The sequence below is a fragment of the Massilia sp. YIM B02763 genome (assembly GCF_030412015.1).
GTDB lineage: Bacteria > Pseudomonadota > Gammaproteobacteria > Burkholderiales > Burkholderiaceae_D > Telluria.
On record NZ_JASNRD010000009.1, the window covers coordinates 55,540 to 111,488 of the forward strand.

The 55,949-nt window shown below is 66.7% G+C and carries 51 protein-coding genes and 1 tRNA gene (2 of these 52 only partly in view); 16 read left to right on the top strand and 36 right to left on the bottom strand.

Annotated elements, in window-relative coordinates; genetic code table 11:
* The 3 genes from QPK32_RS13440 to QPK32_RS13450 all read right to left on the bottom strand — a co-directional run.
* Positions 1-2,085, bottom strand: partial view of an EAL domain-containing protein gene (locus QPK32_RS13440; RefSeq protein WP_290413324.1) — the 5' portion only. It extends 609 nt beyond the left edge of the window; the window shows 2,085 of its 2,694 coding nt (coding positions 1-2,085); the start codon lies at positions 2,083-2,085; its stop codon lies beyond the left edge, outside the window.
* A gap of 149 nt (positions 2,086-2,234) precedes the next feature.
* Positions 2,235-4,301 (bottom strand): ATP-binding protein, encoded by a 2,067-nt coding sequence (locus QPK32_RS13445; RefSeq protein ID WP_290413325.1) that lies wholly within the window; start codon positions 4,299-4,301, stop codon positions 2,235-2,237.
* Positions 4,302-4,369: 68 nt separating this feature from the next.
* A complete protein-coding gene (locus tag QPK32_RS13450) occupies positions 4,370-5,272 on the bottom strand; it encodes a LysR family transcriptional regulator (protein ID WP_290413326.1) in 903 nt (300 codons plus the stop codon).
* Between the two features lie 99 nt (positions 5,273-5,371).
* Here QPK32_RS13450 and dkgB point away from each other — a divergent pair, with 99 nt between their 5' ends.
* The 4 genes from dkgB (at position 5,372) to QPK32_RS13470 (ending at position 8,714) form a co-directional block, all read left to right on the top strand.
* The gene (gene dkgB / locus QPK32_RS13455) at positions 5,372-6,175 is read left to right on the top strand and encodes a 2,5-didehydrogluconate reductase DkgB (RefSeq protein ID WP_290413327.1); all 804 of its coding nucleotides are present in this window, start codon (positions 5,372-5,374) and stop codon (positions 6,173-6,175) included.
* A gap of 10 nt (positions 6,176-6,185) precedes the next feature.
* Positions 6,186-7,127, top strand: coding sequence for a TIGR03571 family LLM class oxidoreductase (locus tag QPK32_RS13460; RefSeq protein WP_290413328.1), 942 nt, complete (start codon positions 6,186-6,188; stop codon positions 7,125-7,127).
* Positions 7,120-8,235 (top strand): alkene reductase, encoded by a 1,116-nt coding sequence (locus tag QPK32_RS13465; protein ID WP_290413329.1) that lies wholly within the window; start codon positions 7,120-7,122, stop codon positions 8,233-8,235. Before QPK32_RS13460 ends, QPK32_RS13465 begins: the two co-directional genes overlap by 8 nt.
* A 212-nt stretch (positions 8,236-8,447) precedes the next feature.
* Entirely contained in the window at positions 8,448-8,714 is a 267-nt protein-coding gene (locus tag QPK32_RS13470) for a DUF1488 domain-containing protein (protein ID WP_290413330.1), read from the top strand.
* Positions 8,715-8,722: 8 nt separating this feature from the next.
* On the opposite strand, the gene QPK32_RS13475 is transcribed toward QPK32_RS13470, so the two are convergent.
* The 3 genes from QPK32_RS13475 to QPK32_RS13485 form a co-directional block, all read right to left on the bottom strand.
* Positions 8,723-8,796 (bottom strand) — tRNA-Gly (locus tag QPK32_RS13475).
* Positions 8,797-8,893: 97 nt separating this feature from the next.
* A complete protein-coding gene (locus QPK32_RS13480) occupies positions 8,894-9,829 on the bottom strand; it encodes a nuclease-related domain-containing protein (RefSeq protein ID WP_290413331.1) in 936 nt (311 codons plus the stop codon).
* 131 nt (positions 9,830-9,960) lie between these two features.
* Positions 9,961-10,761, bottom strand: a complete 801-nt coding sequence (locus QPK32_RS13485; protein WP_290413332.1) for a helix-turn-helix domain-containing protein — start codon at positions 10,759-10,761, stop codon at positions 9,961-9,963.
* A gap of 87 nt (positions 10,762-10,848) precedes the next feature.
* Between QPK32_RS13485 and QPK32_RS13490 the strand changes: the two genes are divergently transcribed.
* Entirely contained in the window at positions 10,849-11,478 is a 630-nt protein-coding gene (locus QPK32_RS13490; RefSeq protein ID WP_290413333.1) for an MSMEG_1061 family FMN-dependent PPOX-type flavoprotein, read from the top strand.
* Between the two features lie 123 nt (positions 11,479-11,601).
* Entirely contained in the window at positions 11,602-12,534 is a 933-nt protein-coding gene (gene epsC, locus QPK32_RS13495) for a serine O-acetyltransferase EpsC (protein WP_290413334.1), read from the top strand.
* Positions 12,535-12,662: 128 nt separating this feature from the next.
* Here the strand turns inward: epsC and QPK32_RS13500 are convergent, their stop codons facing one another.
* The 4 genes from QPK32_RS13500 to QPK32_RS13515 all read right to left on the bottom strand — a co-directional run bounded on the left by QPK32_RS13500 (position 12,663) and on the right by QPK32_RS13515 (position 17,624).
* Positions 12,663-13,688, bottom strand: coding sequence for a TraB/GumN family protein (locus QPK32_RS13500; RefSeq protein WP_290413335.1), 1,026 nt, complete (start codon positions 13,686-13,688; stop codon positions 12,663-12,665).
* A gap of 30 nt (positions 13,689-13,718) precedes the next feature.
* A complete protein-coding gene (locus QPK32_RS13505; RefSeq protein WP_290413336.1) occupies positions 13,719-14,759 on the bottom strand; it encodes a TraB/GumN family protein in 1,041 nt (346 codons plus the stop codon).
* Positions 14,760-14,865: 106 nt separating this feature from the next.
* A complete protein-coding gene (locus QPK32_RS13510; protein ID WP_290413337.1) occupies positions 14,866-16,398 on the bottom strand; it encodes a UdgX family uracil-DNA binding protein in 1,533 nt (510 codons plus the stop codon).
* A complete protein-coding gene (locus QPK32_RS13515) occupies positions 16,395-17,624 on the bottom strand; it encodes a putative DNA modification/repair radical SAM protein (RefSeq protein WP_290413338.1) in 1,230 nt (409 codons plus the stop codon). Before QPK32_RS13515 ends, QPK32_RS13510 begins: the two co-directional genes overlap by 4 nt.
* A gap of 191 nt (positions 17,625-17,815) precedes the next feature.
* Here QPK32_RS13515 and QPK32_RS13520 point away from each other — a divergent pair, with 191 nt between their 5' ends.
* Positions 17,816-18,619, top strand: a complete 804-nt coding sequence (locus QPK32_RS13520; protein ID WP_290413339.1) for an alpha/beta fold hydrolase — start codon at positions 17,816-17,818, stop codon at positions 18,617-18,619.
* Between the two features lie 67 nt (positions 18,620-18,686).
* On the opposite strand, the gene QPK32_RS13525 is transcribed toward QPK32_RS13520, so the two are convergent.
* Both QPK32_RS13525 and QPK32_RS13530 read right to left on the bottom strand, forming a co-directional pair.
* A complete protein-coding gene (locus QPK32_RS13525) occupies positions 18,687-19,151 on the bottom strand; it encodes a hypothetical protein (RefSeq protein WP_290413340.1) in 465 nt (154 codons plus the stop codon).
* Positions 19,152-19,160: 9 nt separating this feature from the next.
* Positions 19,161-19,697, bottom strand: a complete 537-nt coding sequence (locus QPK32_RS13530; protein WP_290413341.1) for a lysozyme — start codon at positions 19,695-19,697, stop codon at positions 19,161-19,163.
* Between the two features lie 124 nt (positions 19,698-19,821).
* On the opposite strand from QPK32_RS13530, the gene QPK32_RS13535 reads away from it, so the two are divergent.
* Entirely contained in the window at positions 19,822-20,286 is a 465-nt protein-coding gene (locus QPK32_RS13535; protein ID WP_290413342.1) for a type VI secretion system tube protein Hcp, read from the top strand.
* A gap of 197 nt (positions 20,287-20,483) precedes the next feature.
* Here QPK32_RS13535 and QPK32_RS13540 read toward each other — a convergent pair whose 3' ends face one another.
* From QPK32_RS13540 to QPK32_RS13610, 15 genes are all read right to left on the bottom strand, one after another.
* Complete coding sequence (locus QPK32_RS13540; protein ID WP_290413343.1) at positions 20,484-20,963, bottom strand: hypothetical protein; 480 nt, start codon at positions 20,961-20,963, stop codon at positions 20,484-20,486.
* Positions 20,960-22,549: a tetratricopeptide repeat protein gene (locus QPK32_RS13545; RefSeq protein WP_290413344.1), complete on the bottom strand. Its 1,590-nt coding sequence runs from the start codon at positions 22,547-22,549 to the stop codon at positions 20,960-20,962. Before QPK32_RS13545 ends, QPK32_RS13540 begins: the two co-directional genes overlap by 4 nt.
* A 16-nt stretch (positions 22,550-22,565) precedes the next feature.
* Entirely contained in the window at positions 22,566-24,800 is a 2,235-nt protein-coding gene (locus QPK32_RS13550) for a bifunctional diguanylate cyclase/phosphodiesterase (RefSeq protein ID WP_290413345.1), read from the bottom strand.
* A gap of 4 nt (positions 24,801-24,804) precedes the next feature.
* On the bottom strand, positions 24,805-26,949 hold the full coding sequence (locus QPK32_RS13555; RefSeq protein WP_290413454.1) for an HDOD domain-containing protein: 2,145 nt from the start codon (positions 26,947-26,949) through the stop codon (positions 24,805-24,807).
* A 321-nt stretch (positions 26,950-27,270) separates the two neighbouring features.
* Positions 27,271-28,542: a multidrug effflux MFS transporter gene (locus QPK32_RS13560; RefSeq protein WP_290413346.1), complete on the bottom strand. Its 1,272-nt coding sequence runs from the start codon at positions 28,540-28,542 to the stop codon at positions 27,271-27,273.
* A 5-nt stretch (positions 28,543-28,547) separates the two neighbouring features.
* Positions 28,548-29,765, bottom strand: coding sequence for a class I SAM-dependent RNA methyltransferase (locus tag QPK32_RS13565; protein WP_374046742.1), 1,218 nt, complete (start codon positions 29,763-29,765; stop codon positions 28,548-28,550).
* A 76-nt stretch (positions 29,766-29,841) separates the two neighbouring features.
* Entirely contained in the window at positions 29,842-30,444 is a 603-nt protein-coding gene (locus QPK32_RS13570) for a 2-hydroxychromene-2-carboxylate isomerase (RefSeq protein WP_290413347.1), read from the bottom strand.
* Positions 30,444-30,854 (bottom strand): CopD family protein, encoded by a 411-nt coding sequence (locus QPK32_RS13575; protein WP_290413348.1) that lies wholly within the window; start codon positions 30,852-30,854, stop codon positions 30,444-30,446. The genes QPK32_RS13570 and QPK32_RS13575 overlap by 1 nt, the downstream gene beginning before the upstream one ends.
* Positions 30,855-30,965: 111 nt before the next feature.
* Entirely contained in the window at positions 30,966-32,231 is a 1,266-nt protein-coding gene (locus QPK32_RS13580; RefSeq protein ID WP_290413349.1) for a glutamate-5-semialdehyde dehydrogenase, read from the bottom strand.
* Positions 32,232-32,313: 82 nt separating this feature from the next.
* Positions 32,314-33,327 carry a DNA polymerase III subunit delta gene (gene holA / locus QPK32_RS13585; protein ID WP_290413350.1) on the bottom strand — a complete coding sequence of 338 codons (1,014 nt, stop codon included), beginning with the start codon at positions 33,325-33,327 and terminating at the stop codon, positions 32,314-32,316.
* A 15-nt stretch (positions 33,328-33,342) separates the two neighbouring features.
* Positions 33,343-33,864, bottom strand: a complete 522-nt coding sequence (lptE, locus tag QPK32_RS13590; protein WP_290413351.1) for an LPS assembly lipoprotein LptE — start codon at positions 33,862-33,864, stop codon at positions 33,343-33,345.
* A 3-nt stretch (positions 33,865-33,867) separates the two neighbouring features.
* Positions 33,868-36,513, bottom strand: coding sequence for a leucine--tRNA ligase (gene leuS / locus QPK32_RS13595; protein ID WP_290413352.1), 2,646 nt, complete (start codon positions 36,511-36,513; stop codon positions 33,868-33,870).
* Between the two features lie 95 nt (positions 36,514-36,608).
* A complete protein-coding gene (locus QPK32_RS13600) occupies positions 36,609-36,935 on the bottom strand; it encodes a barstar family protein (RefSeq protein ID WP_290413353.1) in 327 nt (108 codons plus the stop codon).
* A 217-nt stretch (positions 36,936-37,152) separates the two neighbouring features.
* Entirely contained in the window at positions 37,153-37,962 is an 810-nt protein-coding gene (dapB, locus tag QPK32_RS13605) for a 4-hydroxy-tetrahydrodipicolinate reductase (protein ID WP_290413354.1), read from the bottom strand.
* A 14-nt stretch (positions 37,963-37,976) separates the two neighbouring features.
* Complete coding sequence (locus QPK32_RS13610) at positions 37,977-38,588, bottom strand: outer membrane protein assembly factor BamE (RefSeq protein WP_290413355.1); 612 nt, start codon at positions 38,586-38,588, stop codon at positions 37,977-37,979.
* 203 nt (positions 38,589-38,791) lie between these two features.
* On the opposite strand from QPK32_RS13610, the gene fur reads away from it, so the two are divergent.
* Positions 38,792-39,223: a ferric iron uptake transcriptional regulator gene (fur, locus tag QPK32_RS13615; RefSeq protein WP_290413356.1), complete on the top strand. Its 432-nt coding sequence runs from the start codon at positions 38,792-38,794 to the stop codon at positions 39,221-39,223.
* Between the two features lie 86 nt (positions 39,224-39,309).
* On the opposite strand, the gene hrcA is transcribed toward fur, so the two are convergent.
* Positions 39,310-40,323: a heat-inducible transcriptional repressor HrcA gene (hrcA, locus tag QPK32_RS13620; RefSeq protein ID WP_290413357.1), complete on the bottom strand. Its 1,014-nt coding sequence runs from the start codon at positions 40,321-40,323 to the stop codon at positions 39,310-39,312.
* Between the two features lie 93 nt (positions 40,324-40,416).
* Positions 40,417-41,190 carry an HAD family hydrolase gene (locus tag QPK32_RS13625; RefSeq protein WP_290413358.1) on the bottom strand — a complete coding sequence of 258 codons (774 nt, stop codon included), beginning with the start codon at positions 41,188-41,190 and terminating at the stop codon, positions 40,417-40,419.
* Positions 41,191-41,409: 219 nt separating this feature from the next.
* Here QPK32_RS13625 and QPK32_RS13630 point away from each other — a divergent pair, with 219 nt between their 5' ends.
* Together QPK32_RS13630 and QPK32_RS13635 are read left to right on the top strand one after the other, a co-directional pair.
* A complete protein-coding gene (locus QPK32_RS13630; protein ID WP_290413359.1) occupies positions 41,410-42,003 on the top strand; it encodes a hypothetical protein in 594 nt (197 codons plus the stop codon).
* A 20-nt stretch (positions 42,004-42,023) separates the two neighbouring features.
* Positions 42,024-42,704 carry a hypothetical protein gene (locus QPK32_RS13635; RefSeq protein ID WP_290413360.1) on the top strand — a complete coding sequence of 227 codons (681 nt, stop codon included), beginning with the start codon at positions 42,024-42,026 and terminating at the stop codon, positions 42,702-42,704.
* A gap of 402 nt (positions 42,705-43,106) precedes the next feature.
* Here QPK32_RS13635 and QPK32_RS13640 read toward each other — a convergent pair whose 3' ends face one another.
* Together QPK32_RS13640 and QPK32_RS13645 are read right to left on the bottom strand one after the other, a co-directional pair.
* Entirely contained in the window at positions 43,107-43,301 is a 195-nt protein-coding gene (locus QPK32_RS13640) for a hypothetical protein (protein ID WP_290413361.1), read from the bottom strand.
* A 32-nt stretch (positions 43,302-43,333) separates the two neighbouring features.
* Positions 43,334-43,528 (bottom strand): hypothetical protein, encoded by a 195-nt coding sequence (locus QPK32_RS13645; protein WP_290413362.1) that lies wholly within the window; start codon positions 43,526-43,528, stop codon positions 43,334-43,336.
* Between the two features lie 250 nt (positions 43,529-43,778).
* Here QPK32_RS13645 and QPK32_RS13650 point away from each other — a divergent pair, with 250 nt between their 5' ends.
* Positions 43,779-44,567, top strand: a complete 789-nt coding sequence (locus QPK32_RS13650) for a DUF6851 domain-containing protein (protein ID WP_290413363.1) — start codon at positions 43,779-43,781, stop codon at positions 44,565-44,567.
* A gap of 1 nt (position 44,568) precedes the next feature.
* Here QPK32_RS13650 and rsmA read toward each other — a convergent pair whose 3' ends face one another.
* Genes rsmA through QPK32_RS13670 form a run of 4 tightly spaced genes read right to left on the bottom strand, consistent with a single transcriptional unit; the run spans position 44,569 to position 50,281 of the window.
* A complete protein-coding gene (gene rsmA / locus QPK32_RS13655) occupies positions 44,569-45,345 on the bottom strand; it encodes a 16S rRNA (adenine(1518)-N(6)/adenine(1519)-N(6))-dimethyltransferase RsmA (RefSeq protein ID WP_290413364.1) in 777 nt (258 codons plus the stop codon).
* A 39-nt stretch (positions 45,346-45,384) separates the two neighbouring features.
* Positions 45,385-46,425 carry a 4-hydroxythreonine-4-phosphate dehydrogenase PdxA gene (pdxA, locus tag QPK32_RS13660; protein ID WP_290413365.1) on the bottom strand — a complete coding sequence of 347 codons (1,041 nt, stop codon included), beginning with the start codon at positions 46,423-46,425 and terminating at the stop codon, positions 45,385-45,387.
* 4 nt (positions 46,426-46,429) lie between these two features.
* A complete protein-coding gene (locus QPK32_RS13665; protein ID WP_290413366.1) occupies positions 46,430-47,887 on the bottom strand; it encodes a peptidylprolyl isomerase in 1,458 nt (485 codons plus the stop codon).
* A 51-nt stretch (positions 47,888-47,938) separates the two neighbouring features.
* Entirely contained in the window at positions 47,939-50,281 is a 2,343-nt protein-coding gene (locus QPK32_RS13670) for an LPS-assembly protein LptD (protein ID WP_290413367.1), read from the bottom strand.
* Between the two features lie 96 nt (positions 50,282-50,377).
* Here QPK32_RS13670 and QPK32_RS13675 point away from each other — a divergent pair, with 96 nt between their 5' ends.
* Genes QPK32_RS13675 through QPK32_RS13690 form a run of 4 tightly spaced genes read left to right on the top strand, consistent with a single transcriptional unit; the run spans position 50,378 to position 54,710 of the window.
* Complete coding sequence (locus QPK32_RS13675; protein ID WP_290413368.1) at positions 50,378-51,436, top strand: aminoglycoside phosphotransferase family protein; 1,059 nt, start codon at positions 50,378-50,380, stop codon at positions 51,434-51,436.
* 19 nt (positions 51,437-51,455) lie between these two features.
* Positions 51,456-52,175: an N-acetylmuramate alpha-1-phosphate uridylyltransferase MurU gene (murU, locus tag QPK32_RS13680; RefSeq protein WP_290413369.1), complete on the top strand. Its 720-nt coding sequence runs from the start codon at positions 51,456-51,458 to the stop codon at positions 52,173-52,175.
* Positions 52,172-53,521 carry a Xaa-Pro aminopeptidase gene (pepP, locus tag QPK32_RS13685; protein ID WP_290413370.1) on the top strand — a complete coding sequence of 450 codons (1,350 nt, stop codon included), beginning with the start codon at positions 52,172-52,174 and terminating at the stop codon, positions 53,519-53,521. The genes murU and pepP overlap by 4 nt, the downstream gene beginning before the upstream one ends.
* A 16-nt stretch (positions 53,522-53,537) precedes the next feature.
* The gene (locus QPK32_RS13690) at positions 53,538-54,710 is read left to right on the top strand and encodes an FAD-dependent monooxygenase (RefSeq protein WP_290413456.1); all 1,173 of its coding nucleotides are present in this window, start codon (positions 53,538-53,540) and stop codon (positions 54,708-54,710) included.
* A gap of 67 nt (positions 54,711-54,777) precedes the next feature.
* Here the strand turns inward: QPK32_RS13690 and QPK32_RS13695 are convergent, their stop codons facing one another.
* Positions 54,778-55,949 carry the 3' portion of an NAD(P)(+) transhydrogenase (Re/Si-specific) subunit beta gene (locus QPK32_RS13695; RefSeq protein ID WP_290413371.1) on the bottom strand. Its footprint extends 286 nt past the window's final position, so 1,172 of the gene's 1,458 nt are visible here — the last part of the coding sequence; its start codon lies beyond the right edge, outside the window — the gene reads right to left on this strand; its stop codon occupies positions 54,778-54,780.

The following is a 55,949-nucleotide window of genomic DNA, read 5'->3' on the forward strand; positions in this document are numbered from 1 at the left end:
GCTCGATTCGGCCAGCGGGATGAATTCGTCGGGACGGATCATGCCCAGCTGCGGATGCTCCCAGCGCAGCAGCGCTTCCATGCTGAGCAGGCGGCCGTCGCGGGTGTCCACGCGCGGCTGGTAGTGCAGCACGAACTGGCGCTGCTCGATCGCTTCCAGCAGGCGCTGGCGCAGCTGGGCGCGGGTCTTGAGGGTGCTCGACTGGGCCGGGTCGAAGAAGCGGTACTGGCCCTTGCCCTCGTTCTTGCCGGCGTACATGGCGATGTCGCTGTGGCGGATCAGCGTGGCGGCATCCAGGCCGTCGCGCGGGAACACGGAGATGCCGACCGAGGCGCCGATCATGTGCTGCTCGTCGGCGATGGCGAACGGTTTCGCGAACGCGCCGACGATGCGCGCGGCCACCGCCGCCACCTGCTGGTCGCTGTCGAAGGGGCTCAGGAGGACGATGAATTCGTCGCCGCCGAAGCGCGCCACGCGGTCGCCCGGACGCAGCTGCGACAGCAGGCGCTCGGCCGCGTCCTTCAGCAGGCGGTCGCCGACGGCGTGGCCGTGCGAATCGTTGACCTGCTTGAATTCGTCGAGGTCGACGAACAGCAGCGCCGCGCCGTGGCCGCCGGCCTGGGCATGCGACAGGGCCGCGGGCACGAAGTTGAGGAACCAGTGGCGGTTCGGCAGGCCCGTCAGGCTGTCCTCGTTGGCCAGGCGCGCCAGCTGCGCCTCGTGCTCCTTGCGCTCGCTGATGTCCTGCAGCGTGACGGCCAGTCCGTCGCCCACGCGCACCAGGCGGCGGTGGCCCCAGCGGATGTTCAGGCGGTTATCGTCGGGCATGCGCCGGTCTTCCTGGTGGAAGCCGACCGTCATCGCCTGGCGGTATTCCTCGATCAGTTCGGGCCCGCCGACGCCGCGGTCCAGCTGCGACACCAGGCCGCCGACGAGGCTCGTCCTCGTCATGCCGTAGAAGAAGGCCCCGCGCTCGTTGCAGTCGACGACGCGGAAGTCGACCACCTGGCCCCTGCGGTCGCGCACGGGGGCGACCATGTAGAAGCCGTCGTTGCCGCTTTCGGTGGCGGTGCGGTAGGCGCGCTGCACCTCGGACTGTTCGCGCGCCCGGCGCGCGGCGCGCAGCGACAGCGTGCTGGCCGCCGCCGACATCGCCAGCAGCACGGCGCAGGCCATGATGGTGTTGTTGCGGCTGGCGATCCAGTACGCCTCGGCCCCGGCCAGCGCCGCATCCTGGGACAGCGCGACCACCGCCACCAGCGGGTAGGCGGACGAACGGCGCCAGCCCAGCACGCGTGCGCGGCCGTCGCCGAATCCACCGGCCTTGGCGGATCCTTCCACCAGCTGGACGCCGCGCGCCACCGGCCAGCGGTCGGCATTCGCCGGCAGCAGCGAAGCGGACGCGCCGGTGCGCAGCGCGCCGCTGGCATCCTGCTCCACGCGTAGCGTGTTGCCGCTGCCGACCAGCGCCAGCAGGCTGCCCGCGCCCAGCGTCGGCGAGCTGACGAAGGAGGTGAAATAGGCGGCATCGACGGCCATCAGCAGCACGCCGTCGAATTCATCGTCGTTGGTATCCAGGCGGCGCGTGAACAGGATCGCGCCGCGCGCTTCCTCCAGCTCGGGCGGCGGGGCGCCGATGCGCAGGGCGGTCGAGATATTGTCGCGGTGCTCGACGAAGAACGGCGCCGCCGCCAGGCTCAGGCTGCGCTCGGCGATGCGGCTGGACGAGCGGATGTGGCCGTCGCGCCCGACCACGCTCACGCTGACGAAGGCGGCATCGGTGAACATGCCGTCGCGCCGCATGTCCTCGATCAGCGCGGGGTTGTGCGAATGCTCCCAGCTGTGCTTGAGCTGCATGGTGATCTGGTCCATCTGCGCGACCGAGCGCGTGACGTACTGTTCGTAGGCCTCGGCATAGGCGTCCGCTTCCTTGAACGCCTGCTCGGCGGCGCGTTTTTCCTCGCCGCCGGCGCGCAGGATGGCGGCGCTCCACAGCGCGGCGCAGGCGAGCAGCGCCAGGGCCGGCCACAGGAGCGCGAGGTAGCGGTGGGTGCGCGGGGCGGGCGGCGCGCTGGTCTTGGACATGGATGTATTGTCGAACGTCGTTTCTTCTCAGCAATACAGTGTAGGAAACGAACGTGACGGGGTGATGACAGGCGCGGCTCATCGCTTGAGCCGCGGGCTGTACACCGGGGTCAGAGTCCAACCTTCAACACCGGACTCTGACCCCTGCGCTAACGCCGCGCTTCCGCCTCGGCCAGCACCTCGTTGACCTCGTTGAGGTCCGCCGGCTTGACCAGGTAATGGTCGAAGCCGGCCTGGCGCGCTTCCTCGCGGTCCTGGCGCTGGCCGTAGCCCGTCAGCGCGACCAGCGTGGCGCCCGCGTTCTCGGGCTGGGCGCGCAGGCGCCGGGCCAGTTCGTAGCCGTCGATGTCGGGCAGGCCGATGTCCAGCAGCAGCACGTCGGGGCGCTCCTCCCGGGCCCGCGCCAGCGCGCCGCCGCCGTCGTATTCGACGCTCACCGCATGGCCCTGCACCTCGAGCAGGGCGGCCAGCATCTGGGCGGCGTCGACGTTGTCGTCCACCACCATCACGCGCAGGCAGGCATCTTCGCCGGCGCCGGCGCCGCGCGCCGCGGGCGCTTCGGAGCGCAGGCCCGCCGGCGGCGCCACCCGCGGCAGGCACAGGGAAAAGGCGCTGCCCTGCCCCAGCCCGGGGCTCTCGGCGCGCACGCTGCCGCCGTGCAGGGCGATCAGGCTCTTCACCAGCGCCAGGCCGATGCCCAGGCCGCCCTGGGAACGGTCCGGCGTGCGCTCGGCCTGGGTGAACAGGTCGAAGATGTAGGGCAGCACCTCGGGCGCGATGCCGACCCCGGTGTCGCGCACGGTCACGTAGACCAGCTCGCCTTCCGTGTGCACGGCGAGCCCGATGCTGCCGCCCGGCGCCGTGTACTTGGCCGCGTTGTTGAGGATGTTGGAGATTACCTGGACCAGGCGCGTGCGGTCGCCGATCACGTGGGCGGGCTCGCCGGACAGCTGCAGCGTGAGCGAGTGGCGGCGCGCGTCGACCAGCGGACGCACCTGCTCGACGGCCGCGGCCACGATCACGTTCAGGTCCAGCTCTTCCTTCTCCAGCGTCACCAGGCCGCGCGTGACGCGCGAGACGTCCAGCAGGTCGTTCACCAGGTCCGTCATGTGCTCGGCCTGGCGCGCGATGATGTCGCTCGCGCTGGCCACGCTGCGCGGGTCGGTGCGGCCCAGCTTGAGCAGCTGGGCGGCGGTGACGATCGGCGCCAGCGGATTCCTCAGCTCGTGCGCCAGCATGGCCAGGAACTGGTCCTTCTGGGCGTTCGCCGCGCGCAGCTCGTCCTCGACCTGCTTGCGGCTCGTCACGTCGGCCCCTTCGACGAAGATGCCGGTGACGCTGCCGGCGGCATCGCGGATCGGCTGGTAGACGAAGTCGATGTAGCGCTCTTCCAGCGGCCCCTCGGGTTCGCGCTGCAGGCGCACCGGCAGCGCGGTGCCGACGAACGGCTCGCCGCTCGTGTACACGCGGTCCAGCAGTTCGAAGAAACCCTGCCCCACGACTTCCGGCAATGCCTCGCGCGCGCTCTTGCCCAGGATCTGGCGGTGCCCGATGAGCTGCATGTAGGAGCCGTTGGTCAGCTCGAACACGTGCTCCGGTCCGCGCAGCACAGCCATGATGCCCGGCGCCTGGGCGAACAGCCCGCGCAGGCGCTCGTTTTCCGCGTCGCGGTATTTCTCGGCCAGCACCTGCTCGGTGACCTCGACGCAGGCGCAGTACATGCCGGCGACGACGCCGTCCTCGTTGCGCACGGGAGAGTAGGAGAAGGTGAACCAGGTCGGCTCCTCGTAGCCATGGCGGTTCATCACCAGGTACATGCGGTCCGCATAGGTCGCCTCGCCCTGCAGGGCGCGCTCGACCATGGGGCCGATGTCGTGCCAGATCTCGGCCCAGATGTCGTGGAACGGGCGGCCCAGCGACGCCGGATGCTTGTCGCCCAGCACTTCGCGGTAGGAATCGTTGTACAGGAAGCCGAGCTGCTCGCCCCATGCCACGAACATCGGAAACTTGGAATTGAGCATCAAGGCGACGACCGTGCGCAGCGCCTGCGGCCAGCCGCGCGGATCGCCCAGCGGGGAAGCGGACCAGTCGTGGGCACGCATCATGGCGCCCAGTTCGCCGCCGCCGCTCAGGAACATCAGGGCGCCGGCATCGGTGCCGGTGGCGGTGGCGGGACGGGCTGCATGTTCGTCGGGCCGGTGGTCTTCTGCGGGCATGATGGGAACTGGGTAAATCGACGGTCCCAGTGTGCCATAAGCCGCATGAATCGGACGCACGCGGCGTATCACGCCTCGAACGGCCGTTCCCCCAGCGCCTCGACCACGTAGTCGACGAAGCAGGTGATGCGCGCGGCCAGCGCCGTGTTGCGGTAGTAGACGGCGTTGACGGGCTGGCGCACGTCGACGGCCACGTCCTGGAACAGCGGCACCAGGCGGCCGGCGCGCACGTCGGCGCGCGTCATGAAATCGGACATGCAGGCCAGCCCCAGGTCGCACAAGGCCATCTGGCGCAGCGTCTCGCCGCTGGACGTGGCGATCGCCGGCTTGATGCGCATCAGTTCGCCGCCGGCGTCGCGCAGCGGCCAGTCGTTCAGCGTCTCGGGCTGGCTGAAGCCCAGCAGCGCATGGCCGGCCAGGTCGGCGGGCGTCGCCGGCGTGCCGTGGCGCGCCAGGTAGCCGGGCGAGGCGAACACCCGGATGCGGCTGGCGCCCACCAGGCGCGCGTGCAGCGTCGAATCGCGCAAGGCGCCGATGCGCAAGGCCACGTCGGTGCGCTTTTCGATCAGGTCGATGATGCCTTCGTTGGAATTGAGCTCCAGCTCGACCTCGGGATAGCGCTCGCGGAAGCCCGCCAGCAGCGGCACGATCACGTGCAGCATGAACGGCGTGGCCGCGTCCACGCGCAGGCGGCCGACCGGACGCAGGCGCCGCGCCGCCATCTGCTCCTCGGCTTCGTCGACCGACGCCAGGATGGCGCGCGCATGCTGCAGGAAGGCCGCGCCCTCCTCCGTCAATTCGAGCCGGCGCGTCGTGCGGCGCAGCAGCGTCGTCTGCAGCTTTTCCTCCAGCCGGCCGAGCGTGCGGCTGGCGGCCGAGATCGTCAAGCCGAGCTGTTCCGAGGCGGCCGTGATCGAGCCGGTGTCGACCACGGCCACGAAGGCCTGCATTTCGTCGAGGGTCGTCTTCATATTTGCATTGGAATCAAAAGAATTTTGAGCATACACAGCTTAATCGACAAATATAAAGCGCGCATACTGCTCTCAGATTATTGATTGAGGAGTTACCCAATGAGCATTCCATCGTTCGGCGTCGGCACCTTCCGCCTGACCGGCCAGACCGTCATCGATTCCGTACGCACCGCGCTGGAACTGGGCTACCGCGCCGTCGACACCGCCCAGATCTACGGCAACGAAGCCGAGGTGGGCCAGGCGATCGCCGAGAGCGGCGTCGCCCGTGCCGACCTGTTCCTGACGACCAAGATCTGGACCGACAACTACGCCAAGGACAAGCTGGTGCCGAGCCTGCGCGAGAGCCTGGACAAGCTGCGCACCGACTACGTCGACCTGACCCTGATCCACTGGCCGGCCCCCGGCAACGGCGTCGGCCTGCCCGAATACATGGAAGCGCTGGCCGAGGCGAAGTCGCTGGGCCTGACGCGCCGGATCGGCATCTCGAACTTCAATATCGCGCTGACACGGCAAGCCGTCGACGCCGTCGGCAAGGGAGAGATCGCCACCAACCAGGTCGAGCTGAGCCCCTACCTGCAGAACGCGACGCTGGCCGCTTTCCTGAAGGAGCAAGGCATCGCCGTCACCTCCTACATGACGCTGGCCTACGGCAAGGTGTTGCAGGACCCGGTATTGAAACGGATCGCCGACAAGCACCAGGCCACCGTGGCCCAGGTCGCGCTGGCCTGGGCGCTGCAGCTGGGCTACGCCGTGATCCCGTCCTCGACCCGGCGCGAGAACCTGGCCAGCAACCTGCTGGCGCGCGACCTGAAGCTCGATGCGGACGACATGGCCGCCATCGCCGCGCTCGAACGCAATGGGCGCGAAGTCGACCCGGCCGGCCTGGCGCCGGAATGGGATTGAGGACGGCGCCATGACGAATGCCCTCGACCGCCTCGTCGCCGGTGGTTTCAGCATCGGCATCGAGGCGCCGCTGGACAACGACTGGACGCCGGACGGCGATGCGGCCCGCCGCGCGGCCGGACGCCTGCCCGGCGAGCCGGACCTGCAGCGCCATGCGGAGCTGGCCAGGCTGGCCGACCGCCTCGGCTTTCGCGCCCTGTGGGTGCGCGACGTGCCGCTGTACGACCCGTCGTTCGGCGACGCGGCCCAGGTCTTCGAGGTGTTTTCCTACCTCGGCTACCTGGCCGGCATCACGCGCGACATCCTGCTCGGCACGGCCGCCGTCGTGCTGCCGCTGCGCGAGCCCCTGCTGACGCTGAAATCCGCCGCCACCGTGCAACATCTGAGCGGCGAGCGCCTGCTGCTGGGCGTGGCCAGCGGCGACCGTCCCGTCGAATACCCGCTGTTCGGGCGCGACTTCGACGGCCGCGGCAGCAGTTTCCGCGAGCAGGTCGCGCTGCTGCGCGGCGGCGCCGCGGACCTGCCCGGCGGCCTGGCCGTGCTTCCGCGGCAGGCGTCCCCGCTGCCCCTGCTGGTGGCCGGCCTCGCCCAGCAACAGCCGGACTGGATCGGCGCCCACATGGACGCCTGCCTCGCCTACCCGGGCACGCCGGGGGACCACTTGCGCCGCGTGGCGGCCTGGCGCGCCGTCGCGGGCGGCAAGCCGTATGCCACCTTCATCCACCTGGACCTGGCCGAGGACCCCGACGAACCGCTGCAACGCCACCGCTTCGGCCTGCGCGGCGGACGCCTCGCGCTGATCGATGAGCTGCGCGCGCTGCGTGCCGGCGGCGTCGGCCACGTCGGCCTGCATTTCCGGCGCAACCGGCGCCCGCTCGGCGACACCTTCCACGAGATCGCCGAGACGGTGCTGCCGCATTTTCATGGACAAACCGAGACGACCCATGCCTGAACAACACGATCCCCTTTTCCGCCCCCTGACCCTGGGCAGCCTGCCGCTACCGAACCGCATCGTGATGCCGCCGATGACGCGCTCGCGCGCCAGCCAGCCCGGCGACGTGCCGAATGCCCTGATGGCCGAGTACTACGCCCAGCGCGCCAGCGCCGGCCTGATCGTCAGCGAAGGCACCTGGATTTCCCCGCTCGGCAAGGGCTATGCCTGGACGCCCGGCATCCACACCCCGGCGCAGGTCGACGGCTGGCGCCTCGTCACCGATGCCGTGCACGCGGCCGGCGGCACCATCTTCGCCCAGCTCTGGCACGTGGGCCGCCTGAGCCATGCGAGCCTGCTGGGCGGCCAGCCGCCCGTGTCCTCGTCCGCCATCCAGGCCGAAGGCGTGAACGTGTTCGTCGCCGAGGCCGACGGCAAGCCCGGCTTCGTGCAGGCCTCGATGCCGCGCGCCCTGTCGGTGGAGGAAATCCGCGCCGTCGTCGACGACTACCGCCAGGCCGCCGGCAACGCGGTGGCGGCCGGCTTCGACGGCGTCGAACTGCACGCGGCCAACGGCTACCTGGTCAACCAGTTCATCGACTCGAACGCCAACGACCGCGGCGACCAGTACGGCGGCTCGCTGGAAAACCGCCTGCGCTTCCTGGGAGAAGTCGCCCGTGCGCTGGTGCAAGGCGTGGGTGGCGATGCCAAGCGCGTCGGCGTGCGCCTGGCGCCGCTGACGACGCTGAACGGCTGCGTCGACGCCGATCCGGAAACGACCTACCTGGCGGCCGCGAAGCTGCTGGGCGAGATCGGCGTGGGCTATATCCACATCGCCGAAGCGGACTGGGACGACGCGCCGCACATGCCCCTCGACTTCAAGCAGCGCCTGCGCGCCGCCTTCCCCGGCATCCTGATCTACGCCGGCAAGTACGACGGCGCGCGGGCGCGGGAAGCGCTGGACGCCGGCTGGGCCGACATGATCGCCTTCGGCCGTCCCTTCGTCGCCAACCCGGACCTGCCGGCGCGCCTGCGCCAGGGCGCGCCGCTCGCCGCGCACGACCGCGATACACTGTTCGGCGGCGGCGCGCACGGCCTGACCGACTATCCGGCCTTGCAGGCGGCCTGACCGCCTCTGCGTTGCGTCGTAGCGTGGGCGCGGCCGGCGTAGGCACCGTGTGCCCACCGGATGTGTACGTCACCTCAGCCACGCCGTCCCTGGACTTAAGGACGGCTTATTTGCGCGCGCTGCGCTTGCCTTGGAGCCCATCCTTACGTAAGAATGGTGATGTCAGGTACACCACATTTTCCGGTTCATTGCGTCACCTAGCGAGGATTCCGATGGACATTTCCTTCCCGCCTCAATCTGCCTACGAAGCACGGGCGACGAGCGTTGCCTTTCCCGCCGTCGTCAACGGCCATCCCCGGCGCTGCCTCGTCACGGAAGAAGCGCTGGAAGACCATTTCGGCGCCACTTCCATGGAGCCGGACCACCTGCGGCAGATCTTCGAAGCGAACCGGGGAGAAATCCAGGTCGTCGCGCAGGAGCGTTTCCTGAGCGGGGCGATGGGGGATGTGTTCTTGCGGACGCAGGATTTTCAATCCTGACGGAGGAATGGAGCGGGTGAAGGGAATCGAACCCTCGTCTTAAGCTTGGGAAGCTCCTGCTCTACCATTGAGCTACACCCGCGTTGCCTGCATTCTACGCGGGTTTTACACGCGCTGACAACATCGTGGTCCGGCTCGAAGTCAAGAGGGGCGACGTGGCAGGACGCCCTGCACGGTACTCACATATTTTCTTGGCAGACACGACAATAAGCTTTTCCGCCAAATCTCGATTTATTATTCCAGCAATATTTGGCAACGACTTGAGCGATTGGTTTTTTGCAGTTCGCGCAAAAATATTTCTTTTCTTCGCCTCGCCTCTCGGCCGTCGAATCCGGGACGACCGTCGCCTCCGAACTCATATGTGCAACCCAGCCCTTGCCAACTATCACCTGTTCCAGTTCGAATTTTTTAATGTAGTCGACGCGACTCGGCGTATGGAGAGCGTGCAATTTCTTTCCAAGACCGATCACTGTCTCACTGGAGCATAACTTCAGGATACCGATCGTATCCTTGAGTTTTACTTCGTCGAGCTTTTTGTCGTACCACGAGAAGAATTGATCAAGCTTGATGATTGACGCATCCATATTCGATGATTGTGGCCGATTAATCACCGACTTCGGCGAGACTAGGACCACTGAATGGAAGGACGGCTGCAAGGTAATGCCAAGGCGCTTGGGCAACCCGATTTCCTTGAAAGCGTCTTTGAGTACGGATATATGGCGTGCATTCTGTTCGACCGGAGAGGGAATACCTATTTCCTTACCCTCATAGATCGTCGAAAATTCACCCAGCTCATTGATTGACAGGCCCGTGCTGAATGTCTTCGTTTCCAGAACGAAGACTTCCAAGAGCCGGTTGATCAGTATATGGTCGATCTGCGCCATACGTCCGTCGATTTCGAGGCGAAGATCGTGGATGACGCATAAATTCTTGCTGCGCGCGGCGTAGAAATCGATCTCGTATGCGGCCTGTTTTTCCGTTGCCATTCCAATCGATAAGGACCGCAGTTCCCTTTCTACCAGCCGTTTTCTTTCCAAGGGGACGCGTTCGTGAGCAAGCAAATTCTTAAGAATCGCAATCTGGGGTTCTTTGTCGTCTGCGCTTTTGATGAGCATGATTACCTGAGCCACATACCATTACAATATTGCATTGTATCAACCATAGCGCTGCGCTGTGACAATCTTCACAATGTTGAGGCTGAAAAGAAACATCGAAACACATGCTCATTACAGGCAGGTCAACAAACCTACGACAAGGGCTCACCTTTTCCCTGCAGGCGCTCGCGATAGGTCGCCGGCGTCGCCCCGAACGTGCGCTTGAACAAGCCGATGAAGGTACTCGGCGTCGAATAGCCCAGCTCCAGCGCAATGGCCGTCACCGCCGCGCCGTCGGCCAGCATTTCCAATGCCCGCAGTAGCCGGGCGCGCTGGCGCCAGGCGGTGAAGGTGAATCCCGTTTCCAGCACGAAGTGGCGGCTCAGCGAGCGCGCGCTGGTGGCGGCCCAGGCCGCCCACTCTTCCAGGCTGCGTTCCGTGGACGGGTCGGCCAGGATGGCGCGGGCGATGCGCAGCAGGCGCGCGTCCCGCGGCAGCGGCAGGCCCAGCGCGTCGACGGGCAGCGTGCGGATCTCGTCGAGGATGACGGCGGCGATGCGTTCGCCCCGCGCGTCCAGCGCGCCCGGCGGCCAGGTGGCGGCGCGCAGCACGCCCTCGCGCAGCAGGCCGGACACGCGGATGCTGCAGGGCTGCGCCGGCAAACCGGCGCACTCGTCGTGGGCCACGTACACGGCGTAGCCCGCGAACGGTCCGTGCGAGCGCGCCCAATGCACTTGGTACGGCGGCACCCACACCGCATGCGTCGTCGGCACGACCCAGACGCCCGTGTCCAGCCCCACCGTCAGCAGGCCGCGCGTGGAGCCGAACAACTGGCCGCGGCGGTGGCTGTGCGGGGCCGAACCGCGTTCCGTGTCGTCGCTCCCGGCCAGCACGATCACGGGCGGGGCATCGGATTCGGTGACGAAGTGTACGTCGGCCGGAAAGTCGCTCATGGCGTCAAATCGATATACATTGGCTCGGCCATTGTACAGGCGCCAAACAGGTCGAACCTACACTGGCATCTCTTCCAGGAGACCGCCATGCTTGATCCCGCCTTCCCCGACCTCGATGCCCTCTACGACCCGCCCGCCGAGCGCATCCAGAAAGCCGTCCTCGACCACCTGATCGACTTCCACCGCGACTATCTGGGCGCCGCCACCTTCTTCTGCCTGGCGACGGGCAGCAGCCGCGGACTGGACGCGTCGCCGCGCGGCGGGCCGCCGGGCTTCGTCCACGTGCTGGACGACCGCCACGTCGCGTTTGCCGACTGGCCCGGCAACAACCGCATCGAGTCGATGCGCAACCTGGCGCAGGACGAGCGCGCGGGCATGCTGTTCCTCTTTCCCGGACTGGACATCTTCATGCGCATCAACGGCCGCGCCCGCGTACGGACGACGCCGGAACTGCTGGACCAGCTGGCCGAGGGCGGCAAGCGGCCCAAGACGGCGATCGTGGTGGCCGTCGACGAGGTGCTGTTCCATTGCGGCAAAGCGATCAACCGGGCCGGCCTGTGGAAGCCGGACGCGCAGCGCGACCGCCGCGCGCTGCCCACGCCGGGCCAGATGCTCACCGCGATGAACGCCGCCGCCGGCAAGCAAGCCGACCCGGCCGAAGCCGCACAGCTCGACGCCCACTACGACCACGCGGTCAAGCACGACCTGTACGGCTGATCTTGATGCACGGCCAAGCTGGTTAGATGGTTTTTGAATAACGATGTAACTTCATCGTCCTTGGTGCGCGTGCCGGCGGACCGTATAGTGGAGGCTCCCATTACTACGCATGGAGCCTGGCCGATGGCCGATTTCGATATCCACGGCATCGTGAATGCGCTGCACGATGTACGGCGCCAATGGCGCGCGGCGCACCGGCCGCCCGGCGAACCGAACGGCATCGCCTTCCCTTCGCTCGATGCCGTCGCGGCCATCGTCGGCCAGCTCAAGGGCGTGCTGTTCCCGATGCGCCTGGGGCCGCCCTGCCTGCGCCAGGACAGCGAGAATTTCCACGTCGCCCACGCGCTCGACTCGGCGCTGCATGCGCTGCTGGTCCAGGTGCGTATCGAGCTACGCTACAGCGCCGCCTTGCGCCAGCTGGGCAGCACCGACATCGACGGCCAGGCACTGGCCGCCGTGCGCGACTTCGGCGCGGCGCTGCCCGGCATCCGCCAATTGCTCGACAGCGACGTGCTGGCCGCCTACCACGGCGACCCGGCCGCGCGCAGCGTCGACGAAGTGCTGCTGTGCTATCCGGGCATCCTGGCGATGATCCACCACCGCCTGGCGCACCGCCTGTACGCGCTGGGACTGCCGCTGCTGGCGCGCATCGTCGCCGAGCTGGCGCATGGCGAGACGGGCATCGACATCCATCCGGGCGCGCAGATCGGCGCCGGCTTCTTCATCGACCACGGCACCGGCGTCGTGATCGGCGAGACGGCCGTCATCGGCGAGCGCGTGCGCCTGTACCAGGCCGTCACGCTGGGCGCCAAGCGCTTCCCCGCGAATGCCGACGGCACGCTGCAGAAGGGCTTGCCGCGCCATCCGGTGCTGGAAGACGACGTCGTCATCTATGCGGGCGCCACGCTGCTGGGGCGCATCACCGTGGGCAAGGGCGCCGTCATCGGCGGCAACGTCTGGCTGACGCACGACGTGCCGCCGGGCGCGCGCGTGGCCCAGGCGGCATCGCGCGACGATACGACCGCGCCGGGCGGCGACGGGCTGGGCGGGCGCTAGCGCCGTCGCCCCTGCGAAGGCAGGGGTCCGATGTTTCACGCGTTGCGGTGGCGCTTGCGACATTGGGTCCCGGCCTGCGCCGGGACGACGGTCTCGTTGCCAACGGGTGTCGTTCAATGCGCCGAGGCCTAGTTAGGGCTCTCGACCGCGTAACCCTTGGCCTGCAGCGCCGCCAGGTAGCCTTTCGGGCCGACGATGTCGCGCATCTCCAGCACGGCGAACGTCGATGCGTTCGCTGCCAGCGATTTCTCCGCCGTCCTGAGCCAGGACGCGCGCAGGCGTTCGCGCATCTGGCGCAGGCCCGCGGCATCCTTCACGAAAGAACTGCCCAGGACTGCGTCGAGGCAGGTGTCCTGGCGGTCCGTGTAATCCAGGCTGTGGATCTCGGCGATATTGCCGTTGGCCCAGGCATTGGCGCGCTGGCGCATCGTCTCGAGGTCGACGTCCAGCGTGTCGAGCGTGCTGGCCAGGCAGGCGACGTCGTCGACCTGCGAGGTCTTGAAATCCTGTACCAGCTTGCGTGGATCGTCGAGCACCACGTCGTAGCCGGAATCGCTCATGCGCACCTTGTTCTTCTTGGCGATCTTCTCGATCTTGCCGATCACTTCCGTGCCGAAGCTCAAGCCGTTCTTCTTGACGCCGGCCAGCATCAGTTCTTCCCCGGCGAACAGGGGCCGGTAGTGCTCCACGCCGCTGTCGGCGCCGATGTATTTTTCCTTGAGCACCGTCCAGTGCGTGTACAGCTCGGCCGGCAACACGTCGCGCAGCTGGGCATCGTCCGGGTTCTTCTTGATGCCGATCAGTTCCGGCAAGGCGGTCAGCCCGCTGAAGAAGCCGATGTGCGCCTTCGCGATCGGCGGCTTGAGCACTTCCTGCGAACGGCTGACGAGGCGCTCGATGCGCGCCGTGTCCCACTCCATCTTCGCCGGCAACGGGGAGTAGGTGCCGAACACCCACATCACGTGCCCGCCGCGGCTGCTGACCTTCCACACGCCGGGACCGGGACGGCGGCCGGACACGACCACGGTGGCCGGCGCGGTCGCCTCCACGGCGGCCGCGGGCGGTGCGCTCCCCTCCGCCGTCTGCGCTTGCGCGGCGGCCGCGCCGAGGCACAGGACGAACGCCAGGTGCTTTGTATTCAGATAATGTTTCATCACCATCATCTTACCCAAGGTTGGGTTCGCTTACCTGGGACTCTCGACCGTATAGCCCTTCGCCGCCAGGTCCGCCAGGTAGCCGCGTTCACCGAGGATGTCCTTCATCTGCAGGATGGCGAAGGTCGAGGCATTGCCGGCCAGGGACTTTTCCGCGCTCTGCAGCCAGGCCGCGCGCAGGCGGCCCGGCATGTCCTGGAATTGCGTGTTGTTGCGCGCGACCGAACTGTTCAGGATGGCGCTGTTGCAGGCGTCTTCCCGCTCGGTGAAATTAACGCTGCGGATCTCGGCGATATTGCCGTTGGCCCAGGCATTGGCGCGAGCACGCATGGCGTCGATGTCACCGTCGATGCTGTCGAGGGTCTTGGTGAAGCAGGCGACGTCGTCCATCTGCTGCTTCTTGAATTCCTGGATCATCTTGCGCGGCTCTTCCACGTCGAACTCGAAGCCCGTCTTGCTGACCTTGACCTTGTTCTTCCTGGCGATGTCCTCGATGGCCTTGACCACTTGCACGCTCGTGGCCAGGCCGTTCTTCTTCATGCCGGCCTGGCGCAGTTCCTGGCCGGCGAAGATGGGGCGGTAGCGCTCGACGCCGTCGTCGTCGCCCAGGTATTTTTCCTTGAGGCCCGTCCAGCGCGCATAGACGTCGGCCGGCAACACGTCACGCAACTGGGCGCCGTCCGGGTTCTTCTTCAAGCCGACCAGGCTGGGCAGCAAGGTGATGCCGCGGAAGAAGCCGACGTGGCCGTTGGCGCCCGGCGGCATCAGCACTTCCTGGGACTGGGCGACGAGGCGTTCGACGCGCGACGCGTCCCACTCCATCTTCGCGGGCAGCGGCGAGTAGGTGCCGAACACCCACATCACGTGCTCGCCCTTGGACACCTTCCACACGCCGGGACCTGGACGGCGGCCCGAGACGACGATCTGCGTCGGCGCCTCCACCAATTCGGGCACGGGTGCGCCCGGTGCGGCAGCCGGCGTGTCAGGAGTGTCGCCGGCGGCGCCGGTCTGCGCCAGCGCCGGCAAGGCAAGGACTGCGAAGTACAGCGCGCATGCGGTTCGTTTGCTCATCGTGCATCCCTTTGTTGTTGTGTCGCAAAAGATTAGCGACAAAGACGAGCTTAGCCCATCTCAACAACAAAGTGTTACGATTTTGACATGCATATATCGCACGGCATCACACGCCGAGGTCGCCCTGTTCGCCCGCCTCCGGCGGCCGCTCCAGCAGTTCGTGCGCGAGTTTGAGGCTGTCGACCATCACCTTGAACGCCTCGCGCTTGGCGTCCTCGCTCGGCACGCGCAGCACGTACGAAGGGTGGTAGGTGGTGACGACCCAGTGCCCTTCGTGCCGCATCGGCTTGCCGAGGTAGTGCTTCAGCGTGACGTTGGCCGTACGCAGCACGGATTTCAATGCGGTGGCGCCCAGCGCCACGATGACGGTCGGCTTGACGCTGGCCAGCTCCTTGTCCAGCCAGTAGTGGCAGGCCTCGATCTCGCGCTGCACGGGGGTCTTGTGCAGGCGGCGCTTGCCGCGGGGCTCCCATTTGAAATGCTTGACGGCGTTGGTGACGTAGATCGTGTCGCGGTCGACGCCGGCCTGTTCGCACACGCTGTCGAGCAGCTTGCCGGCGGGCCCGACGAAAGGCTGGCCGGCCAGGTCTTCCTGGTCGCCCGGCTGCTCGCCGACGAACATGATCTTCGCCTTCTTCGGCCCCTCCCCCGGCACGGCCTGGGTGGCGAATTCCCACAGTTCGCAGCGGCGGCACTCGTCCAGCTTGGAGGGCTGCTGGCGCTCGGGCTGGGCATCGGCGGGGGCGATGGGAATCGTCGTGCCCTTGCGCTGGCCCACCGCCTCGTACTGGCCGACCTTGCGCGCGCCGCGCGAGGCGTCCTTGACCATCTGCGGCACGATCTTCGCTTCCGGCAGGTTCTTCCAGCGATCCGACGCGATGTGCTGGTGCATGATGTCCGCGTTCAGGCGCGCCGGGTTGAACACGCTGCGGTAATAGGTCAGCCACAGCGCCTCGCCGCTGTCCTCGAGGTCTTCCGGCCCCTTCGCCAGCGGGCCGGCGTCGTGCAGCGTCCGGCCGTCCCACAGCACGCTCGCCTCGGGCGTGGCGATCATCCAGCTGACCTTGCCCATGCGGGCGACGAAGTGCCGCGCCACCTGGGGCAGCACGTCGTGGCGCGGCTCGTACCAGGCGACGAAGCGCGGCGGGCCCGCCTGTTCGGGACGTTCGCGGAATCGGATAAAGGCATGCATGTCGTGCTCCTCGCGTCGCACCGCCTTGACCATCGCGTTCAGGCGCGCGCCGTCTTCGTCGGCCGGCGACTGCACGTCGTGCTCGCCCTGCTGCCAGCGCCAGATCACGCGGTACAGAAAGGCCCAGCGGTCCGGCACGCGGCAGCAGGCGGCGCTCTGCAGCATGTCCATGAAAGCGCGCGGGATGTGCGGGGCGGGCCGCAGCGGCTGCTGCCGGGACGGGTCCGGCGCGGGCGGCGGTGTGCCTGCATTATCCCCAGCAGCGGCCGGCGGCGGCGCACTCGTGAGCAGGTCGCCGCCCGTGTGCGGCGAGCCCCAGGTGACGTCCTGGGGCGGAACATCGTGCGCCAGCAGTTCGCGCGCGGCGTCGCGCCAGGCGGAGAAGCCGTCGACCAGCAGCGGCAGGCCCGCGCGCACCTGCGCGACGGCGCTCCTGGCCGCGCTCATGCCGCCTGCAGCTCCGGCCACAGGCTCATCTGCTCGGGCGCGTCGGCCATGCTGCGCCGGAGCAGTTCGGACGAGGCCGCGCCCTGCGCCGGCTTGTAGTCCGCGGTGACGACGAAGGGCGCCAGCTTCTTCATGCTGCAGCGCAGGCGCGACAGGTCCTCCCAGCGGATGCGGCGCAGCCGGCGCAGGTCGATCAGGCGCTTGGCCGAGCGCAGGCCGATGCCGGGCACGCGCGCGATCATCATCTCGTCGGCGCGGTTCAGGTCGAGGGGAAAGTGCTCGCGGTTGGTCAGCGCCCAGGCCAGCTTCGGGTCGATGTCGAGCGGCAGGTTGCCAGCCTGCGGCATCAGCTCGCCCGCCGTGAAGCCGTAGCCGCGCAGCAGGAAGTCGGCCTGGTACAGGCGGTGTTCGCGCAGCAGCGGCGGCGGCGCCGACGGCACGCTGGACGGGCTTTGCGGGATCGGGCTGAAGGCCGAGTAGTACACGCGCTTGAGCTTGTAGCTGCCGTACAGCGTCTGCGCCGTGTTAAGGATGGTGCGGTCGTCGCTGGCGTCGGCGCCGACGATCATCTGGGTGCTCTGCCCGGCCGGCGCAAAGGTGGGCGCCTTCGGGTGGTCGTCCTTCTCGTCCAGCTTGGTGCGGATGGAACCCATCGCCAGCTTGATCGTGTGGACGTTCTTTTCCGGCGCCAGGCGCGTCACGCTGTCCTGGGTCGGCAGCTCGATGTTGACGGACAGGCGGTCGGCGTACTTGCCGGCCAGTTCGATCAGGCGCGGGTCCGCGTCGGGGATGGTCTTGAGGTGGATGTAGCCACGGAACTTGTGCACTTCGCGCAGGCGGCGCGCGACCTCGACCAGCTGCTCCATCGTGTAGTCGCTGGACTGGATGATGCCGGAGCTGAGGAACAGGCCGTCGATGTAGTTGCGCAGGTAAAAATCCTGCGTCAGCTTGACCACTTCGTCGACCGAGAAGCGGGCCCGCGGCACGTTCGACGTGCGGCGGTTCACGCAGTACTGGCAATCGTAGATGCAGAAATTGGTCAGCAGGATCTTGAGCAGCGAGACGCACCGTCCGTCCGGCGTATAGCTGTGGCAGATGCCCATGCCGGTGGACGCACCCAGGCCGTCCTTGTCCAGCGAGTCGCGCTTGGGCGCGCCGCTGCTGGCGCAGGACGCATCGTATTTGGCGGCATCGGCCAGGATCTCCAGCTTGTCCTTGAGTTCCATCCACGAATTCCGGTACTGTATGGAAATACAGTATAACCCGGTGTTGCGGCGCCGACCGTACGCACGCGCACATCGGCGGGTCAAATCCTGGACAGTGTGGGGAAATATGCATATTTCCCCCGTGGAGAGGGTCTAAGGGCCTAGAGAATGTTACACTGCAAATGTTGTCGGCAAGACACCTTTGGATTCCTATGTCCGTACAGTATCGCAACAACGTGCACATCGCAGGCAACGGGCCCGTCACCATCGTGTTTTCCCATGGCTTCGGCTGCGACCAGACCATGTGGCGTTTCGTCGCGCCGGCCTATGCCCAGCGTTATCGCACCATCCTGTTCGACCTGGTCGGCAGCGGCGGGTCCGACCTGTCGGCCTACGACCGCAAGAAGTACGGCAGCCTGCACGGCTATGCCGACGACCTGCTGGAAATCCTCGATGCCTATGCGCCCGGCCCCGTCGTCTTCGTCGGGCACTCGGTCAGCGCGATGATCGGCCTGCTGGCATCGATCAAGGCGCCCAAGCGCTTCGCGGCCCAGGTCATGGTCGGTCCCTCGCCCAGCTTCATCAACGACGGCGACTACGTCGGCGGCTTCAACCGCGAAGACATCGGCATCCTGCTGCAGACCATGGAAGACAACTTCGCGGCCTGGTCGGAAAAAGTCGCGCCGATGATCATGGGCGCGCCCAACCGCCCCGAGCTGGGCACGGAACTGATCGAGAGCTTCTGCCGCAACGACCCGTCGATCGCCAAGCATTTCGCGCGCGTGACCTTCCTCGCCGACCACCGCGCCGACCTGCCGAAATCGACCGTGCCGGCCCTGATCCTGCAATGCAGCGACGACCTGATCGTGCCGCGCGAAGTGGGCGCCTACATGCAGCGCTGCATGCCGAACAGCATCCTGGCCGTGATCGACAACGTCGGCCACTGCCCGCACCTGAGCGCGCCGTCGGCCAGCTCGCGCGTGATCGACGAGTTCCTGGCGCAGACGCTGGGCTAAGCGGCACACATAGGGTGCACATGCAGCGCCAGCGCACGGAACTTGCACACCTTGCACTGCCACGACTTTAGCGTTTCAACTTGACGGCATCAAAAAACCAGCCATCCCAAAAAACGACAAGATGATTCGGGTTTTTAACGAACGCTGACGTGCAATCCAAGTGTACGATTGTTACCGGATTGGGCAGGCCGAGATGGTCGCTGTCGGCGTGATAACGCTCACGTAGGTAGAGTCTGGGTTCGACGCGCTCTGCCTCAAAATCAGGCGTCGAGCATATACGCTTACCAAGTTGCAGCTGCTCCTTGGATATCCGTAGCGTACTGCCGACGAGCAGCTTTGCCTCGCGCTCATCAAGCGATGTAATGTCGGCGGCATCGAGCGCTGCTGTTAGTTTCCATCGACCGACAACGCTATAGTCGGTCGAGTCGGCTGCATGCGCTGAAAATGTCGGCCAAGCCGACAAGGAAATTGCAGCGACAAAAACAATGTGATGGATACGCTGGCGCAGATTCGCGAGATGCAAGAAAAACATATGTATCCCCTACTTATTGTTTCCCGTTTCATTCTTTACGCGAAATGGCGCGCTCTCTTCCTTACGTCGCTCGATTAAACCAGGAGCGATTACCAATTTCTTTTTTCCTTTTTCAACAACAGCAACCTTGATCATTTTTGAGATATTCGCCGCGGCACCTTCAAAATCCCCGCTATTAACAAAGCTGTACGTCCCTTCCATACCGCCTACCCCAGCGTTATATGTCAAGCTTACAAGCGAATCGAATTGCGCTTGATTAACTGCAACCTTCACCCTCATGCGGACATATCTCTCTGCCTCTGCCACACGTCGTTCGAACTCCTGATCAACCATATCGGCGCTGACCTTCTCCTTCAACTCATCAGGTGTGCAAACGCCTTTATGTGCAAGGATGCCCGCGCCCCATGTGCAATTCCCCCTGTCCTTTCCCATGTCATTGTAATAACGATAAACCGCCTTCTCAGTCGCACGCATCCGCGCACGGGCTTCTGGCGACATTTTCATCCCAGCATTGGGACTCATCGCCCTCGCCGCTTTACCAGTCATGAATAGCTCCATGGTCGAGAAACGAACAATCTAGCATTTCAACAAAGAGGGCTACTGAGCTAACACAAGCAACCTCTGCCATAGGTGCTGCAAAAATAAAGGACCAATAAAAACCGGAGGAAATATGGCAATCGACGTGTATCTTCAAATTGATGGGATCAAAGGCGAATCTCAGGACGACAAGCACAAAGACTGGATTGAATGTGAATCTGTGAATTGGGGCCTGATACAGCCACGCAGCGCGACCGCATCGACAGGCGGCGGTCATACTGCCGAGCGCGTCGAGATTCAGGAGATCACACTCAGCAAAATAGCTGACTTGTCGTCGCCGATTTTGATGCAAACCTGTGCGATGGGGAAAACAATTCCGAAAGCCAAGTTCGAATTCATGCGTGCCGATGGCAATGGCGTTCCCATCAAGTACTTCGAGATCGAATTAGAGAATGTGCTCATCGGCGCAATTTCTCCAGGAATCGAAGCGGGTTCGATCTTGGGCGAGCACGTAAGCCTGAAATTTTCCAAAGTCAAATGGAAATACACGCAGCAAAAGATTGGCGGCGGCACTGGTGGCTCGACGGTTGGCGGCTAGGACTTGGCGGCCAATAAGGTTGCGTAAATAAACGATATATCGAGAAGCTCCGGAGCGCCGAGCTTCGTACCACCGAAGAAGCTTGGTCGCCAAAAGTACGGGCATGAGCCGCAGAGGCTGACGGCGATACCATTGTGGGATTCTTGGCCGACCATCACGCCGAGATGCGTTACTGGCGCAGACGCTGGGGTGAACGTTCAGGCGTCGAACAGGTAGCGCAGCGCGCGCCGGTGGAGATCGAGCATGATGCGCGGACCGTCGACCAGCAAGACGTCGCGCTCCATCGACAGATGGACGTCCTGCTCGTTCCAGCGCAGCCAGCGCGGCTGCTTGCGCCGGTAGCGGTGCACGCCCTCCTCGACACCGGCGTGCACGAAACCGCCCGACAGCATCCTCTCCTCGAGGACCTGGAATGCCTGCGCCCGTCCCGGTCCATGCACGACGAACCGCGACGGGCGCGCCAGCCAGACCGCCGGCAGGCTGCCCGCGAGGGCCCCGATCAGCGGCACGCCGAAGTGTGCACGATCGCCGCCGTGCCACCAGATCAGCAGTCCTCCGAAAAGGATCACCGCGGCCACGCAGCCCACCCAGCTGAGGAATTGGGGAAGAGAGTTGAAGAACAGGAGGCGCCGCCGCAGCGGCACGGTCGATTCGACCCTGCCCAGCTCGATCCTCACGCCGTTCCCACGTAGGCGCTGGCCTGCGCCAGCAGCGCCGGCTCCATGCGCGCGGCGATGCGCTGCAGGTAGCTGGCGGCGCCCGCCACGCCGCCGGCCGCGGCGCGGTGCAGCCAGGCATAGGCTTCCACGGGGTCGGCCTGCACGCCCTGGCCGGCCGCGTACATCACCCCGAGGTTGAACTGGGCCCGTGCATGGCCCTGGCGGGCCGCGCACAGGTACCAGAAATGCGCGGCCTCGACGTCGTGTTCGGCGCCGTTGCCGCTGTCGTGGCGCAGGCCGAGCGCGAACTGGGCCAGCGCATGGCCCTGGTCGGCCGCCTTGCGGTACCAGCCGGTGGCCTCGCGCGGGTCGGCGCCGTCGTCGCGGTCCAGCAGCCTGCCCAGCGCGTACTGGGCGGGCGCGTAGTCCTGGTCGGCCGCCTTGCGGTACCAGTACAGCGCCTCGGCGTCGTCGCGCGCCGTGCCAGCGCCGCCATGTTCGTAGCGCAACGCCAGGTCGAACTGGGCGCGCAGGTGGCCCTGCGCGGCCGCGCGGCGGTACCAGTCGAGCGCTTCGGCCGCACGGGCCGGATCCTGGGCGTCGCCGTGGCCGGCATCGAGCAGCTGGGCGAGGTGGTACTGGGCGCCGGCGAAGCCCTGCTCGGCCGCCTGGCGGTACCAGTGCGCCGCCTGCGCATGGTCGCGCTCCACGCCCTGGCCGTGTTCGTAGGCCAGGCCGAGGTTGTCCTGGGCGCCCGGGTGGCCCTGCGCGGCGGCGCGGCGGTACCACGCCAGCGCCAGCGCCGGGTCGCGCGCCGTGCCGTGGCCGCCGTCGTAGACGAGGGCCAGGTTGAACTGCGAACTCGCGTGGCCCTGCTCGCCGGCGCGGCCGTACCACAGGATCGCCTTGGCGCTGTCCTGCGGCAGGTCCAGGCCCTTGTCGTAGCGCAGGCCGAGGTTGAACTGGGCCGGCGCATAACCCTGCTCGGCGGCCTTGCGCAGCCATTCGATGGCCTGGGCCGTGTCGCGCTCGACGCCCTGGCCGCTGTCGTAGCGCAGCGCCAGGTTGAACTGGGCGCGCGCGTAGCCCTGCCCGGCCGCCTTGCGGTACCAGGCGACGGCCTGGGCCACGTCCTGGACGACGCCCTTGCCGCCCTCGTACATCATGGCCAGGTTGTGCTGGGCGCCGGGATCGCCCTGTTCGGCGGCGCGGCCGAACCAGTGCAGCGCCTGGCGCACGTCGGCCTGCACGCCCTGCCCCTTCGCATACAGCCAGCCCAGGTTGTACTGGGCCTGGGCATAGCCCTGCTCGGCCGCCTGGCGGTACCAGTACACGGCCTGCGCCAGGTCGTGCGGCACGCCCTGGCCCTTCTGGTACATCACGCCCAGGTTGTACTGCGCCTGTTCCAGTCCGCTGCTGGCCGCCATCCGGTACCAGGCGACGGCCAGCTCGTCGCTCTGCGCCACGCCCTGGCCGTGCGCGTACATGAAGCCCAGGCTGTGCTGGGCAGTGGCGACGCCGCGCTCGGCCAACGCCTTCACGCGCAGGAATTCGGCCGTGTGGCGGCTGTCGGCGGAAGGGGGAGCGGCGTCGGCGACGGACATGGCGCGCGGGACGGTCTCAAGCGTGGTAGGCCAGCGCGGCGCCGGTCTTCGCGCCCTGCTCGCGCAGCACGTCGACGAAGCGGCCAAGAGGCATCGGGCGGTGGTACAGGTAGCCCTGCATGGTCAGGCAGCCGTTGGCACGGAGGTAGCGCGCCTGCGCCTCGGTCTCCACGCCCTCGGCGATCAGGCCCAGGCCCAGGCCGCGCGCGATCGAGATGATCGCCAGGATCACCGGATAGTGCCCGTGCTCGTCGTGGATCTCCTTGACGAAGGACTGGTCGATCTTGACGGTATGGACCGGGAAGCGGTGCAGGTAGGCCAGCGACGAGTAACCGGTGCCGAAGTCGTCGATCGCCACCGACACGCCCAGCTGCCCCAGCTTGTTGAGCTGCTCGATCGCGTGCTGCGGGTTGCGGATGCAGATGTTCTCGGTGATCTCGACCTCGATCTGGCTGGGCGCGATCCCGTGGCGCACCAGCGCGCCGCGCATCTTCTCGAAGAAGTCGCCGCGGTCCAGGTATTGGGGCGACAGGTTCAGCGACAGCCGCACGCCGCCGCCGCCGATGCCCTGCCACTGCAGCATGTCGCGGCACAGCGCGCCGATCATCCAGTCCGAGATCGGGATCATGAGGCCGTTCTCTTCCGCGAACGGCAGGAATTCGCCGGGCGAGACCACGCCGCGGGTCGGATGGTTCCAGCGCATGAGCGCCTCGGCGCCGACGATGCGCCCGCCGATCGCATCGATCTGCGGCTGGTAGTACATCTCCAGTTCGCCGTTTTCGAGCGCGCGGCGCAGGCTCTGCTCGAGCGCGATCTTCTGGTGCGACACTTCCTGCATCGACGGATCGTAGAACGCATGGCCGTTCTTGCCCTGCCCCTTGACCTGGTACATGGCGATGTCGGCGTGGCGCAGCAGCTCGTCGATCGACTCGCCGTGGCTCGGGTAGATGGCGATGCCGATCGAGGCCGAGATGTGCACTTCGTGGCCGTCCAGGTCGAACGGCAGGTGCAGGCATTCGAGGAACTTGTCGGCCACGGCGCGCGCGTCGTCGCGGTCGCGCAGCTCGGGCAGCACGATGGTGAACTCGTCGCCGCCCTGGCGCGCCAGCGTGTCTCCCTTGCGCAGGCACTCCTTCAGGCGCGCCGCCACCTGCTGCAGCAGCTCGTCGCCCTTGACGTGGCCGAGCGTGTCGTTGACCAGCTTGAAGCGGTCCAGGTCGATGAACATCACCGCGAGTTCGGTCTGCTTGCGCTTGGCCTGGATGACGGCCAGGCCCAGGCGGTCCTTGAACAGGATGCGGTTCGGCAGGTCGGTCAGGATGTCGTGGTAGGCCTGGTAGGAGATGACTTCCTCGGCGCGCTTGCGGTCCGTGATGTCGCGCGCCACGCCGTAGGTGCCGAAGAATTCCAGCTTCTTGACCTCGTGGTCGGGCACGTGCATGCCGATCGCGTTCAGCGAGATCGTCATCAGGGTGTTGTTGAAGGTGCGTTCCTGGCTGCTGCCGGCATGGCACTTCAGGCGCAGCTCGACGTTGCGCGAGGCGCGCTCGTCGACGCGGCGCTCGTTGAACACGTAGCGCGCGCGCTCCAGGTCCTCGTCGTGCACGAGGATCGAGTAGTGCTGGCCGATCAGCTCGTCGCGCTTGTAGCCGAGCAGCTGGTAGGCGCGGTCGTTGATGAAGGTGAACTTGCCTTCATGGTTCAGCGTGTAGATGATGTCCGGCGACGAGTCCACCAGGTAGCGGTACATCTTCTCCGAGTTTTCCAGCTGGTTGGCGATGCGCGTATTCGCTTCCTGCAGGCGCCGCTGCTTGAGCGCGTTGGCCACGGTCTTGAGCAGTTCCTCGCGGCTGTAGGGCTTGCGCAGGTAGTCGTAGGCGCCGCGCTTCAAGGCGCCGATCGCGGCGTCGATGCCGACCTCGCCGCTCATCACGATGACGTCGGCGCCCACGCCGCGCTCGTTGATGAAGTCCATGATCTCGTGGCCCCCGATGTCGGGCAGGCGCAGGTCCAGCAGGACCAGATCGAACTGCAGCCGGGACAGGTGGGCGATGGCCTCGTTGCCGGTGGAGGCGGTCGTCAGCTGGAAGCCGCGGCCCTGCAGCAGTTCGTACAGCGAAGACAGCAGGCGTGGCTCGTCGTCGACCAGCAGGAGTCTGGGCTGGTACTCGGTGCCGGCCGTGGCGAGGGCCGGTGCATTCGCGTCGCGCGGGGAGTTGGGCGGGACGCTGGCGGAGAACGGGTTCATCATTACCTTATACGGATCCGAGCGCACGCACCGGCGATGGGGCCGGGACGCCCGCGCCGGCATGCGCCGGCAGCAAGATTTCAAAACTGGTTCCGGTGGAACCGCTGCGACAATCGATATGGCCGCCCAGCTTCTTGACCAGGCTGTGCACGATCGACAGGCCAAGGCCGTGGTGCGGGCCCTCCTTGGCGCTCTTCACGGCCGAGAACAGGTTGGCCAATACCTCGCGCGACAGGCCGGGGCCGGTGTCGGACACCACCAGCTCCAGGTACAGGCGGCGCTCGCGCGCGACGTGGCCGCGGCTGGCGATGCCGATCCGTCCGCCCCCGGCGGCCAGCGCCTCGATCGCGTTCTTGACCAGGTTGACGAGGATCTGCTTGAGGATGTCCGGATCGCCCTCGATGCGCCCTTCCTCGGCCAGGTCGACCGTGATCTCGACGTTGTCCGGGATGAAGTTCGTGGTGCGGAACAGGCGCAGCACGTCGTCGACGACGCGTGTCACGTCCGCCGTCAAGGCGTCCCGGCCATCGTCGCGATCGCCGTCGCGAACCGCATCCAGGTCCGGCTGGATCTCGGCCAGGCTGCCGACCAGCTGGCTGACGCGGTCGATCTCCTCGTTCAGGATCGACAGTTCGCCACCCACCGGCTCCTGGCGTTCCAGCTTGCTGTCCAGTACCGACAGGTAGTTCTTGATGATCGACAGCGGGTTGTTCACCTCGTGCACGACGCGGCGCGAGGCCTCGCGGTATTCCTCGGCCACGCTGGCGAGCTGGCGGCGCGCCTGGCGGCGTTCGGCCAGCGCCGTCTCCAGCGCCGTCGCGGCCTGGGTCGCGAACGACTGCAGGAAGCGCTCGCGCTTCTGGCAGGCCGGCAGCTGCCAATCCCTGACGCCGCCGACCAGCACGCCCAGGCAGCGCGCGCCGGCGACCAGCGGCACGCATACCAGCGCCTCGGCGCCGAGCAGGCGCAGCAACTGCTCTTCCGGCAGCGAGAGCGGTCGGCCGCCGGCGCCGTCGCGGCGCACGAAGCCCAGGCGCCGCTCCAGCGCGGACTGGGCCAGCGCGCCGCCGCGGGCGAGCGGGATCGCGAATTCGGCGATGCGCTGCGGGACGGCGCCGGGCGTGCCGACCAGCGCCTGGCCGGCCGGGTTCTCGAGCAGCACGACGGCGCTCTCGAAGTCGAACAGGATGCGCGCCGAACGCGTCATCGATTCCAGCAGCCCGTGCTCGCCGCCGCTGCCCTGCTGGCGCGCGAACACCTGGCCGACTTCCGACACCAGCACCAGGTTGCGCACCTCCTCGGACAGGCGCTGCTGCACCGGATCGACGGGCGGCAGCGGCGCCTGGGCAACCGGCACGGACACCGCGTCGGCGCCGGCCAGGTCGATGCCCAGCTGGATCGCGGTCCGCTCCACCTGGCGCGCAGCCTGCAGCAGCAATTCGCGCGGCTCGTCGGGGCCCAGGCCGCACAGTGCGCGCGCATCCTCGACCAGCGCCGCATCGTCGCCGTGGATGGCCAGCACGTGGGCCACGCGCACGATGCGGATCAAGGGGTGGGCCGCCTCCAGGCGCACGCTCGGCTCGTGGTGGTACAGCACCGAATCGGCCAGGAAGGAATCCAGTTGCCAGCGCTCGACCAGCCAGGCGCCCGCCTCGGTATGGGTGATCTGCAGCGTGCGCTGCTCGACGGCGCACAGGTTGTCGTCGTCGCGCGCGCCGAAGTTGAACGCGTATTCCCGGGGCGCCGCCGCCAGCAGGGCCAGGCGCCCGACGTTGTGCAGCAGGCCGGCCAGGTAGGCTTCTTCGAGCTGGCCGTAGCCGAGGCGGCGCGCCAGTTCGCGCGCCAGCACGGCGGCGGTCAGGGAATGCTTCCAGAACAGGCGCAGGTCGGTGGCGCCGGAATTCGGGAAGCTGTTGAAAGTCTGGAACACGGAATCGCTGATGACCAGCGTCTTGATCATGTCCGTGCCCAGCGCCACCATCGATTGCTCGAGGCTGACCTGGCGCGCGTTGCGGTGGTAGGCCGAGCTGTTGGCGACCGTGAGGATCTTGCCGGTCATGCCAGCATCCTGGGCCACCAGGGCGGCCAGTTCCGGCATCCCGAGGTCGTCCGCCTGCAGGTGGGCGAGCAGCTTGATGAGGATCTGCGGCATCGCCGGCAAACGGGCGATCAGCAGGCGATGTCGGATGTCCTGGTCAGGTTGATGGTGAGTTTCAAGCACGGCCGCCACTAGTGTTCTGGATTGGATGGCGGCCTTCCCCGGCGGGCGCTGCCATGAAGTGTCTTTTTGTGCTCGCTGGAACAGAGCGGTTTTTTGGGCCTTGTTCCGCGCGTAAAAAACTTATCTTAGCATATATACATTTCTGACCGGGAACAATACTTTCCCAATAAATTGCCGGTTTTTAGAGCAGGTACTCAAGCCCGATTTGTTGAAATCACACAAAAATGCTTTTGAGCAATATCAACAAATCCTTCAATGCAATGCCTTCAGACGCGTGTAGCGGCGCGACATGCCCCACAGTGCCAACGAAGCGACGGCGAACGCCGCCTGGCCCAGCGCCATGGCCAGCACCGAATGGTCCAGTGCCGGCACCACCAGCCCCGCCACGATCGCGCCCATCAGCGTGGTCATGAACGACTGGCAGGAAGCGACCGTGCCGCGGATGTGCGGGAACAGGTCGAGCGCCAGCAGCGTCGCGCTGGGGTTGATGACGGAACTGCCGAAGTTGTAGAAGAACATCGGCAGCACGGTCCACGGCAGGGCCGGCGGCAGGAAGGCGTGGTACGTGACGCTGAACGTGACGGCGCCCAGCATGAAGGCATAGCCCATGCCGATCTGGCGCGCGTAGTGCATCTTGCCGGCCAGGCGGTTGGCGGCCAGCGCGCCCAGGAAGATGCCGGCCACCGCCGGGATGAACAGCCAGGCGAATTCCGACGGCCCGAGGTGCAGGTGCACGGGCAGCAGCACGGGCGATGCGGCGATGAACAGGAACATGCCGCCGAAGTTCAGCGCCACGATGCCCGACTTCATCTGGAACATGAAGGAACTGAAGATGGTCCAGTAGCTCTCGGCCAGGAAGCGCGGGTTGAACGGCTGGCGCTTTTCGCGCGGCATGGTCTCGGGCAGGTGCTGCCAGCAGATCCACCACAGCACGGCGCTGAACAGCAGCAGCGCCAGGAAGATCGCGCGCCAGTCCAGCAGCGTGACGATCCAGCCGCCCAGCACCGGCGCCACCGCCGGGGCGATCGAGAAGATCATCGTCACCATCGACAGCAGGCGCGCCGCCGGCGCATCCGAATACAGGTCGCGGATGATCGCCCGCCCCACCACCACCCCGGCTCCCGCCGAGACGCCCTGCAGGATGCGGAAGACCCACAGGTAGTGCACCGAATGCGAGGCGGCGCAGCCGAGCGTGCCGACGGCGAACACGATCAGGCCCACCAGCACCACGTTGCGGCGGCCGAAGGCGTCGGCCAGGGCGCCGTGCCACAGCGACATGATGGCGAAGGCCAGCATGTAGGCGGTGAGCGTCTGCTGGACTTCGACGGGCGTCGCGTGCAGCGTTTCCTGGATGCGCGGGAAGGCCGGCAGGTAGGCGTCGACGGAGAACGGTCCCAGCATCGACAGCGCGGCCAGCAGCGAGGCCAGGCCGCCGGCCGACAGCATCGTGACCTTGTGCGGGGTGGGCAGCGGAACCGGGGTGACGGGGTCTTTCGGCAGGTTCGGGGGTTCGGGGGGCAGCATGGTTCTTATTCGGTCTTGGCCTGGTCGGGTTTTGCAGCGTCGCGGCGGTTGAAGCCGGCCACCATGTCGAAGCGGAACAGGCGGCATTCGAGGGCGCCGTTGAAGAACGGGGTCTTGCGCGATTCCTTCAGGCGCAGCATCTTGGGCACGCCCAGGTCGGCGGTGAACAGGTACACGGTCCAGCCGGCGAAGCGCTGCTTGAGCGTGCTGCTGAGCTGCTGGTAGAAGCCCACCGCCATCTCGTCCTGCGGGATGGTCGAATCGCCGCGCACGCCGATGCGCTCGCCGTACGGCGGGTTCGTCACCAGCAAGCCCGGCGTGCTGGTCGGCGCCTGCACCTGCTGGGCCTCGATCTGCTTCAGGGGTACCTCGAACAGGATGCCGGCCGCGCGCAGGTTATGCCGCGTCATCGCGACCATGTCGCCGGAGATGTCCGAACCGAAGATCGTCGGCTCGGCCGGCAGCGGGTTCGGCTTGACGGCCGACTTGATCTCCTGCCAGGCCTTGGCGTCGAAGTTGCGGAACTTCTCGAAGCCGAAGCGGCGGCGCGCGCCCGGCGGGATGCCCTGCACCATCTGGGCCGCCTCGATCAGGATCGTGCCGGAGCCGCACATCGGGTCGAACAGCGGCACGCCCGGCTTCCAGCCGGCCACGCGCAGGATGCCGGCCGCCAGGTTCTCGCGCAGCGGCGCGTCGCCCGTCTCTTCGCGCCAGCCGCGCTTGAACAGCGCCTCGCCGGACGTGTCGAGGTAGATCGTGAAGTTGCGCTGGTCGAGGAAGCCGAAGATGCGCATGTCCGGCTCGCGCGTGTCGACCGAAGGACGGCGGCCGAACCGGTCGCGGAAGCGGTCGCACACGGCGTCCTTGATCTTGAGCGTCGTGAATTCCAGGCTCGTGAGCGGCGACTTGATCGCCGTGATGTCGACGCGGATCGTCTCGTCCAGCGTGAACCAGTTTTCCCAGGGCTGCTCGAGCACCAGGTCGTAGATGTCGTTCTCGTTGGCGTAGGTGCGGTTGGCGATGCGCATCAGCACGCGCGAGGCGATGCGCGAATGCAGGTTGATGCGATAGGCGTCGAACATCGCGCCCGAGCAGTGCACGCCGCCCGGCACCTGGTTGTGCACCTTCAGCGTGGTGCTGCCGGTGGTCTGTGCGATCTCGGCCAGCTCGTCGGCCAGCGCCTGTTCCATGCCGCGCGGGCAGGGGCAGAAGTAGGAAGTCATCGGGGGTACCCTTTATCCGTAGGTCAAAACAAAACGGCCGGGCCCCATGCCCGGCCGCGAATCATGCGGGAAACCGTCAAGTTTGAAGCAAACGTTCCACAAAGTCGAGGCGATCCTGGCCCCAGAAGCCTTGTCCGTCCACGATATACCACGGTGATCCGAAGATGCCGGCGTCCAGCGCTTCCTGGTTGAAGCCGTCGTATTGACGCCGCGTTTCAGGGGTGCGCGAGGCGTCGAGCAGCGCGGCGCCGTCGAAGCCGCCATCGTCCGCCAGCGCCTGCAGCGTGGCCGCGTCCGCGATGTCGCGCTCCTCGGCCCACACGGCGCGCAGCATCGCGCCGGCCAGTTCCAGCGCCCGGTCCGCCCCATGTTGCGCGCGCGCGGCAACGAGCAGCAGCGAAGCCGCGGTCTGGTCGACGGGGAAGAACTTCGGGTGCAGGTTCAGCGGCAAGCCCAGGAACTCGGCCCAGCGCTGCAGTTCCGCCAGCCGGTAGGCCTGGCGCTGCGGCGCGCGCTTGGCGATGGGCAGGCCGCCCGATTCGCTGAAGATGGCGGCCAGGTCGAACGGCTTCGGTTCCACCATCGCGCCGTATTGCGCCGCGAGCTTCATCAGGCGCGCGTGTCCGAGGTAGGCATACGGCGACTGCGGCGCGAAATAATAGTGGATGACTTTGCTCATCAGAAGGGCTTCACGACGACGAGGATGACGATGAGGACCAGCAGCAGCACGGGCACCTCGTTGAACACGCGGAACCACTTCGAGCTGCGCGTGTTCGCGCCGCGCTCGAATTTCTTCAACAGCGATCCGCAAGCGTGATGGTAGCCGATCACCAGCACCACCAGCGCCAGCTTGGCGTGCAGCCAGCCGCCTTTCATGCCCAGCATCATCAGCCACAGGCCCAGCAGCAGCGCGGGCACGGCCAGCATCGTCGTGAAGCGGTACAGGCGGCGCCCCATGCCCAGCAGGCGTTCGGTGGCGGCCGGGTTGCTTTCCTCGGCCAGGTTCACGAAGATGCGCGGCAGGTAGAACAGGCCGGCGAACCAGGAGGCGATGAAGACGATGTGGAAGGCTTTGATCCAGAGGTACATGCAGAGTCCTGTAGGTTAACCGTCGTCCCTGCGAAGGCAGGGACCCAATTTTCTCTGCGAGGATGCGAAAAAATTGGGCCCCTGCCTGCGCAGGGGCGACGGGTTGGTTGTTTAGCTTCTTACTTCACCGTGGCCGAACACCACGTATTTCAAGGACGTGAGTCCTTCCAGCCCCACCGGCCCGCGCGCATGCAGCTTGTCGTTCGAGATGCCGATCTCGGCGCCGAGGCCGTATTCGAAGCCGTCGGCGAAGCGCGTCGAGGCGTTCACCATTACCGAGGCCGAGTCGACCTCGCGCAGGAAGCGCATGGCGGCCGTGTAGTCTTCCGTGACGATGGCGTCCGTGTGCTTCGACGAATACGTGTTGATGTGGTCGATCGCCTCGTCCATGTCCGCGACGATCTTGACGGCCAGGATCGGCGCCAGGTATTCGGTGCGCCAGTCCTCGTCGGTGGCCGGCGCCAGGTGCGGGTAGTCCTGCAGGATCGCCTGCGCTTCCGTGTCCGCGCGCAGCTCGACCTCCTTGCCGGCGTACAGCACGGCCAGGCGCGGCAGCACGCTGGGGGCGATCTCGCGCGCCACCAGCAGCGTCTCCATCGTGTTGCAGGTGCCGTAGCGGTGGGTCTTGGCGTTCAGCGCGATCGGCAGCGCCTTCTCGATGTCGGCCTTGTCGTCGATGTAGACGTGGCAGATGCCGTCCAGGTGCTTGATCATCGGGACCGTCGCTTCCTGCATCAGGCGCGCGATCAAGCCCTTGCCGCCGCGCGGCACGATCACGTCGACGTAGTCCGGCATCGTGATGAGGACACCGACGGCGGCGCGGTCGGTCGTGTCGACCACCTGCACGCCGTGCTCCGGCAGGCCGGCGCCGGCCAGGCCCTCGGCCACCAGCAGCGCCAGCGCGCGGTTGCAGTGGATCGCTTCCGAACCGCCGCGCAGGATCGCGGCATTGCCGCTCTTGATGCACAGGCCGGCCGCATCGACCGTCACGTTGGGGCGGGCTTCGTAGATGATGCCGATCACGCCCAGCGGCACGCGCATCTGCCCGACCTGGATGCCGCTCGGGCGGAACTTCATGCCGGAGATCTCGCCGATGGGGTCCGGCAGCGCGACGATCTGGCGCAGGCCGTCGACCATCGTGGCGATCGCCTTGTCGGACAATGCCAGGCGGTCCAGCAGCGCCGGGGCCAGGCCGTTCGCGCGGGCGGCCTCGAGGTCGCGCTCGTTGGCGGCGCGCAGCAGGGCCGCGTCGCGTTCGATCGCGTCGGCGATCAGGAGCAGCGCCTTGTTGCGGGTGGCGCCGTCGGCGCGCGCCATCGCGCGCGAAGCGGCGCGCGCCTGGCGGCCGGTCTGGTGCATGTAGTCGGTGATGTCCATCGTGCCTGTCCGTTTGCGTTGTCGAACGCGTGGACGGCACAGCCGTCCACGCGTTCAACCTACCTCGATACAATCCAAAGCGTCAGGAAGCCACGCGCAGCGCCAGCTGCAGCATCGCATCCCACGCGTCGCCCGCGAACTGTTTCGCGCGCAGGCCCTTGACCATCTTGTCGACCTGGGCCGCCTGCTGCAGCGCCGCCTCCAGCGTCGGCAGGGAAATCCGGCGCAGCGCCGGTTCCATCATGCGCTCGCGCGGGCCCCAGATACGGTATTCCTTGAGCAGCGCGCCCAGCGGGCGGCCCTGGGCCATGCCGGCCTTCAGTTTCAGCAGCGTGCGGATTTCCTCGGACACGGCCCACAGCACCAGCGGCAGCGCCTCGCCCTCGCCCTTCAAGCCTTCCAGCATGCGCACGAGGCGCGCCGGATCGCCCGCCAGCATCGCCTCGGACAGCTTGAACACGTCGTAGCGCGCCACGTTGAGCACGGCGTCCATCACCTGCTCGTAGGTGAGCTTGCCCGGCTCGTACAGCAGGCCCAGCTTCTGGATTTCCTGGTGCGCCGCCAGCAGGTTGCCCTCCACGCGGTCCGCGATGAAGTCCAGGCTCTGGCGGTCCGCGCTCTGGTGTTGCGCGGCCAGGCGCATGCCGATCCAGCCCGGCAGCTGGGCGCGCTCCACGTTGGGGATCTCGACGTACACGGCGGCCTGCTGCAGCGCCGCCACCCACGACGATTTCGCCGTCTGCCAGTCCAGCTTGGGCAGCGTGATCATCGTCAGGTTGTCGGGGTTCAGGTCCTTGGCATAGCTTTGCAGGGCCGCGCTGCCGTCCTTGCCCGGCTTGCCGCCGGGGATGCGCAGCTCGATCAGCTTCTTGTCGCCGAACAGGGACATTTCCTGGTTGGCGGCGAGCAGCTCGCCCCACTTGAAGTTGCGCTCGACCGTGAGCACGTCGCGCTCGGAAAAGCCCTGCGCGCGCGCCTTGCCGCGGATCCTGTCCGCCGCCTCGAGCGCCAGCAGGTGCTCGTCGCTGGTGATCACGTACAGGGGCGCGAGCCCCTTGGCGAGGTGCCCGTCGAGCGCCTCAAGCCGCAACTGCATGATGGTCCCTTTCCGTCAACCGGCGGTTTTCGACGCCGCGAGGCGGCGGATGATCTGCTGCACCAGGTCGGCCTGCATGTCGCGGTACAGCAGCGCTTCCTCGGCTTCCTTGGCCAGCACCTGGGTCTCGTCGAACGCCATGTTGCGGCGCAGGGAGATCTCGGTCGCCGGGATCAGCTCGACGCCCTTCGGATCGCGCACCGTGTACGACAGCGTGTAGGTCAGCAGGTATTCGCGCGCGCGGCCCAGGCTGTTCAGCGACAGGATCGACTTGTTGCGGGTCTCGCCCAGCACGACGAATTGCGCTTCCGCGTTCTCCGGCTTGTCGGCGATGACCACCTGGTCGGTCGCGCGCAGGTTGCGCTTGAGCTCCGTGCCCAGCTGCGAATTGTCCGGGAAGCCGATATAGATGCTGTGGTACGGGATCGTGTAGCTGCCGTTCGAGCCGCGCAGCTGGAAGCCGCAGGCGGACAGCGACGCTGCAACCAGCGCCGCCGCCGCCACGCGCACCATGACTTGCTTGTTCAGGGCGCGCATGGCTTACACCACGATGTTGACGAGTTTGCCGGGGACGACGATGACCTTCTTCGGCGTGCCTTCGACGAACTTCTGCACCGCTTCCGAGGCCAGCGCGGCGGCTTCGATGGCGGCCTTGTCGGCCTCCTTCGGCACCTTGACCGAGCCGCGCAGCTTGCCGTTCACCTGGATCATCAGCTCGATCTCGGACTGTTCCAGCGCCGCCGGGTCGACTTCCGGCCAGCTCACGTCGAGGATGTCGCCGTAGACCTTGGCATAGCCCAGCTCCTGCCACAACGCGTGGGTGATGTGCGGCGCCACCGGGTTCAGCATGCGCAGGAAGATCGACAGGCCTTCGGCGATGACGGCGTCGCTCGCGGCGCCTTCGGCCAGCTTGGCCGACTCCAGCGTGTTGAGCATCTTCATGCAGGCCGAGACCACCGTGTTGTACTGGATGCGCTTGAAGTCGTAGTCGGCCTGCTGCAGCACCTTGTGCACTTCGCGGCGCAGGGTCTTTTGCGCATCATCCAGCGTGCCCTGCTGCTGGCCGGCCAGCGCGGCGGCGATGCGCTCGCGCTGGGCGTAGGCGAACGCCCAGACGCGGCGCAGGAAGCGGCTCGCGCCTTCCACGCCCGATTCCGACCATTCCAGCGTCTGCTCCGGCGGCGCCGCGAACATGGTGAACAGGCGCGCGGTGTCGGCGCCGTACTGCTGGATCTGGGCCTGCGGGTCGATGCCGTTGTTCTTCGACTTCGACATCTTCTCGGTGCCGCCGATCACGACCGGCGCGCCGTCGGCCTTCAGGGCCGCCGCTTGCGGGCGGCCGCGGTCGTCGAACACGAGGTCGACGTCGGCCGGGTTGTACCAGGTTTTCTTACCCGATTCGTCTTCGCGGTAGTAGGTCTCGTTCAGCACCATGCCCTGCGTGAGCAGGTTGACGAAGGGCTCGTCGAATTTCACGAGGCCGAAGTCGCGCATCACCTTGGTCCAGAAGCGCGCGTACAGCAGGTGCAGCACGGCGTGCTCGATGCCGCCGATGTACTGGTCCATCGGCATCCAGTAGTCGTTGCGGGCCGGGTCGACCATCGCGTCGTTCGAGCCCGGCGAGGTATAGCGCATGTAGTACCAGGACGAGTCGATGAAGGTGTCCATCGTGTCGGTCTCGCGGCGCGCCGGCGCGCCGCACTGCGGGCAGTCCACGTGCAGGAAGGCCTCGTGCTTCTTCAGCGGGTTGCCGGTGCCGTCCGGGACGCAGTCTTCCGGCAGCACGACCGGCAGGTCCTTCTCGGGGACCGGCACCGTGCCGCACTGTTCGCAGTGGATCATCGGGATCGGCGTACCCCAGTAGCGCTGGCGCGAGATGCCCCAGTCGCGCAGGCGGAACGTGACCTTCTTGTCGCCCAGGCCCTTCTCGGCCAGGTCGCCGGCCACGGCGTTCACGGCCGACGTGTAATCCAGGCCGTCGTACTTGCCCGAGTCGACCAGGGTGCCGCGCGTCTTGTCGCCGTACCACTCCTGCCAGCCGTCCAGCGAGAAGGTCTCGCCCTCCACCGCCACCACCTGCTTGATCGGCAGGTCGTATTTTTTCGCGAACGCGAAGTCGCGCTCGTCGTGCGCCGGCACGCCCATCACGGCGCCGTCGCCGTAGGTCATCAGCACGTAGTTGCCGACCCAGACCGGCACTTCCTCGCCGGTGATCGGGTGCATGACGGTCAGGCCCGTCGGCATGCCTTTCTTTTCCATCGTCGCCATGTCGGCTTCGATCACGGAGCCCTGCTTGCACTCGGCGATGAAGGCCTGCAGCTCGGGCTTGTCCTTGGCGGCGTGCGTGGCCAGCGGATGCTCGGCGGCGACGGCGCAGAAGGTCACGCCCATGATGGTGTCGGCGCGGGTGGTGAAGACGTACAGCTTGCCCTCGTCGATCAGCTCGCCCTGCTCGTCCATGATCACGTGCGGGAAGGCGAAGCGCACGCCGGTCGACTTGCCGATCCAGTTGGCCTGCATGATGCGCACGCGCTCCGGCCAGCCCGGCAGTTTATTGTCGACGTGGTCCAGCAGCTCGTCCGCGTAGTCCGTGATGCGCACGTAGTACATCGGGATCTCGCGCTTCTCGACCAGCGCGCCCGAACGCCAGCCGCGTCCGTCGACGACCTGTTCGTTGGCGAGCACGGTCTGGTCCACCGGGTCCCAGTTCACGGTACCGGTCTTCTGGTAGATGATCCCCTTCTCCAGCATCTTGAGGAACATCCACTGGTTCCACTTGTAGTAGTCCGGCTTGCAGGCGGTCATCTCGCGCGACCAGTCGATGGCCAGGCCCATCGACTCCATCTGGCCGCGCATGTGGGCGATGTTCGAATAGGTCCACTCGGCCGGCGGCACGTTGTTGGCCATCGCCGCGTTTTCCGCAGGCATGCCGAACGCATCCCAGCCCATCGGCATCAGGACGTTGTAGCCGTTCATCCGCAGGTAGCGGTACATCACGTCGTTGATCGTATAGTTGCGCACGTGACCCATGTGCAGCTTGCCCGACGGGTAAGGCAGCATCGAGCAGGCGTAATACTTGCCTTTCGGGAAACGCGGGTCGTTCTCGACGGCCTTGTAGGCGTCGATCGACTTCCAGTAGGCCTGGGCGGCCTGTTCGACTTCGGCTGGACTATATTTATCTTGCATGATGTTCTGCGGGCTAAGATGGGGTGAGCAGAACATTATACTGGTTCATTCGTCCATCGGCGTTGGCTGACGGGCAACGAAATGAGCCGGCGGCATTACCGCAATTCGAGCTCCAGCGCCGGCTTCTCGCCGTAGTCCTCGTAGCGTTCGTTGATGCCGATGATGCAGAACGCCATTTCCTCCAGCACGTCCTCGGCGCGCTCGCGCAGCGCGTCGGAGTGGTTGACGACGATGTGCAGGGTCTCGTCCGGGCCCAGGCGGATGCTGCTCATGCCGTCCTCGTCGCGCAGGTAGCTCAGGCAGTCGACCCAGGAATCCATCGTGTGCGGGTACGAATCGGGAAAGCCGAAGGCGCGCGCGCTCTCGGCGTGGAAGCTTTCGGCGTCGACGATCGCGGCGCCGTTCAGTTCGACGGTGGCCATGGAAATCTCCTTCATGCCGTCTTTACCGCGGAGGCGGGAACCCATGCTGAGCCGACCGAGATCACTTCAGCATGGATTCCCGCCTGCGCGGGAATGACGTTGTTGTAGTGCGTAGTGACGTTCACTGTGCGGAAATGAAAACGCCCGCCTCCCGGTCAGTATGCCAGCAGTTCGCCGGCAAAGCCGTCCAGTTCGGCGGGCGCAATGGAGCGCGGGCTTACTTGTTCAAGCCCAGCACGTCCTGCATGTCGTACAGCCCGGTCGGCTTGTCGGCCAGGAAGCGCGCGGCGCGCAGCGAGCCCTGGGCGTAGCTGACGCGGCTGCTCGACTTGTGGCTGATCTCGATGCGCTCGCCGGTGCCGGCGAACAGCACGGTGTGGTCGCCCACGATGTCGCCGCCGCGCACGGTGGCGAAGCCGATCGTCGACGGGTCGCGCTCGCCGGTCACGCCTTCGCGGCCGTAGACGGCGCATTCCTTCAGGTCGCGGCCCAGCGCGTCGGCGATGACTTCTCCCATCTTCAGCGCGGTGCCGGACGGGGCGTCGACCTTGTGGCGGTGGTGGGCTTCGATGATCTCGATGTCATAGCCTTCCGAGAAATTCTGCGCCGCCATCTGGAGCAATTTCAGCGTGACGTTCACGCCGATGCTCATGTTCGGGGCGAACACGACCGAGGTCTTGTCGGCCGCGGCCCGGATCGCCGCCTTGCCGGCCTCGTCGAAGCCGGTGGTGCCGATGATGACCTTGATGCCGTGGGCCGCGCAGTATTCCAGGTGGCGCAGCGTGCCTTCCGGGCGGGTGAAGTCGATCAGGAAATCGGCGCCGGCCAGGCCCTTGTCGAGGTCGGACTGGATCACGACGCCCGTCAGCTGGCCGGAAAACGCGCCGGCGTCGGAACCGATGAAGGGCGAGCCCTCGCGGTCCAGGGCGCCGGACAGGGCGGCGTCCGGGGCGGCGGCGATGGCTTCGATCAGCATGCGGCCCATGCGGCCGCTGGCGCCGGCGACGGCGATGCGCAACTGCTTCATACTCTGCACCACGCTCATTCCCCCTTCGCAGACTTTTCGCGCGAGCGCTTCAGGTCGGTCAGCGACTCGTCCTCGGACTTGGTCTCGTACTTCGAGATGCCGATGAGGCGGTTGATGTAGTCGCGCTCGCTCGGCAGGTTGCCGCCGTCGATGCGCGCGACCAGGTTGTCCTTGAAGAAGACGGTGACGCGGCTGGTGGTCAGCTCGCCGTTGCCGCGCGCCAGGTAGAACGGGTAATCCCAGCGGTCGGCGTGGAAGGCGTCGGTCAGCAGCGGCGTGCCGAGGATGAACTTGACCTGGTCGCGGGTCTGGCCGACCTTCAGCTGGTTCAGCATTTCCTGCGACACGAAGTTACCCTGCTGGATGTCCGGACGGTAGGGAGAGAACACCCACAGGAACTTCTGCAGCTTGGTGACGGTGGTGGTCTGCGCGCCGGAGTTGGCGATTGCCGCGGACTTGTCGGCATCGGCGGCAGTCGCGGCGGGCGCGGTGCTCACCGGGGCTGCCGGCTTGGTCTGGTTGCGCCAGGAAGCGCAGCCCGAGACCAGCAGCGCCGTGCAGGCGAGGCCGGCCACGAGCGCTGCCCGCGCGTGGGAACGATGGAGAACGGCTTTCTTGGTGCGCATAGACTGACCTTAAAATCGATGGAGACCGCGTAATACTTGCTGCACGCCGCCCGGCTGGGAGAGAATACGCGCTGTACATCCGTACAGTCGACGTTCCGATAAAAACGACCAGCGATCACGGCGTTTTTCGCAGCCTCCGGGTGAGCGGGAGCTCCGAAAACGCTATATCATAAAGCACTCCGCCCATCTACGAGTAACAAAACATGAGCAACAACCCAACCGACCTGAAGGCCAGCGGCCTCAAGGCGACGCTGCCGCGCCTGAAAATCCTGGAGATCTTCCAGAACAGTCCGGTACGGCACCTGACGGCGGAAGACGTCTACAAGACCCTGCTGAGCGACAATATGGACGTGGGCCTGGCCACCGTCTACCGCGTCCTGACGCAGTTCGAACAGGCTGGCCTGTTGAACCGCAACCACTTCGAGACCGGCAAGGCGATCTACGAACTGAACGCCGGCTCGCACCACGACCACCTGGTCTGCCTCGATTGCGGCCACGTGGAAGAGTTCTACGACGAGGAAATCGAAAGCCGCCAGACCAAGATCGCGGCCGAGCGCGGCTTCAAGATCGCCGAGCACGCGCTGGCCATCTACGGCAACTGCGTCAAGACGGATTGCCCGCGGCGCAATCACTGATGCCGCAGTCTTGCTGGTAAAAAAGCCGTCCGGTACGCCGGGCGGCTTTTTTTTCGGCCCGCGGTACACGCAAGGGCGACGGTAACTCAGGAATGACTGAGCGCGTTCGACAGCAGCTTGGCCGTGATATCGACGATGGGAATCACGCGTTCGTAGGCCATGCGGGTGGGACCGATCACGCCGAGGGTGCCGACGATCTTGCCGTTGACCTCGTACGGGGCGGTGACGACGCTCATCTCGTCCATCGGCACCAGCTTCGATTCGCCGCCGATGAAGATCTGCACGCCGCCGGCCTTGCTGGAGACGTCGAGCAGCTGCATCAGGCCCGTCTTCTGCTCGAACATCTCGAACAGCTGGCGCAGCGAGCTCATGTTGGAGGACAGGTCCGACACCGACAGCAGGTTGCGCTCGCCGGCGATGATCATGTCGTCGGTCTCGGCCAGCGCCTCGCTGCCCGCCTCCACCGCGGCCTGCATCAGGCGGCCCATGTCGTCGCGCAGCTGGCGCAGTTCGCCCGTCAGGCGGCCGCGTACCTCGTCGAAGGACAGGCCGGCGAAATGCTGGTTCAGGTAGTTGGCCGATTGCGTCAGCTGGGCCGGCGAATAGTCGACGTCGGTCAGCAGCAGGCGGTTCTGGACGTCGCCGCGCGGATCGACGATGACGAGCAGGATGCGCTTTTCCGACAGGCGCAGGAATTCTATCTGCTGGAACGTCGATTCGCGCCGCGGGCTCTGCACCACGCCGGCGAACTGGGACAGCGAGGACAGCATCTGGGCCGCGTTGGCGATCACCTTCTGCGGCTGGTGGGCGGGCAGGCGCATGCCCGCTTCGACGGCGTTCTCGTCGAATTGCTGCACGGTGAGCAGGGTATCGACGAAGATGCGGTAGCCGCGCGGCGTCGGAATCCGTCCGGCCGAGGTGTGGGGACTGGCGACGTAGCCCATCTCCTCGAGGTCGGCCATGATGTTGCGGATGGTCGCGGGCGACAGGTCGAGCCCGGAAATCTTCGACAGCGCGCGCGAACCGACCGGCTGGCCGTCGGCGATATAGCGCTCGACCAGGGCCTTCAGCAGGGTTTGTGCACGGTGATCGAGTTGCATGGCATGGGTGCGGGCGGATGGAGCCGCCCGGTATGATTCAATCTGGATAGGGTAATGATTGCCATTATGCCTGTTCGGCGGTCGCGACGGGCTTCATCCGCGTACGGACTTGCGCTTTTCCGCACGCTTTTCCTCACCCTCGCGCTGCGCATGTTCGCGCTGGAGCCAGTCGATCAACTCGTCGAAGTCGCGCACGATCGCATCCGGCACCACGTCGTGCTCCAAGTGCCGGGTGGAACCCGTGCGGTTCATCCAGACGGCGCGCAGGCCGGCCTGCTGGGCGCCTTGCACGTCGAGCAGGACGTCGTCGCCCACGTAGACGGCATCCTCGGGCGCCACGCCCAGTTCGCGGCAGGCGGCCAGGAAGATCGCCGCATCCGGCTTGGCCACGCCCAGCTGGTGCGCCGCCACCGACACCTTGAAGTGGTGCGACAGGCCGATCGCCTGTAGGTCGGCGTTGCCGTTCGAGATGGAGCCGACCAGCAGCAGATCCTGCAGGCGCGCCAGGCCCGGCAGCACGTCGTCGTAGGGCACCACGGCGTTGCGGGCCGCGAAGTAGCGCGCCATCGCCCCGTCGATGCGGCCGCCATCCTCGCCCACGTCCTCGCCGGCCGCCTCGAACGCGGCCACCAGGCCGGCGCGGCGCAGCTTGCCCAGGTCGAGGTGGAATTCCGGCTGGCGCGCCAGCAAGTCCAGGCGCGCCTGGCGCAAGCTCTCGATGGTGAAGCGTTCGGCGACCCGCGGCGCATGCTCGCGCAGCCAGGCGTACACGGATTCCTCGGCCTGCAGGATCGCGGGCGCGATCGGCCACAGGGTATCGTCGAGGTCGAACAGGATGGCCTTCGGCCAGGGGCGGGTGCGGGTCATGCTGGGAGGAATGGTAGGAAGCGGTCCAAGCATAGCGAGGCGCGCCGTGAAAATCAATGGCGCCTGACGGCGCCTCCGTTGCATAAAGCCCATCGTTACACCGCGATACAAAGGCAAACCGGGCTGCCGCCTTGCAAATGGAATAAAATGACGGGCAATTTTATACTCAGCGGTACCGGCGCCGGCTGCGCGCCCTGTCCGTCCAAACTGGAGATTCACATGAAGAGTTCGATCCTGCGTGCCGGCGTAACGCTGGCATGCGCGCTGGGCCTTGCCGCATGCGGCGGCGGGGACGGCGATTTGTACCTGTCCGGCGCAGTCTATAACGTCACCAAGGACGGCCTGGTATTGCAGAACAATGGCGGCGAGACCGTGAAAGTCACCGCGCCGTACACGTCCTTCTCGTTCCCCAGCCGCGTGTCCACCGACGACAGGTTCAACATTACCGTCAAGGACAAGCCGTCGAATGCCTCGGAATGTACCGTCACGAACCCAACGGCGCGCGCCAACTATTACACCATCGCCCAGATCAGCGTTTCCTGCACGATCAAGACCCATGAATTCTCGGTCACCGTGAATGGCCTGACCACCAGTGGCCTGACGATCGTGAACGGCTCCGACCGTCGCGACGTGGCAGCAGGCACGTCCACGGTCAAGATGAGCGCGGTGTACGAAGATGGTCCGTACGGCGTCACCATCCTGAGCCAGCCGGCTGGCCAGACCTGCACCGTTACTGGCGGCGACAACGGCAAGGGCTCGGGCACGATGGGTTCGACCAACCTCGACGGCAAGGTCGTCATCAATTGCGCTTGATGCGAATGGAGAAGAAACAGATGAAGTTTTCCCTCGTACCCAAGGCACTGGCCCTGGCGGCAGCGCTCACGCTGGCATCGTGCGGCGGCGGCGGCAAGGCCACGTTCCCGATCAATGTTACCGTCAGCGGCGTCGTGTATCCGAACCTGGTGTTCACCACCAACGGCCAGAGCTACAAGGTCGACCCGCCGGCCAAGAATGCCGACGGTAGCATTCCTGAAGTTAAGTTCGTATTCCCGAAAGAGATCGAGTACGGCACCGTCTACAACGTCATCCCGAACCCGAACCCGGCGCACCAAAGCTGCGGTAACACCCCCTTCCCCGCGACGGGCACGGCGGGCCAGCTGGCAGTGATCGATATCCAGTACACCTGCAGCATCAACAAATTCCCCCTGTCCGGCGCCGTCAAGGGGCTGACCGGTACCGGCCTCGTGATCGCCAACGGCAGCACGGGCGGTACGTTCACCGTGCCGCCCGTGCTCGACACCGCGAACAAGCCTACCGGCGCCGACACCACGTTCCTGATGCCGGTCACGATCCCGTTCGCCAGCACCTATGGCTTGACCATCCTGAGCCAGCCCAGCGGCCAGACTTGCACGCTGACAGGCGGCGCCAACGGTAGCGGTGCCGGCACGATCGACGAGAGCGTGGAAGCCGCGGGCGGCATCAGCAACTTCATCGTCACCTGCACCAACACCTGAGGAATCGAGCGAGGAGACATAAAGGAAACGCATATCATGTATTCCAAACAAAAATTGGACTGATATGCTGTAGCGCAGCATAATTGCACCTGTCTCCTCCAACTCTCCTCAAAAAAGAATTGGATTTAAGCCCGCCTCACCGCGGGCTTTTTTTTGTCCATGTTTTTGGCCGGGGGTAGCGGATCGCCCGGCGGGGCGTACGGGACGCTTCGCTTGCGTGCCGTCGTCTATCGATGGAGGGGCTTCGCCGCCTGTGCGGCTGGCGGTCCTTGTGCACCAGGACGACCATCGGTTCTTCTTTCTTCGCGCGTGCCCGCTTCAAGCGGTGGCGCGGCGCATCTGCATCCTGCTGCTGCTTTCTGCTGCTTATTCCTTCCTGCCTTTGCCTGCCTGCGAAACCGCTTACAGCGCTGCCTTCTCGGCGGCCGTCAGGCGCTTGGCGACGACTTTCACGACGGCGGTCTGCTGGCCTTCGATGGACACCTGGGCGTCGTAGCGCACCTGTTTCACTTCGCCGGCGGCATTCGCGTAGCTGGTGCCGGCGACGATGACTGCGGCGGCGAGGAAGATGGCTTCCATGTGCTTGAGGACGTTCATTTTGCTTCTCCTTCAGGTTCGATTGACTTGGATCAGATAGCGGCTTTTTGTTCAGCGCTCAGGCGTTTCGCGGTGACCTTGACCACGGCCATTTGCTGGCCTTCGATCGACACCTGGGCGTCGTAGCGCACCTGCTTCACTTCGCCGGCGGCATTCGCGTAGCTGGTGCCGGCGACGATGACTGCGGCGGCGAGGAAGATGGCTTCCATGTGCTTGAGGACGTTCATGTCGTTTCTCCTTCGGTGGTTGGTTGGGGTTCGAATCGTGTTTCGATGGTGTCACTGTAGGCGTTCCGCCCTCTCCCTTCCATCGAACTGCGACGAACTGCAAAAAACGCGGGTTGGAAGCGCAAAAAGCCGGAGTATGCGTCGCAATGGCAGCGTGCGCGGCGCGGACCAGGCTTGCGCACGCATGAGCACGCTCAAGGGCGGCCCCGGCCGTGCTGGCGATACTCGCCCTTGGCATGCAGGAGGCGCAATGAGACGGCAGGATTACTTGGGAACGGGGGCTGTGGGGGCAGCGGCGGCGCTACCGGCGGCGCACGCCCCGGCGGACGCGGCCGCCATCATGATCACGGCCGCGGTGGCGGACTGGAACGCGGCGGCGCGCGCGGCGATCCGGGCGGCAGGCATGGACGCGGCGCTGGCCGCGCGCACGCTGGCCGCCATGCATACCTGCATGTACAACGCGTGGGCCGCCTACGACGACGCGGCGCGCCAGACCGTGCACGGCGTCGGGATACGCCTGCCGCGCCGCGAGCGCAGCGCGGCCAGCCAGGCCGCGGCCATGCACCATGCGGCATGGGTGCTGCTGGGCGCGCGCCTGCCCGCCCACGCCGCGCTGTTCGATGCGCGCATGGCCGCATGCGGCCTCGGACCGGATCCCGGCGCGCCGCAGTTCAGCCCGGCGGGCATCGGAACGACGCAGGCGCTGTCGATGCTGGATGCGAACCCGGCGACGCCGTTCGCCGCCCTGCCCGGCGGCATCGCTGCCGCACCGGGCGCGCCGGACGGTGCCATGCTGGAGCGCTGCTGGACCAGGGCGCGGCAGGTGGCCGGCGGCCAGGACGTGCTGCTGTACATGGTGCTGGCCAATGCGCTGGCGGACGCGGGCGGCGCCGGCGCGAGCGCGGCGGCCGAGGTGCTGCGACGGTTCGGGGTGACGCGGCGCGACGGGCTCGTGCAGGGGCCGGCCGACGCGCTGGGGAAGGAGATCGGCGCGCGCGTGTTCGACAAAGCGCGCCGCTACCGGCAGGGAAGGTTGTAGATCAGACGGGTTTCAGGATATTCGCCAGCGCGACGTACTGCTCCAGCCCCACCGCCTCGGGACGCGCGCCCGGATCGACGCCCGCGTCCACCAGCTGCTGCTCGGTGAACATGCCGGCCACGCAGTTGCGGATCACCTTGCGGCGCTGCGAGAACGCCTTGGCGACGACAGCTTCCAGCGTGGCGGCGTCGGCCGGCAGCTGGCGCCGCGTCGGTACCATGCGCACGATGGCGGAATCGACCTGCGGCGGCGGATCGAAGGCGGTGGGCGGCACCACGAACAGCATCGCCATGTCGTAGCGCCACTGCAGCATCACGGACAGGCGGCTGTAGGCCTTGGTGCCCGGCTCGGCCACCATGCGCTCCACCACTTCCTTTTGCAGCATGAAATGCTGGTCCTCGACGATGGGGGCGAATTCCGCCAGGTGGAACAGCAGCGGGCTCGAGATGTTGTACGGCAAGTTGCCGACCACGCGCAGCTTCTTCCCTTCCGGGACGGGAATGCCGCCGAAGTCGAATTTCAGGGCATCGCCCGAGTGAATGGTCAGGCGTTCGCGCGGATAGGCTTTTTCCAGGCGCGCCACCAGGTCGCGGTCCAGCTCGACCACGTGCATGTGGTCCAGCTCCTTGAGCAGCAGCGAGGTCATCGCGGCCAGGCCCGGGCCGATCTCGACCATGGTATCGCCGCGGCGCGGACCGATGCCGTCGATGATGTTGTGGAGGACGTGGTCGTCGGTCAGGAAGTTCTGGCCGAAACGCTTGCGGGCTACGTGTTTCATGGTTGTTCTAAAAAGTGGGAGCCCCGTTCGGGGCCCGGGTCAGGCCGCGGCGCGCTGCGCCAGGACCATCGAGACGGTGACGCGGATCGCCTCTTCCATGCTGCCCGCATCGGCCAGGCCCAGTCCCTGCGCGGCCAGGTCGAGCGCCGTGCCGTGGTCGACCGAGGTGCGGATCAGGGGCAGGCCCAGGGTGATGTTGACGCCGCGCCCGAACGTGGCGTGCTTGAGCACGGGCAGGCCCTGGTCGTGGTACATGGCCAGCACGGCGTCGGCGTCCTGCAGGTATTTCTGCTGGAACAGCGTGTCGGCCGGATACGGGCCGCGCGCATCGATGCCGCGCGCGCGCGCGTCGTCCAGCACCGGCGCGATGACGTCGATCTCCTCGCGTCCCAGGTAGCCGTTCTCGCCGGCGTGTGGGTTCAGGCCCGTCACCAGGATGCGGGGCGACGCGATGCCGAACTTGGTCTTCAGGTCGGCGTGCAGGATGTCCAGCACCTGCACGAGGCTGTCCTGCGTGATGGCGGCCGGCACGTCCTTCAGCGCCAGGTGCGTGGTGGCCAGCGCCACCCGCAGGTACGGTTGCCCGTCGCCCGGCGAGCCGGCCAGCATCATGACGACCTTGCCGGTGCCCGTCTTCTCGGCCAAATATTCCGTGTGGCCGGAAAACGCGATGCCGGCGTCGTTGATGGTGCTCTTCTGCAGCGGCGCCGTGACGATGGCGTCGAACCAGCCGGCGCCCACGCCCTCGACCGCCAGGTCCAGCGTGGCCAGCACGGCGCGGCCGTTGGCGGCGTCCAGCTCGCCCGGCACCACGTGGGCGTCGAGCGGGACGTCGACGACGGGAATCGTGTCCGGTCCGAAGTGCGGCAGCCCGCTGTGGCGCAGCGCCAGCCGCGAGATGCCCGAGACGCGGATGCCCGGGTCGATCAGGCTCGCCGTCAGCGCCAGGAAGGCGGCGTCGCCCACCAGCACGCAGCGGGCGCGGTCGCGCAGCGCCCAGGCGGCGCGGATCGCGATCTCGGGGCCGATGCCGGCCGGTTCGCCGACCGTGACGGCCAGCACGGGACGCGCATCGGCCATGGCCTTATTGCTCCTCGCGGAACTCGACGTAGGCGCGGTCGCGGATCTGGCGGCTCCAGTCTTCCAGCGCTTCGTTACGCTTGCGGTCGGTCAGGACCTGGCGCGCCATCGAGCGTTCGCGGTCCTTCGACGTGTCTTCGCTCTTGCGTTCCAGGACCTGGATCAGGTGGAAGCCGAACGGGGTCTGGACCACGTCGGAGACCTCGCCGATCTTCAGCGCGTTCATCGGGTTCTCGAATTCCGGCAGCGCGTCGCCCGGCGCCAGCCAGCCCAGGTCGCCGCCCTTCGATGCCGAGCCGTCGTTCGAGAACTGGCGCGCCGCGTCTTCGAAGGTGATCTGCTTGCTGTCGATCCTGGCCTTGATGTCGGCCAGCTTCTTCTTGGCCTCGTCGGCCGTCAGGGTCGGGGTGACCTTCAGCAGGATGTGGCGCGCGTGGGTCTGCTGGATGACTGCCTCGCCCTGCGGCTGCTGCGGCGCTTGCTTGCGCACGTCGGCCATCTTGAGGATGTGGAAGCCGACGTTGGTGCGCAGTACCGGCGTCACCTGGCCCGGCTTCATCTTGCGCAGCTCGCCGGCGAACAGCGGCGGCAGGCGGTCCGGGTCGCGCCAGCCGATCTCGCCGCCCTTCAGGGCGTCCGGGGCGTCGGAATAGGTGGCGGCCATCTTGGCGAAGTCGGCGCCGGTGCGCAGCTGGCGCGCGACTTCGTCGGCGCGCGCCTTGCGGGCGGCGATCTGCTCGGGCGAGGCATTCTCCGGGATGCGCACGAGGATCTGCGAGATGTTCATCTCGACGCGCTCGGCGGCGGCGGCCTTCTCGGCGGCCAGGTAGGTGTCGATCTCGGCTTCCGACACCTGCAGCTTGCTGTCGACCTCGTGGTCGATCAGGCGCTGCATCATGATCTCGTTGCGGATCTGCTCGCGGAACGCGGGGAAGGTCATGCCCTCCTTTTCCATCGCGTTGCGCATGTCCTGCACGCTCATCTTCTGGTTCTCGGCGATGCGGCCGATGGCGCGATCGAGTTCGGTATCGCCCACGCGCACGCCCATCTCCTTGGCCAGCTGCAGCTGGGCGCGCTCGGTGATCATGGCTTCCACCACCTGGCGGCGCAGGTCGTCCGGGGCCGGCAGCTGGGCCTGCTGGGCCTGCAGGCGCTGGGTGATCTCGGCCACGCGCTGGTCGACTTCGCGCTTGGTGATGACTTCATCGTTGATGATCACGTAGACCGAGTCGATGACCTTGGCGCTGCTCGATGCCGGCGGCAGGAATCCCGTGTTCGGCTTGGCTGCGGCTGCCGGCGCCTGGGCCGCGGGCGCAGCGGCCGGGGCAGCAGGTGCCGGGGCGGCCGGAGCGGCCGGAGCGGCAGCCTGGGCCAGGACGCTGCCGGTCGCGAAAGCGCACAGCAGCAGCGCTGCCAGCTTGGTTTGACGCAGGCGCGCTGCTTGAATACTGGTGGAACGCATAGTCAGGGAAGCACTCATTTCAGGGTTTCTAGTTGTCCTCCGCCCGCCGCCTCAAGGGCGGCCGACGTTGGTATTCAGCCGGGTGTAGCCGGTCACGCTCTTGTTGAAGGTTTCCAGCGGATTGCCGAAGCCCAGGCGCGACAGGCCGTTCAGCTCGATCTGGAAGAAGATCGGCGTCGACACGGTCTGCGATGCCGTCACGAAGCGCTGCGCGCCCATCCGGAAGATCCAGCAATCGGCCTTGTATTCGAGGCCCAGCAGGCCCTCGAGCAGCTTGCGGTCGCGGATCGAGTAGCTGGCCCGGCTCACGCCATACCAGCGCCGTCCCAGCGGCCACTGTGCGGAAACGTCGGCGTTGCGGAAACCGTTGACGAGGCCCGACGTGTCGCGCTGGAAGCGGTACTCGAGGTTCAGCACCTTCATCGGCGCCGGCGCGAACTGCACGCCGAAGTTCGAGCTGTACAGGCTGCGCTGCTGCGCATCGTATTGTACGCCGCTGTCGAAGCTCCAGGCCTCGGAAATGCGGCCGGAGGCGGCCAGCAGCGCGTCCGAACGCTTCTGGTTGCGCTGTTCGCTAGCGTCCAGGCGCACTTCCGGATCGGTGAAGTAGTAGCGGCTGCCGACGGCCACGCGCAGGCGCTCGATGCCGCTGCTTTCGATGAAGCGCGAGACGATGGCGGCGGTCAGCTGGTTCGCGTCGGACACCTTGTCGGCGCCGACGAAGCGGTTCTCGGTGAACAGCTGGGCGTAGTTGAAGCCGGCCACGCCCGTATCGAAGTTCGGGATGTCGCTCTGGTCGCGGTACGGCGTGCGCACGTAGAACAGGCGCGGCTCCAGCGTCTGGGTGGCCTCGCGGCCGAAGAACGAGGCTTCGCGCTCGAAGATCAGGCCCGAGTCCAGCGACACCGTCGGCAGCGTGCGGTTGATCTGGCGCACGGCGTCCGGGTTGTTCGGGTTGCTGTCCAGGTCGTAGCGTGTGGCATGCATGATGACCTTGGGCGTGAAGAACCAGCCCGGGCGCACGATCGGGTAGCTGACCTGACCCACCAGGTTGGCGCGGTTGCCCTGCACCTGGGTCGGATCCGGGTGCGAGAAACGCACCAGCTCGGCGTCCATCGACCAGTCGAAGCCGCCCAGCACGTCGTAGCGGCCGGCGTGGAAGTTAATCTGCGGCAGGCGGTCGTACGGCCGCGGCACCGTCAGCGCCGGATTGGCCGCCGCGCCCGGATCCTGCAGCACCTGGTAGCTCTGCACGCGTGCGTTCAGGCTCCAGTACTGGCTCCAGTAGTCGGTGCGCAGCTCGCGCAGCAGCTGGCGTTCGGCGCTGGCCGCCACCGTGCGCGAGAAGTCGGACGGGTATTCGTCGTCGGACGCGGCGTGGGCATTCCAGCCGTAGGTCCAGCCCGGTGCCAGCGTCTGGCTGTGCAGGGTATCGATCCACCAGCGGTCGGTCTTGGCCACGCGGTCGTTCGGCAGCACCTCGATGTGGGTCTCGCCGTTGTACGGACCGCGCTCGGTCTCGCCGATATAGCGTCCCGTCGCGCCCAGCTGCAGGCCGCGGTTGAAGATCAGGCGCGGGTACACGGTCAGGTCGCGGTTCGGGGCGATGTTGAAGTAGTACGGCACCATCACCTCGCCCGAGCCCTTCGAGCCCGAGCCGATGGTCGGCGGCAGCCAGCCGGAGCGGCGCGCGCCCGACAGCGAGAACGACATTGCCGGCGTGCCCAGGATCGGCACGTCCTTGAAATAGATCATGGTCTTGCCGGCGGTGCCGATGTCGCGGCCCTGGTCCAGGCGCAGCGTGCTCGACTTCAGGTACCAGTCCGGGTCCGGGCCTTCGCAGGTCGAATAGGTGCCGTCCTGCACCACCGCCTGGTCCTCGCCGAGGAAGTCGATGCGCCGGGCCGTGCCCTGGGCATTGTTCAGCGCCAGGTGGTAGGACGGGTTCGTGACCCAGCCCTTGCCCGTTTCCAGGTTCAGCTGCAGCGCATCGCCCTTGTAACGGTCGCCGAAGCGCCACATATTGATGTTGCCCTCGGCCGTGACCTCGTCCTCGACGCGCCGGTAGCAGGCGGTGTCGGCGGTGATGCCGGTGGCGCCGCGCGTGATTTCCACGTCGCGGTACAGGTTCAGTTCGCGGTCGGGACGGCCGGTCAGCTCCTCGGCACGCATGGTGACGGGCAGTTCCTGCTCGTCGGCGCGCGTGCTCGCTGCCGGCGCGGCGGGCGCGGCGGCAGGCATGGCAGCAGGCACGGCGGGGCCGGCGGCCGCGGTCGATGCGTCCGGCGCAGGTTGCGTCGTCTGTGCGTACAGCGGGCCCGAGGCCACGGCGACGAAGGCGGACAAGGCGGCGGCTCGCCGCGACGGGAATGGTAGGGCCGTTTTCCAGCTCATGGAAGATCGCGTTGCACCATAGAGGGCGATTTTTTGGATTTAATCCCTTATTATATGGGAATATTTTCACCAACCGGTTTCATCTCAGGACGCTTCATGTCTTCTTCGTCTCAACACCTTCCCACCGCCCTCGACAAGGATGCCCGCCTGGCCCGTCTGACCGCATGGCTCGGCACCCTGGACCTGGTCGAGGTGGGGAGCCTGCGCCCTGCCTCGTCCGATGCCAGCTTCCGCCGCTACTTCCGCCTCGATGTTGTGCCGGCGCTACGCGCCAAGCTGGGCGACACCCTGATCGCCATGGATGCCCCGCCCGAGCGCGAGAACGTGCCGGCCTTCATCCATGTGGATGGCCTGCTGTTCGACGCCGGCGTCACCGTGCCCGCCATCGTCGCGCGCGACGTCGACAACGGCTTCCTGCTGCTGTCCGACCTCGGCACCACCACCTATCTGCAGCGCCTCGACGCCGACAATGCCAACTTCATGTATTCGGACGCCGTCGATGCCCTGATCAAGTTCCAGCTCGCGAGCCAGCCGGGCGTGCTGCCCGAGTTCGACCGCGCCTTCGTGATGCGCGAACTGAACATCTTCCCCGAGTGGTTCGTCGAGCGCCACCTGGGCGTGACCATCGACGAGACCCAGCGCGCGCAGCTGGACAAGGTATTCGACGCCATCGCGTCCAACGTGCTGTCCCAGCAGCAGGTGTTCATGCACCGCGATTTCCATTCCCGCAACCTGATGTTCCTCGACCAGGGCAACCCGGGCGTGCTGGACTTCCAGGACGCCGTCTACGGCCCCGTCACCTACGACCTGGCCTCGCTGCTGCGCGACGCCTACATCCAGTGGGACGAGGAATTCGTGCTCGACTGGGTGGTGCGCTATTGGCAAAGCGCCAAGCAGGTCGGCCTGCCCGTGAATCCGGACATCGACGCGTTCTACCGCGACTTCGAATACATGGCCCTGCAGCGCCACCTGAAGATCCTCGGCATCTTCTGCCGCCTGAACTACCGTGACGGCAAGCCGATCTACATGGGCGACCTGCCAACCGTGATGGACTACGTGCGCAAGACCGCCAACCGCTACACCGAACTGAAGCCGCTCGCGCGCCTGCTCGATTCCTTCGAGGACAAGGCGCCGTCGGTCGGCTACACCTTCTGAACAGCGCAGGAACGCCTCCATGAAAGCCATGATCTTCGCCGCCGGGCGCGGCGAGCGGATGCGTCCGCTGACCGATACCTGCCCCAAGCCCCTGCTGAAGGTGCGCGGCCGCCCCCTCATCGTCTGGCACGTCATCAACCTGGTCCGCGCCGGCATCAAGGACATCGTCATCAACCATTCCCACCTCGGCCACATGATCGAGGAGGAACTGGGCGACGGCAGCCGCTGGGGCGCGCGCATCGTCTATTCGCACGAGCCGACGCCGCTGGAAACGGCCGGCGGCATCGCCAACGCCCTGCACCTGCTGGGCGACGAGCCCTTCCTGGCCGTCTCGGGCGACATCTACGCGCCCTACTTCGACTTCGAGCAGGCGCTCGACGCGCTCAAGGACACCGATGCCGTGGGCCAGCCGATTCCGCCCGAAAAGCGCGACATCGCCTGGCTGTACCTGACGCCCAACCCGTGGCACAACCCGGAAGGCGACTTCGGCATGACGATGTACACGCTGAGCAACGACGGCGACCCGAAATGGAATTTCGCCGGCATCGGCGTCTATCGTCCGGAGATGTTCGATGGGATCAAGGCCGGCGAGTTCCTGAAATTCGGCCCGCTCATGCGCAAGTTCATCGACCAGGGCCGCGTCGGCGGCGAGATCTACGACGGCCAATGGGTCAACGTGGGCACCGTGCAGCAGCTCGAAGAACTGAATGCGCCGCCGAAGACGGCGCACAAGCCATGACGGCGGCGCCCGAGGCCGACTACGCCGCGCGCCGCGCGCGCCTGGCCGCGCGCATGCAGCCGGGCGCGGTGGCCGTGCTGCCGACCGCGCCGGAAACGACGCGCAACGGCGACAGCGAGTATCCCTACCGCCACGACAGCTACTTCTACTACCTGACCGGCTTCAAGGAGCCGGACAGCGTGCTGGTATTGGTGGCCGCGCACGGCGAGCGTCCGGCGCGCTCCATCCTGTTCTGCCGCGAAAAGCATCCCGAGCGCGAGATCTGGGACGGCTTCCGCTACGGGCCCCAGGCCGCCCGCGACGCCTTCGGTGTCGACGAGGCGCATCCGATCGACGCCATCGACACCGAACTGCCGCGCATCCTGGCCAACGCGCCGGCGCTGTACTATGCGCTGGCGTCGAACGCGGCGCTCGATGCGCGCGTACAGGGCTGGGTCAAGGCCGTGCGCGCGCTCGCGCGCAGCGGCACGACGGCGCCGGATGCCTTCCATAACCTGCTGCCCCTGCTCGACGAGATGCGCCTGGTCAAGGACGACGCCGAGCTGGCCATCATGGCGCGCGCCGGCGCCATCTCGGGCCAGGCGCATGCGCGCGCGATGCGCGCCGCCCGTCCCGGCGTGTTCGAATACGAACTGGAAGCGGAACTGCTGTACGCGTTCCGCAAGAGCGGGGCCCAGTTCCCGGCCTATACCTCGATCGTCGCCTCGGGCGCGAATGCCTGCGTGCTGCACTACAACGCCAACGACCGGCAAACGCGGGACGGCGAGCTGGTGCTGATCGACGCCGGCTGCGAGCTGGATGGCTACGCGTCCGACATCACCCGCACCTTCCCCGTCAACGGCCGCTTCAGCGACGCCCAGCGCACGCTGTACGAACTGGTGCTGGCGGCGCAGGAAGCGGCGTTCGCGGCGATCGCCCCGGGCCGGCCGTACAGCGGCTTCCACGAGGCCGCGCTGCGCGTGCTGGTGCAGGGCATGCTCGACCTGGGGCTGGTCGACAGGAGCCTGTACGCGAGCGTGGACGACGCCATCGCCGCCAAGGCCCACGTGCCCTTCTACATGCACGGCACCGGCCACTGGCTGGGCATGGACGTGCACGATGTCGGCGCCTACCGCGACACCACTCACGCCGACAAGCCGTCGCGGCCCCTGCGAGCCGGCATGGTGCTGACGGTGGAACCGGGCATCTACGTGCGCCCCGGCGAGGGCGTGCCCGAACAGTACTGGAACATCGGCATCCGCATCGAGGACGACGTGGTGGTTACCGACGACGGCTGCCGCATCCTGACCGGCAACGCGCCCAAGAGTGTGGCCGAGATCGAGGCCCTCGTGGGACGGGGTGAATGAGGACCGGATGAGCGCAATGAACGAGAAGGAAACCATGCAGGTGGACGTGGCGATCTGCGGCGCCGGCCCCGTCGGCCTGGCGCTGGCGGCGCTGATGGCGCAACGGGGCGTCGACGGAAAGCGCATCGTGCTGGTCGACGCCAGGGCGCTGGGCCAGGCGATCTCGGACCCGCGCTCGATCGCGCTGGCCTGGGGCAGCCGCATGCTGCTGGACGACGTCGGCGCCTGGTCCGCCGTGGCGGGATCGGCAACGCCCATCCATGACATCCACGTCTCGCGCCGCGGCCACCTGGGCCGCAGCCTGATGGACCGCGCCGAGCACGGCCTGGAAGCCCTTGGCTACGTGGCGCGCTACGGGGACGTGGTCGATGCGCTGGCCCGCGCCTGCGAGCGCGCCGGCGTGCAGGTGCTGCGTCCCGCGCGCGTGGCCGCGCTGGAAGAACACCCCGACCGCGTGCTGCTGCAACTGGACGACGGCCGCCAGGTCGACGCGCGGGTGGCGGTGCAGGCCGAAGGCGGCGTGTTCAGCAGCCAGGAAGAACGCGCGCAGCGGCGCGACTACGCGCAGACGGCGATCATCGCCCGCGTGTCCAGCAGCGCCGCGATCCCGCACCGCGCCTTCGAACGCTTCACCGACGAAGGCCCGCTCGCGCTACTGCCGCAGGACGGCGCCGACGGCCACCAGTACGCGCTCGTGTGGTGCGTGCATCCGGACCGCGCCCAGCGCCTGCTGGACCTGGGCGCCGACGACTTCCTGCGCGCCCTGGGCGAGGCCTTCGGCGAACGCCTGGGCAGTTTTACCCGCGCCTCGGAACGCGTCGCCTTCCCGCTCGGCCTGAACGCCGACGCCCGCTTCACGCGGCGCACGGTCGCCATCGGGAACGCGGCGCAGACGCTGCACCCGGTGGCCGGCCAGGGCCTGAACCTGGGGCTGCGCGACGCGGCGGTGCTGGCCCGCTTGCTGGCGCGCTCATTGGATCGTGACGCCGGCCCGGAGGCGATCGCGCAGTTCGCCGCCGAGCGCGAACGCGACCGCGGCGCCGTCATCCGCATCACGGACACGATGGCGCGCGTGTTCGCGAACAGGGGGCCCTTGCAGCCGCTGTTCGGGCTTGGACTGGCGGCACTGGACACCTTCAAGCCGGCGCGCACGCTGCTGGCCGAGTTGATGATGTTCGGACGGCGGTAACGCTAGGGGTCAGAGCCCGGTGTTGCTTTTCAAAGGGCTCTGACCCCGGTGTTGAACGGAGCCACCATCACTCCACCGCCTTCACCATCGTCTCGATCACCTTCTTCGCGTCGCCGAACACCATCATCGTGTTCGGCTGGTAGAACAGGTCGTTGTCCAGCCCCGCATACCCCGACGCCATCGAGCGCTTGTTGACGATGATGCTCTTGGCTTTATACGCTTCCAGGATCGGCATCCCCGCGATGGGCGACTTCGGGTCCTTGGCCGCCGGGTTCACGACGTCGTTCGCGCCCAGCACCAGCACCACGTCGGTCTGGCCGAACTCGCCGTTGATGTCTTCCATCTCCGCCACCTGGTCGTAGGGCACCTCGGCCTCGGCCAGCAGCACGTTCATGTGGCCCGGCATCCTTCCGGCCACCGGGTGGATCGCGTAGCGCACCTGCACGCCGTGGTGCGTCAGCTTTTCCGCCAGTTCCTTCACCGAGTGCTGGGCGCGCGCCACGGCCAGGCCGTAGCCGGGCACGATGATGACGGATTCCGCGTTCTGCAGGATGAAGGCGGCATCCTCGGGCGAACCGGACTTCACGGGGCGCTGCTCCTTGGCGCCGCCGCCGTCCCCGCCCGCGGCCTCGCCGCCGAAGCCGCCCAGGATCACGTTGAAGAACGAGCGGTTCATCGCCTTGCACATGATGTAGGAAAGGATCGCGCCGGAAGATCCCACCAGCGAGCCGGCGATGATCAGCATCGAATTGTTCAGCGAGAAGCCGATGCCGGCCGCCGCCCAGCCCGAGTAGGAGTTCAGCATCGACACCACCACCGGCATGTCGGCGCCGCCGATGGGGATGATGATCAGGACGCCCAGCACGAACGCGAGCACCGCCATGATGATAAATGGTGTCCAGGCGGGCGCCGCGCCGTCGGAGAAGCAGAACACGAGGCCCAGCACGACGATCGCGATCGCCACCGCGAGGTTGATCAGGTGCTGGCCCGGATAGCGCACGGGCGCGCCCTGGAACAGGCGGAACTTGTATTTGCCGGCCAGCTTGCCGAAGGCGATCACGGAACCGGAGAAGGTAACGGCGCCGACGAAGGTGCCGATGAACAGTTCCAGCCGGTTGCCGAAGGGGAGCGGCTCGCCGTGGGCGGCGATGTTGAAGGCCCAGGGTTCGGACACGGCGGCGATCGCGATGCACACGGCGGCCAGGCCGATCAGCGAGTGCATCGCCGCCACCAGCTCCG

Bases quoted from the DNA above. Each gene is read 5' to 3' on its own strand.
- QPK32_RS13445 (WP_290413325.1), bottom strand. From the start codon at position 4,301: ATGCCCGCAGAAGACCACCGGCCCGACGAACATGCAGCCCGTCCCGCC.
- QPK32_RS13450 (WP_290413326.1), bottom strand. From the start codon at position 5,272: ATGAAGACGACCCTCGACGAAATGCAGGCCTTCGTGGCCGTGGTCGAC.
- dkgB (WP_290413327.1), top strand. From the start codon at position 5,372: ATGAGCATTCCATCGTTCGGCGTCGGCACCTTCCGCCTGACCGGCCAG.
- QPK32_RS13460 (WP_290413328.1), top strand. From the start codon at position 6,186: ATGACGAATGCCCTCGACCGCCTCGTCGCCGGTGGTTTCAGCATCGGC.
- QPK32_RS13465 (WP_290413329.1), top strand. From the start codon at position 7,120: ATGCCTGAACAACACGATCCCCTTTTCCGCCCCCTGACCCTGGGCAGC.
- QPK32_RS13470 (WP_290413330.1), top strand. From the start codon at position 8,448: ATGGACATTTCCTTCCCGCCTCAATCTGCCTACGAAGCACGGGCGACG.
- QPK32_RS13480 (WP_290413331.1), bottom strand. From the start codon at position 9,829: ATGCTCATCAAAAGCGCAGACGACAAAGAACCCCAGATTGCGATTCTT.
- QPK32_RS13485 (WP_290413332.1), bottom strand. From the start codon at position 10,761: ATGAGCGACTTTCCGGCCGACGTACACTTCGTCACCGAATCCGATGCC.
- QPK32_RS13490 (WP_290413333.1), top strand. From the start codon at position 10,849: ATGCTTGATCCCGCCTTCCCCGACCTCGATGCCCTCTACGACCCGCCC.
- epsC (WP_290413334.1), top strand. From the start codon at position 11,602: ATGGCCGATTTCGATATCCACGGCATCGTGAATGCGCTGCACGATGTA.
- QPK32_RS13500 (WP_290413335.1), bottom strand. From the start codon at position 13,688: ATGAAACATTATCTGAATACAAAGCACCTGGCGTTCGTCCTGTGCCTC.
- QPK32_RS13505 (WP_290413336.1), bottom strand. From the start codon at position 14,759: ATGAGCAAACGAACCGCATGCGCGCTGTACTTCGCAGTCCTTGCCTTG.
- QPK32_RS13510 (WP_290413337.1), bottom strand. From the start codon at position 16,398: ATGAGCGCGGCCAGGAGCGCCGTCGCGCAGGTGCGCGCGGGCCTGCCG.
- QPK32_RS13515 (WP_290413338.1), bottom strand. From the start codon at position 17,624: ATGGAACTCAAGGACAAGCTGGAGATCCTGGCCGATGCCGCCAAATAC.
- QPK32_RS13520 (WP_290413339.1), top strand. From the start codon at position 17,816: ATGTCCGTACAGTATCGCAACAACGTGCACATCGCAGGCAACGGGCCC.
- QPK32_RS13525 (WP_290413340.1), bottom strand. From the start codon at position 19,151: ATGTTTTTCTTGCATCTCGCGAATCTGCGCCAGCGTATCCATCACATT.
- QPK32_RS13530 (WP_290413341.1), bottom strand. From the start codon at position 19,697: ATGACTGGTAAAGCGGCGAGGGCGATGAGTCCCAATGCTGGGATGAAA.
- QPK32_RS13535 (WP_290413342.1), top strand. From the start codon at position 19,822: ATGGCAATCGACGTGTATCTTCAAATTGATGGGATCAAAGGCGAATCT.
- QPK32_RS13545 (WP_290413344.1), bottom strand. From the start codon at position 22,549: ATGTCCGTCGCCGACGCCGCTCCCCCTTCCGCCGACAGCCGCCACACG.
- QPK32_RS13550 (WP_290413345.1), bottom strand. From the start codon at position 24,800: ATGATGAACCCGTTCTCCGCCAGCGTCCCGCCCAACTCCCCGCGCGAC.
- QPK32_RS13555 (WP_290413454.1), bottom strand. From the start codon at position 26,949: ATGCCGCAGATCCTCATCAAGCTGCTCGCCCACCTGCAGGCGGACGAC.
- QPK32_RS13560 (WP_290413346.1), bottom strand. From the start codon at position 28,542: ATGCTGCCCCCCGAACCCCCGAACCTGCCGAAAGACCCCGTCACCCCG.
- QPK32_RS13565 (WP_374046742.1), bottom strand. From the start codon at position 29,765: ATGACTTCCTACTTCTGCCCCTGCCCGCGCGGCATGGAACAGGCGCTG.
- QPK32_RS13570 (WP_290413347.1), bottom strand. From the start codon at position 30,444: ATGAGCAAAGTCATCCACTATTATTTCGCGCCGCAGTCGCCGTATGCC.
- QPK32_RS13575 (WP_290413348.1), bottom strand. From the start codon at position 30,854: ATGTACCTCTGGATCAAAGCCTTCCACATCGTCTTCATCGCCTCCTGG.
- QPK32_RS13580 (WP_290413349.1), bottom strand. From the start codon at position 32,231: ATGGACATCACCGACTACATGCACCAGACCGGCCGCCAGGCGCGCGCC.
- holA (WP_290413350.1), bottom strand. From the start codon at position 33,327: ATGCAGTTGCGGCTTGAGGCGCTCGACGGGCACCTCGCCAAGGGGCTC.
- lptE (WP_290413351.1), bottom strand. From the start codon at position 33,864: ATGCGCGCCCTGAACAAGCAAGTCATGGTGCGCGTGGCGGCGGCGGCG.
- leuS (WP_290413352.1), bottom strand. From the start codon at position 36,513: ATGCAAGATAAATATAGTCCAGCCGAAGTCGAACAGGCCGCCCAGGCC.
- QPK32_RS13600 (WP_290413353.1), bottom strand. From the start codon at position 36,935: ATGGCCACCGTCGAACTGAACGGCGCCGCGATCGTCGACGCCGAAAGC.
- dapB (WP_290413354.1), bottom strand. From the start codon at position 37,962: ATGAAGCAGTTGCGCATCGCCGTCGCCGGCGCCAGCGGCCGCATGGGC.
- QPK32_RS13610 (WP_290413355.1), bottom strand. From the start codon at position 38,588: ATGCGCACCAAGAAAGCCGTTCTCCATCGTTCCCACGCGCGGGCAGCG.
- fur (WP_290413356.1), top strand. From the start codon at position 38,792: ATGAGCAACAACCCAACCGACCTGAAGGCCAGCGGCCTCAAGGCGACG.
- hrcA (WP_290413357.1), bottom strand. From the start codon at position 40,323: ATGCAACTCGATCACCGTGCACAAACCCTGCTGAAGGCCCTGGTCGAG.
- QPK32_RS13625 (WP_290413358.1), bottom strand. From the start codon at position 41,190: ATGACCCGCACCCGCCCCTGGCCGAAGGCCATCCTGTTCGACCTCGAC.
- QPK32_RS13630 (WP_290413359.1), top strand. From the start codon at position 41,410: ATGAAGAGTTCGATCCTGCGTGCCGGCGTAACGCTGGCATGCGCGCTG.
- QPK32_RS13635 (WP_290413360.1), top strand. From the start codon at position 42,024: ATGAAGTTTTCCCTCGTACCCAAGGCACTGGCCCTGGCGGCAGCGCTC.
- QPK32_RS13640 (WP_290413361.1), bottom strand. From the start codon at position 43,301: ATGAACGTCCTCAAGCACATGGAAGCCATCTTCCTCGCCGCCGCAGTC.
- QPK32_RS13645 (WP_290413362.1), bottom strand. From the start codon at position 43,528: ATGAACGTCCTCAAGCACATGGAAGCCATCTTCCTCGCCGCCGCAGTC.
- QPK32_RS13650 (WP_290413363.1), top strand. From the start codon at position 43,779: ATGAGACGGCAGGATTACTTGGGAACGGGGGCTGTGGGGGCAGCGGCG.
- rsmA (WP_290413364.1), bottom strand. From the start codon at position 45,345: ATGAAACACGTAGCCCGCAAGCGTTTCGGCCAGAACTTCCTGACCGAC.
- pdxA (WP_290413365.1), bottom strand. From the start codon at position 46,425: ATGGCCGATGCGCGTCCCGTGCTGGCCGTCACGGTCGGCGAACCGGCC.
- QPK32_RS13665 (WP_290413366.1), bottom strand. From the start codon at position 47,887: ATGCGTTCCACCAGTATTCAAGCAGCGCGCCTGCGTCAAACCAAGCTG.
- QPK32_RS13670 (WP_290413367.1), bottom strand. From the start codon at position 50,281: ATGAGCTGGAAAACGGCCCTACCATTCCCGTCGCGGCGAGCCGCCGCC.
- QPK32_RS13675 (WP_290413368.1), top strand. From the start codon at position 50,378: ATGTCTTCTTCGTCTCAACACCTTCCCACCGCCCTCGACAAGGATGCC.
- murU (WP_290413369.1), top strand. From the start codon at position 51,456: ATGAAAGCCATGATCTTCGCCGCCGGGCGCGGCGAGCGGATGCGTCCG.
- pepP (WP_290413370.1), top strand. From the start codon at position 52,172: ATGACGGCGGCGCCCGAGGCCGACTACGCCGCGCGCCGCGCGCGCCTG.
- QPK32_RS13690 (WP_290413456.1), top strand. From the start codon at position 53,538: ATGAACGAGAAGGAAACCATGCAGGTGGACGTGGCGATCTGCGGCGCC.